Below are 55,929 nucleotides of genomic sequence, written 5' to 3'. Positions count from 1 at the left end.
GTCCCGAGGTGGCTCTCGACGACGTCCCCGGCAGCGACGTCCGCGGGAACCTCCAGCACGCCGAGGTCGGTGCCGAACTCCTCGCCGGGCTCTAAGAGGTACTCGCGGTCATCGTGGACCAGGAGGTACGCAGGCTCGGTCACTCGAGTTCGGCGATCGCACCAGCGAGGTCGCCGTCGTGGGCTTCCAGCGTCTCGCGAGCCGTCGATTCGGGGACGCCCGCGCGCTCCGCGACGAGCGCCACGTCCTCGTCCGGGATCCCGTCGTCGGAGCCGTCGGAGCCGTCGTCGTCCGCAGCCTCGACCGCGCTCGCGCCGCCCGCCCCGGCGTCGGCGACTTCGTCGGGGTCGCCGACGATCTGGTAGGTCTGTTGGCCCTGCGCGTCCATGCGCGTGACCTGGGGGTTCTCGAAGACGAGGTCGCCGTCGGCCGTCTCGACGACGACCCGCTCGGCGTCGAGTTCCTCGACGTCGATCCCCATCTGTTTCATCATCTGTTTCATCTTCCGTGGATTCATGCCGCCTCCTCCGAACATGTGGTGAAGTTCGACCTGGCGACACAAAAAGGGTGACGAAGGGGTCCGATGCGGGGTCCGTCCCTCCGGCTTGCCCTGCCGGCATCCGCCGCCGATCGTTATCGGGCGGGTCCGTCGTCGAGTTCCCCCGCCAGACTGCCTCCTCACGGGGTTTGATACGGGCCGAGATCCAGGGACCGGTATGTATCTCGCGGACCACACCTGGCCGGAACTCGGCGACCGACTCGACGGACAGTCCACCGCGATCGTGCCGCTCGGCTCGACCGAACAACACGGGCCGCACCTGCCGCTGGCGACCGACCACCTGATCGCGGAGGGGCTCGCGACCGCGGCCGCCGAGGCGACGGGGTTCCCCCGGACGCCCACCGTCGACGTCGGCGTCAGCCCGCACCACCGCCAGTTCCCGGGCACGCTCTGGGTCGACCCGCCGGAGTTCCGCGACTACGTCGAGAGCCTCACGCGGAACCTCGGGTACCACGGGATCGACCGCGTCGTCTACGTCAACGCCCACGGCGGCAACGTCGACCACCTCCGGGAGGTCGGCCGGCGGCTCCACCAGGAGGGGACGATGTACGCGATCGAGTGGATGTGGGACGAGTCGATCCCGGAACTCGTCGACGACCTCTTCGCGCAGAACGGGCCCCACGCGGGTCCCAAGGAGACCGCGATGATCACCCACCTCGCGCCCGACCTCGTCCGTTCCGAGGAGTTCGAGGCCGCCCGCGACGGCGGGCTCGTCAATATCGCCGACTCGGAGACGATGGTCCACGGCGCCCGGACCTTCTACGACGCGGTCGACAACTCCGCGAACGGCGCGTTCGGCGACCCGACCGACGTCACGCCCGAGAAGGCTGAACAGCTGTTCGAGGCCGCCGTGGACCAGCTCGTCCAGCTGTTGGAGTGGCTCAACGCCCGCGAGTTCGAGGCGTTGATGCCGAAGCCGCGGGTGGGGTAACCGGTCGAACGGGACAGCGATGTGCTACCCGGGAGGGTCCGCGTCGTCACCGAACCCGCTCCCGTACGCGTCGACGACCTCCGTGACGGTGACTTCGTACGCGTCGTACCACTCCGTCCACCGTCGTTTCGCCCGTTCGTGGGTGGAATCCGCTCCGAACGACGCGAGCCCGTCCAGCGATTCCCAGTAGTACACGACGAGAACCTCCTCGCTCTCCGGGGCGTGCCACGTCCGCTTGCCCAGATATCCCTCCGTCTCCTCGGCGACGGCCTGTATCGCACCGTTTAGCTCGTGGAACTCCGCGTCATACTCCCCCGGATCGAGACGGAAGGTAACCAGATACATCGATGCCGGCACTCACGCTCTCGCGGTCAAAACGGTTCTCTTCGGTGAACACGAGAGACCTCACGGACGCCTCCCTCCGATCGAAGTAGCCTAAGAAACGATCGATCCGGTATGTTGGCGCGCCGGCGCGCCGGTGAGCGGGTGCGACAGCACCCGCGAACCGACCGCGAGGTCGCCGGCGCGTAGCGCCGGTTGCCAGAGGGACCTTCGGTCCCTCGCTGGACGCGGTGAGCGCTCGAAGAGCACGAACCGCGAGGCTGGGGAGGCGTGAGGTGCGGGGCGGAGCGGTCGGGTGGGATTCAAAGGGGCAGTCGCGAGGCGGGCGCAGGCGTTCACGAGAGCAGAGCTCTCGTGAGCCAATCAGAACGCACTGCGTTCTGATGACGACGTAAGGACCGCAGGGAGCGAGTGAAACGAGCGACTGAGGACCGCAACGAGCGTGCGGCCGCCTCGCGACTGGGGCTTTGGAGGTGTTCTCCGCGGTAGCAACAACGTATAGCCGAACAGCTGGGGCTTTGGAGGTGGCCGCTGAAATCGCACTCTCTACTCTGTAGAACCGAACAGCTGGGGCTTTGGCGGTGTTCTTCGCGGTCGCCTCTACCGCCTCCGCAACGACGTATCCTCGATCACCGCGAGAGCGATATCGAGAGCCGGTAGGCGGTCCAGAGTTGTGCGACCGTCACGACCGCGAACGCCGCGAGAGCGACGCTCGTCCACAGGAGCGGGTCGACCGCGCCGACGACCGGCGCGTCGAGCTGGGCGGCGAGCACGAGACAGAGCGTTACGACGCCGAGCATTTGGTACAGTTCCGTCCAGGTGAACCCGTAGCCGGCCACGACGGTCATGTAGCGTTCCACGTCGCGTGCGCCCCGACACGCGCGCACCTCCTTGCGCGTGCGGTCGTACTCGACGACGCCGAGGTCGTGGAGCCGCGGCAGGTGCGTCTGGTGGAGGGAGGCGTACACGCTCTCGCGCACGCCACGCGGGGCGGGGGACTGCCCGGTCTCGTCGGCCGCGATCGCCTCCGAGAGCTCCCGAACCGAGACGGCCCCGCCGCGCGTCCGAAGCTCGCGGAGGGCGCTCTTCCGGCGGCTGTTCGAGAGCACGTCGTGGATGACGGTCTCCGGCAACGAATCGGGTCGAATCTGTAGGGGAATAGGAAACACCTCGTTCGAGAACGTGAAGGATGGCTGGGGGGATATGTATGCGCCGCGTACGGGTGTGTCGCATGCTACCAATCGAACTCGGTCGATCCGTCCAGGCCCACGGTAGGCGATCCCACGCGATACGGTAGGTGCCGTCAGCGGGAGCAGTAGGCGGTGCGGACGGATCCGGTAGGCGACCCGAGGTAACCGGTAGGGGCCTCCATCCGTCCCTTCCGGACGATCCTTCGATAGGCCGAAAAACGGCCGATATCGCTCGAACGAGCGGTTATATCGGCCGATTGGCGGGTTCGGTCGGCCGATGGCGGCGTTCGGATCCGACGTGTCGAGTCGTAACTATCCCCCCTTCCACCAAGGGAGGGGTACTGGCCGAGACGCCAGGGATACTCAATGGACGACAACAACGACAACTTCGGACTCTCGCGGCGGCAGATGCTCGGCGGCCTCGGCATGATCGGCGTCGCCTCCGCGGGTGCGGGACTCGGAACGACGGCGTACTTCAGCGACGAGGAGAGCTTCACTGACAACACGCTCACCGCGGGCTCGCTCGACCTCTTCGTCCACGTGAACTACTCCGAGGACCAGGGCAGCTACGGTAGCTACCAGACCCCGGACGGGACGTACATCCAAGGCGGCGTTATCGGCCAGACCGTCGAGGAAGACGGGATCGAGCTGACAGAGGGTGAGGAACTCCAGATCGAAGTCGAGGACCTGAAACCCGGCGACTCCGGCGAGGGCGAGTTCTGTTTCTCGATCGTCGACAACCCCGCGTACCTATGGATGTGTGGAGAACTGACCTCCAACGACGAGAACACCGTCACGGAGCCGGAAGCGGACTCCGGAGACGAGAACAACGAACAGACGACCGACGACATCGACGGCGACGGCGAGCTCGCCGACGCGATGCAGGTGACGGTGTCGTACTGCGACGCCAGCGGCGAAGTCAGCGATGATATCGTCTCCGGTTCGCTGGCCGAGGTCATGGACGCGCTTTCCAACGGCGTCCCCCTGTCCGGTGACGGCGACCCCGACGCACCGATCGCGAACCGCCCGCACTTCGATGGCGTCGACGCCGCGTTCGACGACGACGTACCGCAGATCGCCGATCAGTGCGTCTGCTTCACCTGGGAGGTTCCGGGCGAGGAGGTCGGCAACGAGATCCAGACCGATTCCGTCACGTTCGACTTCGAGTTCTACGCGGAACAGGCTCGCCACAACGACGGGACGAACAACCCGTGTGTCGAGAGCGTCGCGGGCGAGGGCTTCCCCGAACTCGAGGGCACGGTGTGGCACGCTCGTGGTATCTACGGTGACGGCGGCGGTGCGGCCAACCGCGAAATGGACATCCGACTGCCTGACGACACGGTCCTCACGCCCGACACCAACGTCTCGTGGCCCAACAACGAAGCCGTCCCGTTCGAACTCATCATCGAGAACGACAACGCCAAGTGGAGCATTGACGGGACGCAGATCTCCGTCGCACCTGCGCCGTTGCCGACCGCGAACGCTGTCGTTGTCATGGCGAAGGCATCCGCTTCCGATTCGAGCATCGAGGTAAACGACGTCATGCTCAACAGGACGTCCCCGTCCGGCCCCGACTCCGTCTCCGTCGACGGCAACGTGGGTGGCCAACAGAACATCACGCTGAACGGCGTTTCGTTCGGCGAGGGTGACGTCATTAGCGGTACGGTTACCATGTCGTGGCCCGCCGGCTCACCGCCGAACCGCGAAGGCCTCGGCTTCCGGATCGACGTATAAACACACGACTACGAGCGAGCGTTTCGCTCGTCCCACCGGACTCTGAAAACGGACGGCCGGGACGACGGTTCGACTCCGTCGGTGGGATTTCCCCAATGGGGATGACACATCATGGAAGACAAGAAAATGGGACTCTCGCGGCGCAAGATGCTCGCGGGACTCGGAGCCATCGGCGTGGCCTCCGCCGGCGCGGGTCTCGGAACGACGGCGTACTTCAGCGACGAGGAGGGGTTCACCGAGAACACCCTGACGGCCGGCCAGCTGGACCTCATGCTGGATTACAAGGCGACTTACGACGGTCCGAACGGACCGGAAGTCATCGGTCAGCGTCCCACGGCCGAACAACTCATCGAGCAGTACGGGGAGGACACGTCCGAGGGACCGCTGACCTGGGAGCAACGGGCCGATCTCGGCTTCTCGTGTGATACCGAAGGCCTGATCAACGGCGACGAGATCCCGATCTTCGAGCTCGACGACGTGAAGCCCGGCGACTACGGCGAGGTCACGATGTCCTTCCACATCTGTGACAACCCCGCGTACGTCTGGATGCGTGGGAGCGTCTACAACGACGACGACAACGGGCTGAACGAGCCCGAATCGCTCGTGGACGAGACCGGCGGTGAGGGCGAGGGTGAACTCGCCGAGAACATCGACGTCCGCATGTGGTACGACTCCGACTGCTCGAACACCTACGACGAGGAGGCCGGCAAAACGGACATCCTCATCGTACAGGACATCTCCGGCTCGATGGAGTACGATCAGTACGGCGGCATCATCTCCGACGGAGGGGGTGGTCAGACCACGAAGCTCGCGGAAGCCAGAGAGGCCGCAGAGAGCTTCTGTGAGGTCGTCTTCGACGAGACCGCCGACACGCACCTCGGCGTGTTGACCTTCGGAAACGAGGACTACATCGGGAGCGACTACGCCGACGGCGTCCAATTCGCCCCGTCCGGCGTCGAGAGCGACGTGAAGGACGCGATCGACGACATTCAGGCCGCTCCCGATGACGTCACCGGCACCGCGCTGGGGCTCGCGGTCCAGGAGGCCCAGTCGTTCCTCGCTTCGAACGGTCGATCGGACGCGCAGAAGGTCATGATCGTCCTGACCGACGGCGAGCAGTTCGAGAGCAACGTCGACGAACTGGACGAGGCGAACGCCGCGAAGAGCGCGGGCACCCGCATCGTGACGATCGACATCAACGAGCCCGGAGATGGCGAGCCCCAGCTACTCAGGGACATGGCCGGCAACACGCCGACTTCGTCCGGCGATGGAGACGGAACCGACTACTACAACTCCTCGGCGGACGACCTCTCCACGGTTCTGCCGCTCATCTACGACGACATCCTCCAGGCGATCATCGTCGGTGAGGAGGTCATCTTCGAGGGCACCTTGGAGGAGTTCGGCGACGAGATGAGCGGAGGGATGCGACTCGATCCGGCACCCCTGATCGGCTCCACAGACGCCAATGCGGCCTGTTTCCGTCCGGGAACCCACTGCGTCGCGTTCGAGTGGTCCATCGACACCGAAGTCGGCAACGTGATCCAGACGGACTCCGTCGAGTTCGAGTTCGACTTCCACGCCGAACAGTGCCGCCACAACGACGAGCCTGGCAACCCGTTCGCAGCCTGATCCGTCCTGATCTGTGAACTCCCCCCACGCGAATCCGCGTGGATCCCGTTCGGAGCACGGCGGTTCGACTCCGCCGGCGGGATTTCTCCGCGCTCACACGAAGCGCGGTAGCACACTCATGACACGAAAAAGAACGGAAAACGGCCTCTCACGCCGGACGCTACTCGGCGGCCTCGGAGCGATCGGTGTCGCCTCCGCGGGTGCGGGCCTCGGAACGACGGCGTACTTCAGCGACGAGGAGGGGTTCACCGGGAACTCCCTCGAAGCGGGCGAACTCGACCTCAAGATGGACTACCGGATCACGTACGAGGGCGGGCCGGGACGCCTCGAGGAGCTTCGGGCGGTCTACGACGACGACCCGAACTACAACGAGAACGTCAGCGTGACCGAATACCCCGAGGGGTCCGGGACCTACGTGCTCGACCAAGTGCCGGAGCGTAGCGACTACCCGGAGCCGGACGGGTGGATCGAGGCCGCGAACGTCGGGGTGGAGTCCAACGGAGAGCTCGGCGGCTTCGAACGCGAGGAACTCACCGACGCCGGCTTCCCGCTGTTCAAACTCGAGGACGTGAAGCCTGGAGATTACGGCGAGGCGACGATCAGCTTCCACCTGTTCGACAATCCCGCGTACATGTGGATGGGCGGGAGTCTGACCCGTGACGCGCAGAACGGGATCAACGATCCCGAACGGACCGCTCTCGAGGACGCGGGGTACACGGAAACCGAAAGCGACGACTCCGAGTTCTTCGCGGATGCGGCCGCGGACGACGAACGCTACTACAACGTCGAGGGCGACTGGGGCGGCCAGCTCGCGGACGCGATCCGCGCTCGCGTCTGGTACGACGACAACTGTAACAACGTCTACGAGGAGGGCGAAGAATCCGGCCCCGTCGACATCGCGGTCGTCGTCGACGTCTCGGGTTCGATGACCTACGAGATCGGCGATCCGGGCCCGGACAACGTCGTGGGCGACGGACAGGGTCCGAACTCGCGGATATACCAAGCGGTATCCGCGATCGAATCCCTCACTGACAACCTTCGAACGAACGTGAACGGATCCGGCGACGACGACAGGCTCGGAATCGTCCAGTTCGGCGGGATAGACGAGGAACTCCTCGTGCTCACGGATGCGAGCAACACGTCAACCATCGACGGTGCCATCGACCAGATCGAGGCCTACCAGTACGGCGACGCTCCCCGAGCCGGGACGAACATCGGTGCGGGGCTCTACGGCGGTCGGCAGGTGCTCGAAGCGAGCAACTCCGGCCGTCGGAAGGTCATGCTCGTCATCGGCGACGGTGCACCCACGTGGACCTACCGGGACGGTTCCGACTTCCCGTCGTACTCCACCTGGCAGTCGTGGAGCGACTACGACAAGGAGGCTGCGGCGGACGACGTCAGCGTCTCGAACGCACAGGACGACGTGGAGGACGTCGCCGACGAGATCAAAGACGAGACCGACGTCGTTATCTACGCGATCGGCTTCGGGCTGGAGGGCGTCCCGAACACGGCTCCCGCACGGCAGACGCTCGTCGACATCGCTTCGGAGGATATCAGTGGAACACAGCCGACGCTGTTCTTCGAGGCACCCGAGGAGATCGAACTGGTACAGATCTTCGCACAGATCGCACAAATCCTCTTCGGAGAGGCGGTAATCGCCGACGGCACCCTCAGAGAGGTGCTTGAGACGCTCGCGGAAGGATATGCGCTGGACGCCAATCGATTCGTCGACGGTACGGCGTGTTATCCCCCTGGTCTGACGCGGTGTGTCGGCTTCGAGTGGTGGCTCCCGGCCGACGTCGGAAACGAGGTTCAGACGGATCTCGTGGAGTTCGATATCGACTTCCACGCCGAACAGTGCCGCCACAACGACGGCGAGACGAACCCGTTCGACGGCGAGACCGCAGAACCCGTATAGCGACGCAACCGACCGCGGACAGCACGACCGTGTTGCCCGCCTCCCACTCGAAGCCCCGTAGGCGGTCGAGACGGCGGTTCGAACCCGCCGGTGGGAAGTTCCCCTTCGGGGGACCAATCATGACCGACGACAAACTAGGACTCTCGCGGCGGAAGATGCTCGCCGGCCTCGGGGCCGTGGGCGTGGCCTCCGCGGGGGCGGGACTCGGCACGACCGCCTACTTCAGCGACGACGAGTCGTTCGAAGACAACACGCTCACCGCGGGCGAACTCGACCTCAAGATGGACTACCGGATGACGTACCGGGGAGGTTCCGGTCGTCTCGCGGAGCTCCAACAGAACTACCCGAACGCCACGTTCGTCGACGAGGACATGGAACCGACCGACGACGACACCGGCGTCTACCTCCTCGATCAGGTCCCGAGCCGCGAGAACTACCCCGGAGCCGAAGACTGGGTCATCGGCGCGAACGGCATTTACGACTCCGAAGCCGGCGAGGGAGAGGGATTCCAGCGCGACGAGCTGATCGATGCGGGCGATCTCGAGAACGCGCTCATTCGCATCGGAGACGTCAAACCCGGCGATTACGGCGAGGTCACGTTCAGTACACACCTGTACGACAACCCCGGCTACATGTGGATCGGCGGGGCACTCACGGGCAACGACCAGAACGGCTACACAGAACCCGAGCAGGAAACGCTCGAGGAGATGGGAGATGCCACGGACGACCCCGACGGAGACGGCCAGCTCGCTGACTCGATCCAGGCGAAGGTGTGGTACGACGACAACTGCGACAACATCCATCAGGCTGAGACCGACAGCGAGGAGGGAGAGGGCGTCGACGTGATGCTCTCGATCGACACCTCCGGGTCGATGAGCAACGGCCCCGGAAGCAAGATGGAGCAGGCGAAGGCGGCCGCGCTACAGTTCGTCAACAATCTCGGATCGAACGATCGTGTCGGACTCGTAACGTTCGCGAGCAACGGACAGCTCCGACAGGGGCTCACATCCGATCACTCGTTAGTGGAGGGCTATCTTCAGCCCGGCAACCTCGGGATCACCTCTACCGGACAGACCATGATGGACGATGGCGTCGATCGAGCAACCAACGAACTCACCAGCAACGACCGTGGGGTCGATCAGGTAATCGTTCTACTCGGTGACGGACAGCCGACCAGATCTGCCCGACAAGGAAGCGATCACGTCCAGAACGCGATCGACGCGGCGGACGATGCAAAGGACTCTCCCAACGATATCACCGTGTTCACGATCGGATTGGGAGTTAACTCCGGGAGTACCGCTCAGAACACGCTCATATCGATGGCGAGTTCGAGCAACGGGACCGTCCTCTACTACGATTCGCCGACCGGGACGGAACTAGACGATCTACTCACAGATCTCCTCGGTCATCCTCTCAGGCGAGGCGGTCATCGCGGAAGGTACGCTGAGCGAGGTGATGGCCCAGCTCTCGGACGGAATCGAGCTCGATGCGAACCTCGAGGCGGAAGAGCGCGTCTGCTTCACGAATTCGGTAACTCGCTGCTTCGGCTTCGAGTGGGAGCTTCCCACCGGCGTCGGCAACGAGGTCCAGACCGACTCCGTGGAGTTCGCGATCGGATTCGCCGCCGAACAGTGCCGCCACAACGACGGCGAGACGAACCCGTACGCGGAGAGCTGAACGCAAGCATAGACACCGGATCCGGATCGGTCGGATCCGTCCCCCTCACCCTCGAACTCCCTCGATGGGACGGTCGAGACGGCGGTTCGACTCCGCCGGTGGGACTCCCGTAGCGGATCGCGACGGACGCGACCGACGACGGGATCCGGGCGAAAAACCGCCCGATAGGCACCCCCTGCCGTCGGTTGAATCGGTCAATCAACGCGGTTCGGGATCCGAACCGTTCGGGTAGGGGGGTCATACATAGGTACCGGAGAGGCGTGGAGACTATCGACGAACCGGCCGTCCGGAGCCGACGACAAGGACACGAATGACGAAACGAGACATACACTTGACTCGGCGGCAGGCACTCGCGGGCGTCGGAGCCGTCGGCTTCGCCTCTCTCGGAATGGCGGGTGGTCGCCGGACGAGCACCCCGGACGAGTACACGAGCTACACCTACGCGCAGTCGGACGTTCCGACCCGCCTCTTGGTCGGCTGGCGAACCAGATACAACGACGAACTCGTCGACGAGAGCCCGACCGACGAGGTCGCCGACGTCGGCGGCTCGATACGGCTCGTAGACCAGGAGAACGTCCTCCCGGGCGATTCGGGTTCGACGAGCGTGAGCCTCCGGATCGACGACCTCGGCGAAAACGTTCCGGACGGCGTCCGCGTGTGGATGAAGATCGACCCTGATATCGGGGCCGACCCGGCGAGCCGGATGCTCGCGGAGCGGATCGAGGTTTCCGCCCGCTACGACACCGGGTTCCTCGGCGTCGGCGGCTGTGCCGGCGCGGAGAACGTCGATGACTTCCCCGAGTTCGGCACCGGGATCTTTTCCGGCACGCTTGCGGAGCTCGACGGCGACGACTTGACGGGAGGGATCGAAGTCGATCCCGGGATCCTCGACAACGGCTGTCTGGAACCCGAGGAGAGCCGCTGTCTCGCGTTCAACTGGGCGTTCCCGGTCGGCGAGGGCGGCAACGGCGGGAAGGGAGGGTCCGTCGACTTCGACGTGTCGTTCTACGCGGTCGACTGCGGCTGGGACGGAAACCCGTTCGCGGAGTCGGTCCCGGAGCACGAGGAGGGGTCCGCATGACCGCCGACGGAAGCGGACGCGGGAGTTCCGGACCGGCCGGCCTCAGCCGCCGCCGGCTCCTGGCCGGCCTCGGCGGACTCGGCGCGATCGGGGCCGCCAGCGGCGCGGGCACGTTCGCGTACCTCTCGGACGAGGAGACGCTCCCGAACAACGCCATGGGTGCCGGCGAGGTCGAACTCGACGTGTCGTGCGACGACGGCGACTGTACCGTCTCGAACGGGACCGTGAGCTTCACGCCCGACGAGCCGATCGACCGCGGCGACTCCGGGGACGTGACGTTCGACGTCGCAGTCCGGAGCAACCCCGCGCGGCTCTGGTTCGCGACGACCTGCCCGCCGACCGCCGACCCGCTCGGCGACGCGCTCGAAGCTGACCTCCGGGTCGACGACGGCTTGGTCTCTTCGGGGTCGCTCTCGGAGCTCCGTCGTGAGTTCGTCGACGGGCTTCGGATCGACGACCGAGACGGTGACCCGTGTCTCGATCCCGAGGGTGACACCCTCGAGATCCAACTCGTCTGGGAGCTACCCGATGACGCCCCAGCCGACGCGGCCGGCGAGACGACCGAGTTCGAGTTCCATCTCTACACCGAACAGTGCCGGCACGTCTCCGAGGACGCCGCCGCGGGATCGAACCCCTTTGCGGGGCTCGGCCCGTGTGACGAACCCGAAGCGGAGTGTGTGGACTGCGTCGAGGGAGGGAAGGCGGACGACATCGACGGGAACGTCGTCGGCAGCGGATCCGGAAACGTGTCGACGTGGCTCTCGATCGACGAGGGACCGCTCGCCGGCGACGCGTACCTCTCCGTCACCGACGTCGAGTACAACGGCGACGGGGACGAGGCCGTTGGCGTACAGTTCGAACTCGTGGACGAGAACGGCGACCCGGCCGGAAAGCTGTGTGCCGTCCGGATCAAGGGGGGCGACGATACCGAAGCGTATCCGATAGAACCTCCGAGCAACGACACGGGGGAGCTACTGTACTCGCCCGAGGGACCAGGCCAGGGCGGGCTCGCCGGAATAAGCAACGTCCAGATCGACGTCTGCGTCGACGACAATGGAGACGAGGACGAGGACGGCCACGACGATTCGGGCGACTGCGAGTGCGGCGGAAACGTCAGGTACCGCGACCTGACGTTCAGGTACGACGGCGAGTCCGACGTCACGATCCGGGTTACCACGCAACGAACGGGCGGTGGTGACGCCGAGGTCGTGTTCGAGGATACGACGATCGCGCCCGGCGGAACGCTCACCGCCGACGGTAGCGACGTCCCACAGACGTGGGGGAACGTCGGAACGAGTCTCGGACAGGACACGACGATCGAGATCGTCGACGGCGGCGACGACGAGGCCTCCGAGACCGTCGACGTCCACACCAGTTGCTCGGAGGTGCTCGCCATCGGGGACACGTTCGGCTCCGATGGGTCGGGCGGAACGCTCTACGAACTCGTCGGCGGCACGTTCACGGACGGCAACTCGATCTGTGCCCCGGAGGACCTACAATGAACTCACCTATCACGCTCAAGAGAATCGCCAACCTGCTCGGGATCGCCCTGCTGATCGCGGTCGTCGCGCCCTTCGTGGTGTACGCGGTGCCGGCGGTCGTCGGCGCGGAGTACAGCTTCGTCGTCCTGACGGCGAGCATGACGCCCGCGATCGCCCCCGGCGACGTGGTCGTCGTCGACGAACGGGACCCGGCGACGATCGCCGAGGGCGACGTGATCACGTACGTCCGTGGCGACAGCGAGACCCCCGTGACCCATCGCGTGACCGGCGTGGAGACGGCCGACGGGGAGTTCGCCTTCGAGACGAAGGGCGACGCCAACGAAGGGCCGGACACTGCGCTCGTGCCCGCCGAGAACGTCCTCGGCGCGGTGACCGTCACGATCCCGTACATCGGGTACGTGATCCAGTTCACGGACACGCCGATCGGGTTCGCCCTGCTCGTCGTCGTGCCGTTCGGCCTGCTCGCGCTCTCCGAGGTCTGGAGCCTCTACCGCTCCCGGACTCGGGATAGCGGCGGCTCGGACGCGGTGGACGCACCCGATGTGGACGCGACGGCGGAAACGAACGTCGAGACCGAAGCGGCGGACGCGAGCGCGGACGAGACCGCAACCGGTTCAGGGTTCGTCGTGACGAATCGAACGGTCGAGGGCGCAGTCGCCGTCCTCCTGTTTTTCGTCCCGTACGTGGCGTACGTCGGGTACACGCTCCGGACCGCCCTCGCCGTCGCGGTCGCGGTCGGAACCGGCATGACGCTGTTGATGGCGGTCGTGCTCCTCGTCACGGCCGGCGACGGGGATGGGTCAGCCGACGCCGTGTCCGACCCGGACGACGGCGGGGATACGGGACACGGTGACGACGGCGGTGCGGACGTCTCCGTCGGCGGAAACAACGGTGTCGGCGACGGTCCCGGGGACGCAAGCGTCCGTGAGGACGATCGCGTCGACGAACCGGGAGGTATCGACGACGGGAGCCCGACGGGGATCTTCGAGCGCCCCGTGATCGCGCCCGCCGCGGACGGCCGGGCCGGGGCGGTCGACGAGGGTCTCGATATCGCCGACGAGGAGGGACGATGAACCATCCTGCGTCGGTGCTGATCGTCGCGGTCCTCGTGTTGGTCTCCGGATTCGGCGGCGGATTCGGGACGCTCGCGGTGTTCTCCGACGAGACCACCGTCCAGGGGAACTTCTCGACCGTCGAGGAATTCGCGGAGCTCGACTCCGAGGAGGGTGGCCTCGCAGCGAAAGACTCGAGGAACGAAACGGACGGGAACGAGACGGACGGAAACAACGACGAAGACGCGGTCAACAAGGACAAAGACAACGGTACCGATCGGGGTGACGGAAAGGCCGTCGGCAAAGACAACGGGACCGGTGTGGGCCAAGGTACCGGGATCACCCAAACCGCCCTCGACGGCGGGGAGGGAGAGACGACGGAGACCGAAGGGGAAAACGGTTCCCAGACCGACGCCGAGGACGACGAACCGGCGAACGGGACGGACCCCGGCTCGAATTCGACCACCGACCAACCGACTGAACCCGAGAACGGTAGCGAGATCGACGACGAAAACGGTGACGTCGAGGACGACGAGGGGACCACCGGAACGGACGGAGACGCCGGTGAAGGTGACGAGGGCGGCGACGAAGCCAACGCGACCGGAGCGGGGTCATCCTCGGCGGGAGACGCTGAGGGCGAGTCCGACGATGAGGACGGAGCGAGTGACGAGGACGGAGCGAGTGACGAGGACGGAGCGAGTGACGAGGACGAGACGCGATCCGCTCCCGAAGGTGAGGACGCCGGAAGCGACGACGACACGGGCGACGGTGAGGACGAAAACGCCGGAGATAGCGGAGAGGACGATGCTGGGGAGAACGATGATGGGGAGAACGATGATGGAGAGGACGGCGATACTAAAGAGGACAGCGATACTGGAGGTGACGATACTGCTGAGGACGACGACGACGCTGGAGAGGACGACGCTGGAGAGGACGACGATGAGTGATCGCGGTAATGGACAGTGCGTGCCCGACGGGGAGCGAAACGGATTGCGCAACCGGAACCAACGCGCTTCACCCGAGCGATCGCGGCCCAGAACGCGACCGCGAGTCACGAAACGGCGCGTGCTCATCGCGTTGTTCGCCGCGCTCCTGTCGATCGTCGGCTACGGACTGTTTCTCCGGGTCTGATCGCTCGATGAGCTAGGGCCGTCGCCTCAGTCCGTGAGGTGCGCCTCGAACTCCGTTCGCACCCGGTCTCGGCGACCGTCGAGCACGGCGAACCGCTCGCCGCGTCGACGCTCCAACCAGCCGAGCAGGCGCGCAGCCCAGTCGAGCTTTCGCGCCTTCATCGGACCCACGTCCGGGTCGTCGAAGTCCCAGCCCGGGAAAACCAGGCGGCCGGCGCCGACGTGATCCGCCAGGAAGGCGGCGCGGTCGCCGTCGGTGAACCCGCCGAGGTTGTGCACCGGGGAGACCGGAGCTGTTTGAGTAGTCGACAGGGTGTACTCGGCGTCGAACCGCGGGAGCCACTCGCGAACCGCGGGCAGGTTGTCGCCGTGGGCGTGTGCCGCGACCGGCACGCTACGGGCGGTCAACTCGACTGCCGTCTCCGGGTTCTTGTCGAGATCGGTCACCAGACAGTCGACGTCGACGCCCGCCTCGAGGAGGATATCAGCCGCCGTCGACGCGGCGACGACGACGTCGGCCTCGCGAGCGATCCGGATCTCCGATCCCACGCGGAGACACGGTGCGCCCCCCGCCACGGCGACGGTCCGACCCGCCCAGTCGTCGAACCGCGAGAGGTCGAACGGCGTCGACAGCCCGACAGCGACGTCACGGGCCCGCTCGTCGGCGTCGCGATCGAACCCGAAATCGGCCAGGATCGCCTCGTAAACCGGTTCGAACGTCTCGAAGTTCATGCGATCACCTCGGCGTCCTCCCGGTACTCGGCGTCCTCCCGGTACTCGGCGTCCTCCCGGTACCGTCGCGGGTACGGACGGCGCTGTCGCTGGTGGGGACGAATATGGTGTGGGCCGAAGTGGCACAGAGTACCCCTACCCGCATGCCCCTTCGGCGTCCGGTCGAAACGTTGTCCACACGACGCCATAAACTTTCTCTTACTTCTAAGTGCCGTCGATCGTCCGGAGCGCGGCATCGAGCGCGGTTGAAACGCCGGAAGCGGCGGATACTACCGTCGATAGCTCGGTAGCCGTGCCGACGAGGACGCCGCGGGTCCGTTCAGCGGTGTCGTCGTCGCCACCGTGGCCCTCCCCGCCGACGACGAAGGCGGCGTCACACCCGTTCACAGCGGTCTGGAGCGCGCCGACCGCCTCCGGCGACAGTCCCGACAGCTCGTACGTGTGGACGACCGCCGCGTCGGCTATCTCGCGGGAGGCCCCGAGCCGGTCGAGGTGTCGCTCGGCCTCGCGGACCGTGGTCACGTCGAGCTCCTCTACGTCCACTGCGCCCCCACTACGGACGCGCGTCCGGGCGAACGCCTCCCCGATAAGCGCCGCGTCCCGGGTCTCGGCCACGTCGTGGGTGCGGATCACGTGTGCGCCACGCTCGACCGCCATCGAGGTGGCCGCGAGCGACGCCGGGAGCGCGGCCTCGGTGCGTCGCCCGACGACGTCGCGGAGGAAGTTCTTCCGGTTGATGGAGACGAGGATCGGTCGGCCGTAGCCGCGGAACTCCCGCAGCCGGCGGAACGTCTCGCGGTCGTCGGCGAGCGTCTTCTCTTCGGACCAGCCGCCGAACGCGGGGTCGACGAGCGTCTTCTCCGTGAACCCGTTCCGCGAGAGCGCGTCGTAGATCTCGTCGACGTCCTCGATCGCGCCCGGCTGACCGAGATCGGGCGGCGACGCCATCTTCGAGACGGCGGCGTCGTGTTCGGCGCACACGCGCGGCATCTCCGGATCGGCGAACCCACAGACGTCGTTGACCATGTCGAACCCGCGCGAGAGGGCCGCGTCGGCGACCTCGTGGTACCGGGTCTCGATCGACCAGACCGCGTCGCCGGCGGTCGACTCCAGCGTCTCCACGGCGGTGTCGAGCCGCTCCAACTCCTCCTCGGCGGAGAGCACGTCGAGGTCCTTGTTGGCCGACTCGAGTCCGACGTCGACGATGTCCGCTCCCTCGGCGATCAGTTCCTCGTCGACGTACTCCGCCGCCTCACCCGGGTCGTCGTACACGCTCGGATCGTACGGCGACTCCACGGAGACGTTCAACACGCCCATGATCCGGGGCGGGTAGTCGTCGCCGATCCCGAGGCCCACAGCGTCCACGTTTCGCATACCGGATCGAGGGTCGCGACGGTTAAAGCCGACCCGGAACCGGCGGGCGACGGGACGGACGATCCACCGCAACGATCGAAACGATCCACTACAACGATCCGTCGTGCGGTCGGCGTGCCTGCGAGCGCCCGGTAGGGCGCGAGCAGCCCGCGAGGGACGCGGTGAGCGCTCGGAGAGCGCGAACCGCGAGGCTGGGGAGGCGTGAGGTGCGGTGCTGTGCGGGGCGGGACTCAAAGGGGCAGTCTCGAGGCGGGCGCAGGTGACGTAAGCAGCGTGGCGCTCCGCGCCACGGGTAGCCGGCGCAAAGCGCCGGCGACAACGCGAGCGACCGAGGACCACAGCGAACGTGCGCCCGCCCCGAGACTGGGGCTTTGGCGGTGTTCACCGCGGTAGCAATGATGTACAGCCGAGCGAGTGGGACGTTGGAGATGTCTTCCCTGCAAGCAACGAAATCTCCCCCCTACAGATCCGACGGTACCGTTTTGTCCGTCTCCGTCGAATCCGGCCACATGACCGATCCGTCCCCGCTCGACCGTGCGAAGGCGAACGCGACCGAGATCGCCTCGACCGTGGTCACCGGCGTCTGGCTGGCCGCGCTCTTCCTCGGGTTCGGGTGGTGGCTCCCGTTCATGCTGTTCGGCTACGTCGTGGTCGTCCCGGTCGTCTCGATGCTGTTCGACGACGAGGAGGAAGAGGAGGGATCGGCGGAGGCCGGATCCGAGGACCGAAGCGAACGTGAATGGCGGGATCGAGAGGCCGACCGAGCCGAAGAGCCCCCCGAGGGAACCGCCGACGCGATCGACCGCCTCCGAACCAGATACGCCGAGGGCGACCTGACCGACGAGCAGTTCGAGCGCAAGCTGGACAAGCTACTCGAGACCGAGACGCCGGAGGACACAGCGGAGTGGCGGACACGGGAGCGGGACCGAACGCTCGACCGCGACCGGTCCTGAGGGGTTCGGAAACTCCCGCCGTGTATCCCGATCGACCGCGAACTCGCCGAGTACCGGAATCGTGGGCCCGGAAGGACGCGCTTTTATCCGCGCCGCGAGAACCAGTGGACATGGCGAAAGTGAGCATCGGCCTCCGCGGCTGGCGATTCGACGAGGAGGAGATCATCTCCGAGGACGGCGAGTTACGTCCCCTCGACGAGATCCCGGAGGAGCCCAGAGAGCGGCTCGTCAGGCTCGTGGGGCTCGTCGAGGAGCCGTGCGACGTCTGTTACCTCGAGTACGGCGACGCCGAAGTTCACCGCTGTCGACAGGCGGAGATCGTGTACGGCGAGCCGGGCGGTGAGGTCCTGCTCTGTGCCGAACACGAGCCCGACTTCATCTACTGGTTCCGCGAAGCCGGCGGCAGCGAGCACAAGGGCCGTCAGGAGTTCGGCGATCGCTTCCACGAGTGGGTCGCCGCCGGCAACGAGGCCCCCGACGGCTACGCGTCCGTCGAGCACGTCGAGGAGGACCCCGACGGGCTCCCCGACCTCCCGGACCAACAGGAGATCCAGGAGCGCCTCGAGGAGGGCTTCGAGGGCGAGCGGATCGACATCCGCGCGCTCGCCGGCGAGAAGCCGTCCGACGAGGGGGACGACGACACGGCGGACGACCGCCTCAGCGAGGACGAGCTGGCCGACGCCGACGTCGACCTCTCGACGGAGTATCCATCGAACTGATGAGCGAGGGCGACGCAGAAGACACTGGAGAGCGGAAAGACGGGCGCGATACGGGAGACGCGAAGGACGGGCGCGATACGGGAGACGCGAAGGACGGGCGAGACGCGCGAAACGTGAGCGAACCCGCCGGAACCCCGACACGCCGGAAGCCGGTGGTAGTCGTCGTACAGCCGGAGACGCCGGGAAACGTCGGGACCATCGCGCGGGCGATGAAGAACTTCGGGCTCTCGGACCTCAAGTTGGTCGACCCGCCGGAGCTGGACGAGGACGGCGAGGCGTACGGCTTCGCCGGCCACGCGCGTGAGGACGTCCTCCCGAACGCCGACGAGGTGACCTTCGAGGAGGTCGTCGAGAACTACCACACCGTCGGCACCACCGCGATCACCGGCGAGGACGACCGACGCCACGAGCGGTGGCCGTTCAAGACGCCCGTCGAGCTGCGGGAGTCGCTTTCGGACGTCGACGCGCCGACCGCGATCGTCTTCGGTCGCGAGGGACGCGGGCTCAACAACGACGAGCTCTCACGGCTCGACGAGGTGTGTTCGATCCCCGCTGCCGACGACTACCCGGTGCTCAACCTCGGGCAGGCGGCGACCGTCATCCTGTACGAGCTCCGCGAGCTCACCGTCGAGGAGACGCAGCTTCCGGACACCGCGGTCACCCGCGCCCCGGAGGCCGACGTGGAGCGGCTCCACGACCTCTTCGACGACTTCCTCGAGGCGACCGGCCAGCGCGAGCACCGGCGCGAGAAGAACGCGCTGTTGTGGCGCCGACTGCTCGGGCGCGCGCATCCGACCGAACGTGAGGTCCACTCGCTTCTGGGGACGGTCCGGAAGGCGACGACGAAGCTCGAACACGCAGACTACCTCGCAGCCAAACACGACGAGCCGGCCTATCCCCGCGAATGACTCGAACGAACGGAACCGTCCTCCACGAGGACCTGGTGGCCGGCGTGCGCGACGTGACGCCGCTGATGCTCGGGATCGTCCCGTTCGCGCTCGTCGCCGGGATCGCCGCCGCGGAGGCCGGGCTCACGCTGGCGGAGGCGGTCGGGCTGTCAGTGATCGTGTTCGCGGGTGCGTCCCAACTCGCCGCGATCGACCTCCTCGGGTCGAACGCGCCGCTCGCCGTCGTGATCGGCACCGCGGTCGTGATCAACCTCCGGATGGTGATGTACTCCGCGTCGATCGCGCCACACTTCGCCGAGTACGCCCGGCGAACGCGGGCCGCCCTCGCGTATCTGCTCACCGATCAGGCGTACGCGCTCTCGGTCGCCGAGTACGAGCGGAACGACGACCGTAGCCGATGGCGCTACTACTTCGGCGCGGCCGCGTCCCTGTGGCTGGTGTGGCAGATCTGTACGGTCGTCGGCGTCGTCGTGGGAACCGGCGTCCCCGACGCGTGGGGGCTCACGTTCGCGGTGCCGCTCGTGTTCCTCGCGCTCCTCGTCCCCGCGATGAAGGACCGGCCGACCACCGCGGCGGGCGTCGTCGGGGGCGCGGTCGCGGTCGCGGTCGCCGGGCTCCCGCTCAACCTCGGCCTCCTCGTCGGGGCCATCGCGGGGATCGGCGTCGGCTTACTGACGGAGGCGAGGACGTGATGACGGGACTTCCCGATCTCGCCGGCGCCTCCGTGCTCTCCGCGCTTCCCGGCCTCGTCAGCTCCCCGCGCGTCTGGGTCGCCATCGTCGTCATCGGGATCGCCACGTACTCGTTCCGGCTCTCGTTCATCCACCTGTTCGGCCGGATCGACGAGGTCCCCGAACGGATCCGCCGCCCGCTCAGGTACGTGCCGCCGGCGGTGCTCGCGGCGCTCGTCTTCCCGGATCTGATGACGATCCGACCGGGTCTCGTCGCGACGCTCGCCGACGAGCGACTGATCGCCGGCATCGCCGCGGGTGCCGTCGCCTGGCGGACCGAGAACGTGTTCGCGACCATCACTGTCGGCATGGTCGTGCTCTGGCTGTTCCGGTTCGTCGTCTTCGCGTAGCCCTCCACGCACGACCGAGGACGTCCCGGGTTTCAATCCGGCGGAGAGGGCGGGTCGCGCGACCCGTCCTCGAAGCTGGACTCACTCCTCACGGTCCGTGAGCCGGGTCGAACGCACGGGACCCGACGCGTCGCGGTCGGCGGTTTCGTGGGCTTCGTGTTCCGTCGCGTCCGCGATCCGCTGTACAGCGTCGGCGATCGAATCGAGGACGGCGAACGTCCGATACCAGAGGTACACGCCGACCGTCAGGAACCCCGCGATCAGGACAGCGAGGAGTAGTTGCGCGACGACCACGACGCCGTACACGAATACGAACAGGCTCACGGCTGCGAGAGCCGCCCCGAGTCGGGTGCGCAGTGCTTCGGAGGGAGAGAGCGGGTCGTGGACCATGTGTGACGCTACCGGCGGGATGACGTAAAAAATGGACGGCTCGAACCGCCGTCAGTCAGGATGGCCGTCGTCGGCCGGAGTCGGCCGGAGTCGTCGTCGGCCCGAACCTTCGTCGGCCCGAACCTTCGTCGGCCGGGTCAGTCGTCCGCGGGCGCCGCGGAGTCGCCGGCGGAGACTCCGGTGCCGGGTCCGACATCGATCCCCAGCTCGTCGAGCTTCTCGTCCGGGACGACCCCGTCGACCCAGCCACGGTGCTCGTAGTACTCCGCTTTCATCAGGTCGAGCTCGGCCAACTCGCCCTCGCTCGCGCCCTGCCCCGGGATCGCGTCCGGGTGGCCCTCCACGAACCGGCCGGGGAGGCTGTCGTCCTCGCCGTCGAAGCCGGCGAGGTTGTTGAAGTAGCGTTCGAGGTTGTAGATCCGCTCGCCCGCCTCGAACAGTTCGTCCTCGGTGACCTCCCTGCCCGTCATCCCGCTGTACTGGAGGACGTACTCCTCGATCCCCTCCGCGAACGCGTTGAACTTACAGATGTCGAACGAGTCCGAGATCGCGTGTAGGTCCTGGAAGGTGGCGGTTAACTCGCCTTTGCCCTCCCACTCGTAGGGGTCGACTTTCTCGGGGATCCCGAGGATCTCCGCTGCGGGCGTGTACCCCCGCAGGTGACACGCCCCGCGGTTCGAGGTGGCGAACGCGATCGCCATCCCCTTCATGCAGCGCGGGTCGTACGCCGCGATGCTCTGGCCTTTCACCGAGAGCTTGTTGTCGTGGGCGTCCTTCGCGTCGGCGAGCCGGTCGGGACCCTTCGCGAGGAGGTCGCCCAGTTCGCTCGAGCGGTTGCCGATCTCGTCGATGAGGTCGATCATCCGTTCGGAGTCGCCCCAGTCGATGCCGGCGTCGAGTTTGCCCTCCTCGGTCATCTCCATCGCCATCGCCATCGTGTTGCCGACCTCGATGGTGTCGACGCCCACGTCGTTACAGCGATCGAGCATCAGGGCTATCTCGTCGCGATCGGTGTGTCCCGCGTTCGGGCCGAGCGCCCACGCCGACTCGTACTCGTAGGACTCCATGCGGACGTTCATGTCCTCGCCCTTGTGGTTGAGCTGGACCTCGACCTCCTTCTTACACGCCACCGGACAGGAGTGACACGTCGGCTCGTCGACGAGGATGTTCTCGCGGACGTTCTCGCCGGAGACCCGCTCGGCGTCGACGTCGACACCCTCGGTCTCGTTGTACGCCTCCGTGGAGGTGTACTTCGCGTTCTTCGTCGGCAGCCCGTCCATCTCGTTGGTCGCGTTCATCAGGACGTTCGTGCCGTACATCGAGAGCCCGCCCTCGTTGGGCGCGGTCACGTCCGACTCCCGGATGACCTCCATCGACTGCTGGTACCCCTTCTTGAACGTCTCCGGATCGGCCGGCTTCGGCATGTCGGTGCCGCTCTTCACGACGACCGCCTTGACGTTCTTCGAGCCCATCACGGCACCCGTGCCGCCGCGGCCGGACGCGCGGTCGTCCTCGTTCATCACGCAGGCGTATCGGACGCCGTTCTCGCCGGCCTGTCCGATGGCCATCACCGAGAGGTTCTTGCCGACCGACCCTTCGACCTCCTCGCCGAGTTCGTCGATGGTGTCGTGGACGCCCTTGCCCCAGACGCGGGAGGCGTCGCGGACTTCCACGTCGCCGTCCTCGACGACGAGGTACACCGGGTCGTCGCTCTTCCCGTCGAGGAGGATACCGTCGAGGCCGGCCCACTTGAGGCGCGCGCCGGACCAGCCGCCGTGGTGCGAGTCGGTGACCGTCCCCGTGAGCGGGGACTTGGTGACCAACGCGATCCGGCCGCTCATCACGGTCTGCGTGCCCGTGAGCGGACCGGTCATGAACGCCAGGCGGTTGTCCGGCCCCATCGGGTCGACGTCCGGCCCGGCGTCGAAGACGTACTTGACGCCCAGCCCGCGCGCGCCGATGTACTTCTCGGCGTCCTCGTCGTCGATCCCACGGTACTCGACCGCTCCCTCGCCGAGATCGACCTGTGCAACTCGGTCCCTGTAGCCACCCATGTCAGTCATGTAATGCTCGTTCATTATAGACGGACCACAGCCTGTTAGCTCTTCACGTCGCGTCGAAACCGAAACCAGTTACACGGGTCCCGTCACGCCGGGGAGTCCCCGCCGAGCGAGTGAACGCGTCGACACGGGCACGCTCCCGTTGCGGACGGGAGACGGTGGAGAGCCGAGACCGGTTCACGGACGTTCTCATGGGTGGTTTCGCGGGCAGACGGGCGACGAGCACGACGGAGTCGGCGGTTTTTTCCGATAGTACACGTCACGGGCGCCGCGAAGAGCTATCCGCCCCCCGATCGAACGGGCGGTCATGAGCGACTCGAGGCGCGAGGGGTCGGCGGACGCGACCGAACACGGTGGATCGACAGACAGGGGTCGGGGCCCGACGCGTGCCACCTCCCGGGACCGCCGTCGACCGGCAGCCGCCTTCGCAGTGGTCGTTCTCGCCGTGTCGCTCGTTCCCGTACCGAACGTGGGTGGCGAGAGCGCCGGGGGAGGTCACGGTATACTCGAGGCCGTCGCCGGCGTGATCGCGCCGACGGACCCGTTCCACTTCGTCGGTTACGCGGTGCTCGCCGCGTTGTCGGCGGGCGCGACGGGCCGCGACAGCCGTGGACTGGTCGTCGCGGGGGCGGTCGCGGTCGCCTTCGGGTTCGGCGTGGAACTCCTCCAGATCGGGGTGCCCTGGCGGACCTTCGCGTGGCGCGACTCGCTCGTCAACGCGGTCGGGGCGACGGCGGGCGTCCTCGCCGTCGCGGTCAGGGCCGTTCGAGGGAAACGGACGTCGAAGTAGCAGACGGCGTGAGGTGGTGCGCCGTCGTCGCGTCGGCGACGTTCGTCCGCTTCGGGCTCGGGGTCGTGTTCGCCACCCTCCCGACGTGACGACACGGCTTTACGCGCTCGGCCGCTCTCCCCGACAATGAGTCAACCGAGCCCCGAGGCGTACGAGCAGGGGCGCGGCATGGACGCGCACAACGCGGTCATGCGCGACATCCGCGCCGAGCGCTCGGAGACGTACGACCCGACGGAGCCGACCCGGGTCTGGATCGACGAGGACAACACCCCTGACGGGGTGGTGAACTCGCTCACGATCATCTTGAACACCGGCGGCTGTCGCTGGGCCCGCGCCGGCGGCTGTACCATGTGCGGGTACGTCGCGGAGTCAGTCGAGGGCGGTAGCGTGAGCCACGAGGACCTCCTCACCCAGATCGAGGCGTGTCTCGACCACGAACGCGAGAACGCCGAGGAGCCAGCGGAGCTGATCAAGATCTACACCTCCGGCTCCTTCCTCGACGAGCGTGAGGTCCCCGCGGAGACGCGCCGGGCGATCGCCGAGACGTTCGCGGACCGCGACCGGATCGTCGTCGAGTCGTTGCCGGACTTCGTCGACCGCGAGAAGATCGGCGACTTCGCCGACCACGGGATCGCGACCGACGTGGCGGTCGGGCTCGAAACCGCGACCGACCGCGTCCGGCGCGACTGCGTGAACAAGTACTTCGCGTTCGCCGACTTCGAGGAGGCCTGCGGCGAGGCTGAAGCCGCCGACGCTACGTTCGACGCCGACGTGGGCGTCAAGGCGTATCTACTTCTGAAGCCGCCGTTCCTCGCGGAGCCGGAGGCCGCCGCGGACATGGTCGACTCGATCCGCCGATGCGCGGACGTCGGGGGGTGTCACACCGTCTCGATGAACCCGACGAACGTCCAGCGGTACACCATGGTCGACGAGCTGTTCTTCGAGGGCGGCTACCGGCCGCCGTGGCTCTGGACGGTCGCACACGTCCTCGAGGAGACCGCCGACGTCGACGCCATCGTCGTCTCCGACCCGGTCGGGCACGGTTCCGACCGGGGCGCGCACAACTGCGGCGAGTGCGACGACCGGGTCCAGACCGCGATCAAGGACTTCGACCGCCGGCAGGACCCGACCGTCTTCGAGCAGGTGTCCTGCGAGTGCGAGGCGACCTGGGAGGTCGTCATGGCGGAGGAGACGAGCTACAACATGCCGCTGGCCCGGTAACCGGACTCTCGAACCCGTCGAGCGAGAAATTCAAGCCGGAGGGGGATCTACGGCCACCATGGCTCGAACGCGCACGGCGTGCGTCCACACGACCGAGGTGGACGGCACCCGTCCCTGAGGTCGTCGGCGTCGACATCAGCGGCCGCCACGAGGAGGACGGCGAGTACCTGATGGTCGCGGCCGCGGTCCACGCCCGGATCGACTCCAGCCGCATCCGTTCCGTCGAGGGGATCGGGTTCGCCAGCGTGCGCGAGGGGCCGACCCTCGAGGCGACCGTGGACCTCGTCGCCGAGGCGGTGGGGAACCTCCCGGAGCCGCCGGCCTGTCCGGTCGTCTCCGAACACGGCGAGTTCTACGAGGAGCCCGCGGAGCTGGTGGGGCTGAGCTTCCAGCCCGATTTTAAATACGTCGAGAGCATAGGTGAACGCGAAACAGTGCAGGCCGCACATCACGCCGCGTACGCCGCTCGGGGGTTGCTCCTGTGAGTGACGACTCCAGCCGGGCAGTCGTGGCCAAGCGCGTCGACGCCGGCAACGCCGACCTGACCGAGATATCCCGGCTCGCGGAGGCCGCGGGCTACGAGGTCGTCGGCGGGCTGGCCCAGACTCGCACCGAGGACGCCGCGTTCATGTTCGGGGAGGGGAAGGTCGCGGAGCTCCGCGACCTCGTCCGCGAGCGGGACGCCGACTGCGTCGTGATCGACAACGACGTGGGGCCGTATCAAACGTTCAACATAGGGAAGAAACTTCCCGAGGGCGTCGAGGTGATCGACCGGTTCACGCTCATCCTCGAGATCTTCGGGCAGCGCGCGAACACCCGGAAGGCCCAGCTCCAGGTCGAACTCGCCGAACTGCGCTACGAGCTGCCGCGCGCGGAGGCGAAGGCCAGCCTGGCGAAACGCGACGAACGGCCCGGCTTCATGGGGCTCGGCGAGTACGACGAGAGCGTCGAGCGCGACATCAAACGCCAGATATCGGAGATCCGCGACGAGCTGGAGTCGATCGCGGAGAAGGAGCAGGCCCGCCGCGAGCAGCGCCGCGACTCCGGGTTCGACCTCGTCGCGCTTGCGGGCTACACCAACGCCGGGAAGTCGACGCTGATGCGGCAGCTGGCCGCCGAACTCGACGTCGACGAGAACGAGGACCGCCACCCGGACCTCGAACGAACCGCCGAGTCGGAGGACATGCTGTTCACCACGCTCGGCACGACGACCCGTCGGGTGGAGATGGAGAAACGGGACGTCCTGCTCACGGACACGGTCGGGTTCATCGCGGACCTCCCGCACTGGCTCGTCGAGTCGTTCGAGTCGACGCTGGACTCGGTGTACCGCGCGGACCTCGTGTTGCTCGTGGTGGACGCGAGCGAGCCGGTCCCCGAGATGCGCGAGAAGCTCGTGACGAGCCACGACACGCTGTACGAGCGCAACGAGGCCCCCATCGTCACCGTCTTCAACAAGATAGACCGGCTCGATCCCGGCGAGCTGGCGGACAAACGCGCCGCGCTCTCGGGGCTCGCGCCGGACCCGGTCGCCGTCTCGGCGCGGACGGGCGCGGGCGTCGCGGAGCTCCGCGACCGCGTGGAGGCCGAGCTACCGGAGTGGGAGCGCGAGCGACTGATGGTTCCCGTCTCCGACGACGCGATGAGCCTCGTCTCGTGGATCCACGACCACGCCCACGTCGACGAGGAGACGTACGCCGACGAACACGTCACGCTCGCGTTCGAGGCCAAGCCGTCCGTCGTGTCTCGCGCGCGCTCGAAGGCGGCTGAGCTGGCTCCGGCGAGTTCGACGTAGCGCGTCCGGCCGTCTTCCTCCCGATCGCTCCGGCGTCCCGCCGCCGTCTCGACCGTTTAATAGCCCGCGAGCCCATCGGACGCGTAATGGGAAACGCGGACCTGCGCGACCTCGCGTCGATACGCGAGGTCGCCTTCGAGGAGCTGGAGGGGAGCGTCGTCGCCGTCGACGCGCACAACTGGCTGTACCGCTACCTCACGACGACGGTGAAGTGGACGAACGACGGCGCCTACACGACCGCCGAGGGAGTCGAGGTCGCCAACCTGATCGGGGTCGTCCAGGGGCTCCCGAAGTTCTTCGAACACGACCTGGTCCCGGTGATGGTGTTCGACGGAGAGGTGACGGAGCTGAAGGCCGACGAGGTGACCGACCGCCGGGAGAAACGCGAGCGCGCCGAGGAGCGCCAGGCGGCCGCAGTCGAGCGGGGTGACGCGATCGAGGCGGCCCGGCTCTCCGCGCGGACCCAGCGGCTCACCGACACCATCCAGGAGACGACCCGTGAGCTGTTCGACCTGCTCGACGTGCCGGTGGTCGAGGCCCCCGCCGAGGGGGAAGCTCAGTGTGCGCACATGGCTGCGACGGGGAGCGTCGACCACGCGGGAAGCGAGGACTACGACACGCTGCTCTTCGGCGCGCCGACGACGCTCCGACAGCTGACGAGCAAGGGCAACCCGGAGCTGATGGACCTCGAGGCGACACTCGAGGAGCTCGGCCTCGACCGCGAGGGGCTCGTCGACGTCGCCATGCTGTGTGGAACCGACTTCAACGAGGGGGTCCACGGTGTCGGGCCGAAGACGGCGGTCTCGGCGGTGCGCGAACACGGCGACCTGTGGGGCGTCCTCGAGGCGCGCGACGCGTCGATCCCGAACGCGGAGGCGGTCCGCGAGTTCTTCCTCGACCCACCGGTCTCCGACGTTGGCTTCGACGCGACGATCGACCCGGACGTCGAGGCCGCACGGGCGTACGTGGTCGAGGAGTGGGGTGTCGACGCCGACGAGGTCGCTCGCGGGTTCGAACGCATCCGGGAGTCACGGGTCCAGACCGGCCTGGACCGGTGGACCTGACGTCGAACACGTTGGGTGTCGTTGACACGTGTCGTTCGAGCGTCTGACGCCGCGGTAACTTTACCTTCGTTCCTCGCAAACCGAAGGGATATGAAGGTGCTGGTAGCCGGCGGAACCGGGTTCATCGGGTCGTACCTCTGTCGCGCGCTCGTCGAGGACGGCCACGAGGTGACCGCGATGTCGAGTTCGCCCGCCGAGACCCCCGAAGAGGTCGACTCCGCCGTCGGCGACGTCACGGCCTACGACTCCATCGCGCCCGCGGTCGAGGGCCAGGACGCGGTGGTTAACCTGGTCGCGCTCTCGCCGCTCTTCGAGCCGAAGGGCGGCAACGTCATGCACGACCGGGTCCACCGCGGCGGGACCGAGAACCTCGTCCGGGCTTGTGAGGAGGCCGGCGCCGACCGGTTCCTTCAGCTGAGCGCGCTCGGCGCCGACCCCGACGGCGACACGGCGTACATCCGGGCGAAGGGGGAAGCCGAGAGGATCGTCCGCGGGAGCGATCTCGACTGGACGGTGTTCCGGCCGTCGGTCGTCTTCGGCGAGGGCGGCGAGTTCGTCTCCTTCACGAAGCGGCTCAAGGGGATGTTCGCCCCGGGCGTGCCCCTGTATCCGCTTCCCGGCGGCGGCAAGACACGCTTCCAGCCGATCCACGTCGAGGACCTCGTCCCGATGCTCGTGGCTGCTCTGGAGTCCGACGTATACGTCGGCGAGACCTACGAGGTGGGCGGTCCGGAGGTGCTGACGCTACGACAGGTGACGGAGCTCGTCTACGAGGCCGAACGGAAAGGCGTACGGATCGTTCCACTACCGATGCCGCTCGCGAAGGTCGGCCTCTCGGTGCTGGGGATCGTCCCCGGGTTCCCGATGGGCGGGGACCAGTACCGGTCGTTGAAGTTCGACAACACGACCGCCGACAACGACGTCGACGCGTTCGACGTCGACGAGGCGGAGATGACCACGCTCTCGGCGTATCTGGGGATCGAATGACCGTCGACCCCGTGGGGACCGCCACCGGGGGAATTGACAAGAGAATTATATCAGAGATCGGCGCCCGGACAGCACGCCCAACAGCCCCCCAGACGAGGCTCACCGGATCGGCCGACCGCGAGGAGATGAAGGGCGGATCGGGGCGAGTGCGGATCTCAGGTCTGGTAACGTCACCAGAAGCCTTATGTTCCAGATCCCACTCTGGTCGTTTCAAAGACGGAGGGAGTCCACTATGAAACTGGCAATGATCGGGTTCGGACAGGCGGGTGGGAAAGTCGTCGACAAGTTCCTCGAGTACGACAAACGGACGGGCTCGGAGATCGTGCGCGCCGCGGCTGCGGTCAACACGGCCAAGGCCGACCTCATGGGGCTCGAACACATCCCCGAGAGCCAGCGCGTGCTCATCGGGCAGTCCCGGGTGAAGGGTCACGGGGTCGGCGCGGACAACGAGCTCGGCGCGGAGATCGCCGAGGAGGACATCGACGAGGTACAGGGCGCGATCGACTCGATCCCGGTCCACGAGGTGGACGCGTTCCTCGTCGTGGCGGGACTCGGTGGCGGCACCGGCTCCGGGGGCGCGCCGGTGTTGGCCAAACACCTCAAGCGGATCTACACTGAACCCGTCTACGGGCTCGGCGTGCTACCCGGCAGCGACGAGGGCGGCATCTACACCCTGAACGCGGCCCGATCGTTCCAGACGTTCGTCCGCGAGGTGGACAACCTGATGGTGTTCGACAACGACGCCTGGCGGAAGACGGGCGAGTCCGTCCAGGGCGGCTACGAGGAGATCAACGAGGAGATCGTCCGGCGCTTCGGGATCCTGTTCGGCGCGGGCGAGATCCAGCAGGGTCAGGAGGTCGCGGAGAGCGTCGTCGACTCCTCGGAGATCATCAACACGCTCTCGGGCGGCGGCGTCTCCACGGTCGGCTACGCCGAGGAGGAGGTCGAGGAGCGCAGCTCGGGGGGGCTGCTCTCCCGGCTCCGCAACGACGACGGCGGCGACGAGCTCGACAGCGCCCACACCACGAACCGGATCACGAGCCTCGTCCGCAAGGCGGCGCTCGGCCGGCTCACCCTTCCCTGTGAGATCGAGGGCGCGGAGCGGGCGCTGCTCGTGCTCGCGGGGCCGCCCGAGTACCTCAACCGGAAAGGTATCGAGCGCGGCCGGAAGTGGCTCGAAGAGCAGACCGGCTCGATGGAGGTCCGCGGCGGCGACTACCCGTACCGCGGTGCGGGCTTCGTCGCCACCGTGATCCTGCTCGCGGGTGTCACGAACGTCCCCCGGATCAAGGAGCTCCAGCAGGTCGCCATCGAGGCGCAGGACAACCTGGACGAGATCCGCCAGGAGAGCGACCAGAACCTCGACGACCTCGTCAGCGACGACGGCGACGAGCTCGAGTCGCTGTTCTAGGCGACCGCCGAATGGAGGTCCTCGTCCCCTTCTCCGCCGACCGGCCGAAATCGCGGCTCGCCGACACCCTCTCTCCCTCCGAGCGGGCCGCGTTCGCGCGGGCGATGCTCGCCGACGTGCTGTCAGCGATCGTCGACGCCGGCGGGGATCCACGGGTTCTCGCGACCGACGAGATCGACCCGACCACAGCGCCCGCGACCGCCCCGCTCGACCCGCCGGTCACCGTCGACGACCGACCGCTCACCGACGCGGTGAACGCGGCGCTCGAGGAGCGCCGTCCCGGCGAGGCGGTCGGCGCGGTCGCCGTCGTGATGGCCGACCTCGCGCTCGCGACCCCGGAGGCGCTCGAACGGCTGTTCGGCGGAGCGGTGACCGGTCGTCGCGACGGCGACGCCGACACGCCCCGACACGCCGAAACGACGGCGCCGGCCGACGTGACGATCGCGCCCGGCCGCGGCGGCGGAACCAACGCCCTCGTCGTCTCACACCCACGGTTCCGGGTCGACTACCACGGCGCGTCCTACCTCGATCATCGCCGGATCGCGGCCGAACTCGGCGCGACGGTCCGGACGGTCGACTCCTACCGGCTCGCGACGGACGTCGACGAACACGCGGACCTCGCGGAGGTGTTGCTCCACGGCGACGGCGCGGCTGTGAGGTGGCTCCGGGAGGCCGGGTTCGCACTCGACGCCGACGGCGGCCGGGTCGGCGTCGTCCGCGAGTGAACGCGGCGATCGCTTCCGGTGGAACCACGACCGTTGTCCGGGACCGCGACGCTTTTTGAACTCGACCGCGGAGGGTGGTGCGTGTTCGTGGGTACAGCGGAGTACGGGATCGACATCGACGTCGACGGCGGGGCGGTCGAGCGACTGCTCTCCGTGGGTCCCGCCGACGTCGACACGGCGGACGGGCTCACGTTCGCGCGGAACGTCTTCGTGCCGCTGACGACCGCCTGCCGGTACACCTGTACGTACTGTACCTACTACGACGTGCCGGGCGAGGCCTCGTTGCTCTCGCCCGAGGAGGTTCGCGAGCGGTGTCGGATCGGTGCGGACGCGGGGTGTACGGAGGCGCTTTTCACCTTCGGCGACGATCCGGATGACCGGTACACGCGGATCCACGAGCGACTCGACGACTGGGGGTTCGACTCGATCCACGACTACCTCTATCGCGCCTGTGAGATCGCCTTGGAGGAGGGACTGCTCCCGCACTCGAACCCGGGCGATCTCACCGAGGCGCGATTCCGCGACCTGCGGGAGGTGAACGCCTCGATGGGCGTCATGCTGGAGACGACCGCCGACGTCGACGCCCACAGCGGGGGACGCCGGAAGACGCCGGGCCAGCGGCTGAACACGATCCGCGCGGCGGGTCGGCAGGGCGTCCCGTTCACCACGGGGATCCTCGTGGGGATCGGCGAGGGGTGGCGGGACCGCGCGGAGAGTTTGCTCGCGATCGCCGAGCTCCACGGGCGGTACGGCCACGTCCAGGAGGTGATCGTCCAGAACGTCGTGCCGAACGAGCGGTCGGACTTCGCGAAACCGGACCTGGAGACGATGCGACGGGTCGTGGCGATGGCGCGGGCTGCGTTGCCGTCCGAGGTGTCGGTTCAGGTGCCGCCGAACCTCTCGCCCACGGCCGACCTCGTCGACTGTGGCGTCGACGACCTCGGCGGCGTCTCCCCCGTCACCGACGACTACATCAACCCCGCGTACGCGTGGCCCGACCTCGAGGGGCTCCGGGCGGTCGCGGACGCCGGCGGGATCCCCCTCCGCGAGCGGCTTCCCACCCACGCCCGGTACCTTCCGGCCGAGATCCGCCCCGCGGGCGTGGACCCGGCCTCGGCTCCGGCGAACCGCGACGCGTGGCTCCCGCCCGCGGTCCGCGACCGGATCCGCACCGACGACGTCCACGGCCGGCGGCTCAGGGCGGTCGCCCGCGGCGAGGGGCCGCTCGACGCTCGACCGGCGGGCGACGACTGAGATCGGTCGCTCGTGTCGGTCGACCGCGGTAGCGAACGTACCGATCGACATCGGTAACGAACGCGCCGATCGGCCGCGGTAACGAACGCGCCGACCGCCGATAAACAACTGCGCTGCCAGTAGCTTCTTTAAATACCTCTCCGAATGGGCCGACAATGCTACCACTTCAGTTCGGGTTAACGGGGATCGCGGGGGCGGTCACGGGAATACTGATCACCGCGTTCCTGTTCGTCGTCGGATTCGTCGCCGTGTTGCTGCTCGGGAAGGTCCTCTTCGTGCCCGGCGTGGAGCGGACGATCGAGTCCCGAGGGCTGGACGAGGCGGTCAAGAGCCTCGGGTCGAGCGTCGCGAACGCGGTCGTCTGGGTCGCTGCGATCGCGATCGGGTTCACGCTCGCGGGGTACGGCGCGTTCCTCTCGGCGTTCGCCGTCTTCGGCGGCGCGATCGCGCTCGCGGTCGGGTTCGCTGCCCAGGACCTGCTCGGGAACTTCGTCGCGGGCGTGTTCATCCTGAAGGACAAGCCGTTCGAGGTCGGCGACTGGATCGAGTGGGAAGGTAACGCGGGTCGGGTCGAGGACATCGACCTCCGCGTCTCGCGGGTCCGGACGTTCGACAACGAGCGGGTCACGGTGCCGAACGGCGACCTCGCGAACAACGCGGTCACGAACCCGGTCGCCTACGAGACGCTCCGTCAGAAGTTCGTCTTCGGCATCGGCTACGACGACGACATCGCACAGGCGACCGACATCATCGTCGAGAAGGCGGAGGCTCACGAGGACATCCTCGACGACCCCGCCCCCTCCGTTCGGCTCGTCGAACTCGGCGACTCCGACGTGGGGCTCCAGTCCCGCTGGTGGATCGCCGATCCCGACCGCGGCGACTTCGTCCGCGTGCGCTCGGAGTACGTCACCGCGGTGAAGGAGGCGTTCGACGAGGCCGGGATCGACATCCCGTACGTCCACCGCCAACTCACCGGGAGCGTCGAGGTCATCGAATCGGTCGCAGCCGACGAGTAGACCCGTCGTAGTTCCCGTTTTCTGCCTTCCTGCGTACGGGATCCGATCGCTTCAGCCAGGCTCCCGAAACCGTTTTGCTTCGACCACTTAGACATACTACCGATGAATACGACACCGGACCCGTCGTCGTGGCGGACCTACCTCGTGACGGGAGCCGAGTACTCGGCGGGACGGGAGACGCCGACCGTCGTCGCCGACGCGTTGGCCGGGGGGATCGACGTCGTCCAGCTCCGCGAGAAGGGTACCGACGCGCGGAGCCGGTATCGCCTCGGGCTTCGCCTCCGCGAGCTGACCGCGGAGGCCTGCGTTCCCCTGATAGTCAACGATCGGATCGACCTCGCAGCGGCGGTCGACGCCGACGGCGTCCACCTCGGCCGGTCGGACCTCCCGGTCGAGGTCGCCCGGGAGCGTCTGGGTCCCGACGCGATCGTCGGCGCCTCGGCGTCGACCGTCACGGAGGCGAGGGAGGCGGTCGCCGCCGGTGCGGACTACCTCGGCGTCGGGGCGGTCTACGGCACGGACTCGAAGGAGGTCTCGGGCGACCGTGACGGGATCGGTCTCGAACGCGTCGCGGCGATCGCCGGGGCGGTCGACGTCCCCGTGATCGGGATCGGCGGGATCGACGCGGGCAACGCGGCGAGCGTCGTGGAGGCGGGCGCGACCGGCGTGGCGGTCGTCTCCGCGATCACCGCTGTCGCGGACCCGCGTGCGGCGACCGAGGCGCTCCGGGAAGCGGTCGCTCCCGAGTGAGTCGACGCCGAACGGCGAGCCCGGATCGGCGTGTCCTCGGCGCTCGGGAACCGGGAGACCGGATCGGGGGCTGGCGAACAGGCGGTGCGTGTCGGTCGGGAGGCGTGTCGGTCGTGGAACCGCGTCCCTCCTCCCGAAACCGCGCGGGACCACACCGCACACCCGCGTTCCCCCGCACGGCGGTCGAGCGCGTCACGTGACGGGGTGTGTCGGCATCTGATAAGAGGTGACGCCCGGACTACCGCGTCGCTTTCTTCCACTCGCGGAGTCCCACACGCTCGCCGTCAAGCTTCTCTGCGGGCGCGTCGGTCGCCGCCCAGACGAAGAGCGGCGCGACGCTTTCCGGGTCGCGGGCGCGCTCCATCCCGGTGAGGTCGGTGGCGACGAGCCCCGGGTCGACGACGCCGACCGTCGCGTCGACGTCGGCGGCGAAGCCACGGGCGACGGCCTCCGCCGCAGCCTTCGAGACCGCGTACGCGCCCATTCCCGCCTTGGACTCGTGCGCGACCGAGCCGGAAGGAACGAGGACGCGTGCCTCGTCGGCGAGGTGCGGAACCACCTCGCGTATCGTGGCGAACACCCCGCGCGCGTTCGTCCGCATCGTGTCGTCGAACTCGCGGTAGCTCAGCCGGTCGGTCGGCGACTCGCCCGGCGCGCCGTGGAAGACGGCCGCGTTGGCGAGCACGACGTCGATCGGGCCGGCCTCGCCGACGACGCGCTCGAAGAAGCGTTCCAGGTCGAACTCGTCGCGGACGTCGACGCGGGCCCCCCAGGCGGTTCCGGCGACGGGGTCGGCGACTTCGGTGTCGGCGGCGTCGGTAGCGTCGTCGAAATCGGCGTCTCCCACAGAGTCGCTGGTGGACCTATCGCCGTCCCCGCCCGTCGACGTCCCGTTCAGCTCCGCGACCGTCCGATCGACGGCGTCGCCGTCCCGTCCGGAGACGGCGACGAACGCGCCGGCGTCGACGAACGCCTCTGCCACCGCCCGTCCGATACCGCTTGTGGCCCCGGTGAGCGCGACCGTTTTATCCATCGACGATCGGTACGGGCGTCGACGACTTAGTGGTACCCACCGCCGTCGTCGTGGTGGTATTTATACGGGTCCCGTCCAAGGATAGAGTATGGACGTGGCCCCGGACATCGACCCCGTGGCCGGCGAGTCGGTCGTCGTTATCGGCGGCGGGTTCGGCGGCCTCTCGACGGCTTGTTACCTCGCCGACGCCGGCGCTGAGGTCACCCTCCTCGAGAAGAACGGACAGCTCGGCGGGCGCGCGAGCCGCCTCGAGGCCGACGGGTTCCGCTTCGACATGGGCCCGTCGTGGTACCTCATGCCCGACGTGTTCGAACGGTTCTTCGATCACTTCGACCGCTCGCCCGAGGAGTACTACACGCTCACGCACCTCGACCCGCACTACCGCGTGTTCTGGAAGGACGGCGACCGGGTCGACGTGCTCCCAGACATGGACCACAACCGCGAGCTGTTCGAGGCGTACGAGCCCGGCGCGGGCGACGCGCTCGACGACTACCTCGAGGAGGCCGAACGCACCTACGAGATCGGGATGGAACACTTCGTCTACGAGGACCGCCCCCGCCTCCGCGACTACGTCGACCGCGACGTGCTCCGGTACTCGTGGGGGCTCTCGCTGCTCGGCAAGATGCAGGGTCACGTCGAGGGGTACTTCGATCACCCCAAGCTCCAGCAGCTGATGCAGTACACGCTGGTCTTCCTCGGTGGGTCCCCGACGAACACGCCCGCGCTGTACAACCTGATGAGCCACGTCGATTTCAACATGGGCGTGTACTACCCCGACGGCGGGCTCGGTGCGGTCGTCGACGGGATCGTCGACCTCGCCGGGGAGCTCGGCGTCGAGTTCGTCACCGACGCGGAGGTGACCGGGATCGAGGGTCGGTACGGCGCGTTCGCGGTCGACACCGTCGACGGCGACCGCTACCTCGCCGACGTCGTCGTCTCGAACGCCGACTACGCCCATACGGAACAGGAGCTGTTGCCCGAGCGAAAACGGCAGTACACCGAGGAGTACTGGGAGTCGCGGACGTACGCGCCCTCGGCGTTCCTCCTGTACCTCGGCGTCGAGGGCGACGTCGAGGAGTTGGCCCACCACACCCTGGTGTTGCCGACGCGGTGGGAGGAGCACTTCGCGCAGATCTTCGACGAGCCGGCCTGGCCGGACGACCCCGCCTACTACCTCTGTGTGCCCTCGAAGACGGACGGCACGGTCGCCCCGGAGGGTCACAGCAACCTCTTCGCGCTCGTCCCCATCGCGCCGGGGCTGGAGGACACGCCGGAGCTACGCGCCGAGTATCGGGACCTCGTGCTCGACGACATCGCGGAGAACACCGGGACGGAGCTTCGCGACCGGATCGTCTTCGAGGAGACGTTCTGTGTCGCGGACTTCGCGGACCGGTACAACAGCTACGAGGGGAGCGCGCTCGGGCTCGCACACACCCTCCGACAGACGTCACTTTTCCGACCGCCACACCGTTCGTCGGCGATCGACGGGCTCTACTTCACCGGCGCGACCACGACGCCCGGGATCGGCGTCCCGATGTGTCTGATAAGCGGGGGACTGACCGCCGAACGGATCGCGGACACGATCTGAGGCCGTGACCGGAACCCCCCTCGATACGGAACGAGCCGACGACGAGTGGAGCCGTGACCCCGACGGCGATGGGAGCCGTGACCCCGACGACGAGGGGAGCCGTGACCCCGACGGGAGGGACTCGCTCGCCGACCACCTTCGATACCTGTTCGTGCTCTCTCGGCCGCGCTTCTGGCTCTACCTCGCCGGCCCGGTCGCGGTCGGGGTCACCTACGGTATCGACGGTCTCGATGGCCTGTTCACGCCCACGACGGTCGCGCTCGCCGGCTACTTCCTCGTCCCGGCGAACGTCTTCCTCTACGGCGTCAACGACGTCTTCGACGCCGACATCGACGAACACAACCCCAAGAAGAGCGACCGGGAGGCGCGCTGGCAGGGGAACCGTCCCGCCCTGCTGGCGGTCCTGGGGGCCGCCGCCATCGGCGTTGGGACGTTCACCATTACGCCCCGCGTCGCGTGGCCGTTCCTCGCCGGCTTCTTCGTCCTCGCTGCGGGGTACAGCGCGCCGCCGCTGCGGTTCAAGACGATCCCGTTCGCGGATTCGGCTTCGAACGGGCTCTATATCCTCCCGGGAGCCGCCGCGTACGCCACGGTCGCGGGGGCGGTCCCGCCGGCCACAGCGCTCGCGGGCGCGTGGCTGTGGACGATGGGGATGCACACGTTCTCCGCGATCCCCGACATCGAGCCCGACCGCGAGGCGGGGATCCGGACGACCGCGACGGTGCTCGGTGAGTCGCGGACGTACGCGTACTGTCTCGCCTGCTGGGTCACGGCGGCGATCGCGTTCGCCGCGGTCGACGTCCGGCTCGGCGCGCTTCTCGGGATCTATCCCGTCTTCGTGGCCTGGGTCGCGACCTCGTCGGTCGCCGTCGACCGCGCCTACTGGTGGTTCCCCGCACTCAACACCGCCGTCGGGACGCTACTCGCGATGGGCGGGCTCTGGCGGGTCTACCCGGTCTGGGAGGCGCTCGGATGAGCGACGACGGCTCGTCGACGACGGCCACGAACCCGGAGGCGGACGCGGGCTCCGAGGGGGCCACGACCCCCGGGACGGGCACAGCCCGCGACCGTTTGCCGAGCACCCGCGGGGGTGTCGAGGCGTCCCTCGACCGGATCGTCCGCGAGAACCGGTTCACTATCGCCGTGTTGTTCCCGGCGGTCGGCGCCGTCACGCTGGTCGGGAGCGCGGAGGGCTGGGTCCCGGAGCCGTTCGCCTTCCACCCCTGGTTCGTGCTGTTCGGCGTCGTCGTGATGCGGTCGCCGCTCGTGGCGGGGATCTTGCCCCTCTTCGACCGGCGGGCTGTAGGCTGGCTCGCAGTCCTCGTCTCGTACACGTACCTCATCGAGAGCGTCGGGGTTCGGACCGGCTGGCCGTACGGCGGGTTCGAGTACGCGATCGACCTCGGGCCGATGCTCGGCGGGGTTCCACTCGCGCTCCCCGTGTTCTTCATTCCGCTCGTGGTCAACGCCTACCTGCTCTGTCTGTTGCTCCTCGGCAGTCGTGCCTCGAACGGCCCGGTCCGACTGGTCGCCGTGAGCGCGACCGTGGTCGCGATGGACGTGGTGTTGGATCCGGGAGCGGTGGCCCTCGGCTTCTGGACGTTCGGCGGCGGTGCGTTCTACGACGTTCCCCTATCGAACTACGCGGGGTGGGTGTTGTCGGCGGTCGTCGCGGTGGTCACGCTGGATCGGGCGTTCGACACGGACGCGGTCCGCGAGCGGCTGGCGTCGTGCGAGTTCATGCTCGACGACATGGTGAGTTTCGTGATCCTCTGGGGCGGGATCAACGTCTGGTTCGGGAACGCCATCCCCGCGCTCGTCGCGCTCGCGTTCGGCGTCGGCCTCCTCAGGACCGACCGGTTCGACGCCGGCCTCCTGCGCCCGTCGTCCGCGAGCGAGTAGCGGGGTCGGCCCGGGCTCCGACTCGAAATCCCTTATATGCGGGACGCCCGTTGGAGTAGGTATGGAGACGAGCGTCGCCGACGAGGGTGGACACGAACGGGGAGGCGATGAGTAGACTCGCGATCGAGTACGGGTCACACCAACGCGTTCGGGAACTGATCGACCGCCTGCGGTTCTGTGCGGAACACGTGAGCCTCGATTTCGACGGCTGGGAGGAACCGCACGTGAAGGGACCCGGGCTGTACTTCGCGGTCGTCGCCGACCGCGAGTACGGCTCGTACGCGGACCCCATGGGCGACAACCGATGGCCGCGCGACCAGTGTCGGTCCGTCTTCGACGAGGACGCGTTCGTCGAGGCGACGGAGGCGGTGAGTCTCGAGGGTGACGGCGGGATCGTCGTCGCGGTGGACGGCGAGATCGAGTCCCAAATGCTCCGGTTCAGGGACCTCGGCACCGGAAGCGAGGAGGCCGATCTCACCGACGACGTCGGCTACGAATCGTGGATGGGATCGCGACACATGAGCGCCATCGAGACGTCGGTCCGTCCCGAGGTCGTCGCCACGGTAACCCTGAGCGAGGAGACCGGTCGAGTGAGCGTCTTCCGGGACGGCGAGGCCGAGTCGGCGACGCGGTCGGAGATCGGCGGACCCTGGCGTGCGGAGGGAGCCGACCCGAGATGAGTCGAGCGAGTCGATCGACGACCGAAGCGTGACAGGGGCGGGTGGAACCCCGGGCGAGCCCGCGCGGAACCCCACCCGATGAGGAGACGGCCCCATTCTTATACCGGTTCCGCGCGAACGGTCGACCATGTACGACGACGTGCTGATCCCGACCGACGGCAGCGAGGCGGTCGACCGAGCGCTCGATCACGCGATCCCGCTGGCGAGCGACCACGGCGCGACCGTCCACGCGCTGTACGTCGTGGACCGTCGCGTGGCGAACGCGAGCTCCGGCGACCTCCACGACGAGGTCATCGCGGACCTCGAATCGCAGGGTAAAGCCGCCGTCGCCGCGGTCGCGGAGCGGGCCGAGGAGGCCGGACTGGACGTCGAAACACGCGTGCGCCAAGGCACCCCGGACACCGAGATCGTCGCGTACGCGGAGGCGGAGGGGATCGACGTGATCGTGATGAGCCCCGAGGGGAAATCGCCGCGCGAGCGGATCCGATCGCTCGGGAGCGTCTCCGACCGCGTCACCGACGACGCGACGGTACCCGTGTTCCTGATCAAGTAGCGGCGTCGAGCGCTCGGTCGTCAACTTACTTGTCCGCCGGGGCACACGCCCGAGTATGGACCTCACCGTCCTCGGTAGCGGAAGCGCGATGCCGGTCCCCGACCGGGTCCAGGCGGGGTACCTCCTCGAGGAGCGCGAGGGCGACGACGATCGGTCGCTCCTCGTCGACTGCGGTAGCGGCGTGCTCCATCGGCTCGCCGACACCGACTCCGGCTACGAGGGGGTCTCGACCGTCCTGCTCACGCATCACCACCTCGACCACGTCGCCGCGCTGCTCCCGCTCGTGAAGGCGCGGTGGCTGGCCGGCGAGGAGTACCTGGAGGTCGTCGGCCCGACGGGGACCAAGGCGCTCGTCGACGGCCTGCTCGACGTCCACGACTACCTCGACGGGCGGATCGACCTCGCGCTCCGCGAGGTGCCGGCGGGCCGGGCGTTCACCGCGGGCGGGTTCGACGCCGTCGGCCGCGAGACGCGCCACTCGATGTCGGGGCTGGCGTATCGGTTCTCGCCGCCGAACAGCGACGACGACCCCGCCGACGGGCCGCTCACGCTGTCGGGCGACTCCGAGGCGTTCGCGGGGCTCGCGCGCTTCGCGGACGGCAGCGACGTGCTCGTCCACGACTGCTCGTTCCCCGACGGGACCGACGTCTCGAACCATCCGACGCCCACCTCGCTCGGGGCGTCGCTCTCGGACGTCGACGTCGGGACGCTACTGCTTTCACACCTCTACCCGCACACCGGCGGCAGAGAGACGGAGATGACTGCGAGCGTCCGGGAGGCGGGCTTCGACGGCGACGTCCGGGTCGCTGTCGATGGACTCCGAGTGCGGATCCCGTAACCTCTCAAAGTTACGTTCCTCCCGGATCGACCCGGATGTTTAAACGTTCGTGCGGGTATCCATCGGTATGGCCGAGCCGCTCGCGGACGATTTCGGACGGGAGGTTACGGGCGTTCGGGTCTCGCTCACCGACCGGTGTAACTTCGACTGTATCTACTGTCACAACGAGGGTCTCGGCGACACGCGCGGCCCGATGGAGCCCAGCCCGGACGAGATGAGCGCCGACGACGTGGTCCGCTTCCTGGAAGTCGTCGAGGGCTACGGCGTCGACTCGGTGAAGTTCACCGGCGGCGAACCCATGCTTCGACAGGACCTCGAGGAGATAATCGAGCGGACTCCCGACTCCATGGAGGTCTCGATGACGACGAACGGGACGTTCCTCCCGGGACGCGCCGAGGACCTGAAGACGGCGGGGCTCGACCGCGTGAACGTCTCACAGGACGCGCTCGACCCCGACGACTTCGCCGCGGTGACGAAGTCGGGCGCGTACGAGCAGGTGCTCGAGGGCGTCAGGGCCGCCGTCGACGCCGGGCTCGACCCCGTGAAGCTCAACATGGTGGTGTTCACCCACACCGCGGGCTACGTCGAGGAGATGGTCGAACACGTCGCCGAAAACGAGGGGCTCCAGCTCCAGCTCATCGAGTACATGCCGGAGCTGACCGGGAAACCGGAGTGGAACATCGACATCGGGCGTGTCCACGACTGGCTCGCCGAGGAGGCCGACCGGATCGAACGACGGGAGATGCACGACCGCAAGCGGTACTTCGTCGGCGAGGACGCGGACGGCGAGGGTGGCGGGATGGTCGAGATCGTCGACCCCGTCGAGAACGAGGAGTTCTGTGCCAACTGCGGCCGCGTCCGCGTCACCCACGAGGGGTACCTGAAGGGCTGTCTCAACCGCAACGACGACCTCCGGTCGATGGGGGAGATGAGCCGCGAGGAGATCGCCGAGACGTTCGAGGCGGTCGTCGAGAACCGGGTCCCCTACTACGGCGAGTACCTGATAGAAAACGACGAGGGCGAGTACGAGATCAACGAGGAGTACCTCGGGACGCCGAACGTCGCTGACTGAGGCTTTCCTGCCGGCACGGATCGTTTCCGCTACGATACGGTGCGGTGGCGCGCCGGTGAGCGGGTGCGTCAGCACCCGCGAACCGCCCGCGAGGGAGTTGCGAGCGCGAGAGCGCGAGCAACGAGGCTGGGGAGGCGTGAGGTGCGGTCGCGGTGCGGCGGGCGGGACTCAAAGGGGCAGTTGCGAGGACGAAGCACGGCGCAGCAAGGACCGGAGGATCGAACGAAGTGAGCGACGAGGACCGCAGCAAGCCGCGCGAGTCGTCGCAACTGGGGCTTTGGAGGTGTTCGTCGAAGTCACGTTTCCTGCCTTACACTCTCGAGCGGCCGGGGATTTGAAAACGCCTACCGCGCCAGCGACGACACGTGCTCGACTGGGTCGTTAACGAGACCGATCCCCCGCGATCCGCACGCGATCGCCTACACCGACGACGTGAGCCCGCCGTCGACGCGGAGGTTCTGGCCGGTGATATAACTCGACTCCTCCGACAGGAGGTACGCGACCGCGTCGGCGATCTCCGCGGTCCGTGCGGGCCGTCCCATCGGTATCTGCGCCCTCGTCTCCTCGTCGACGTCGTAGCTGTCGACGAACCCGGGCAGGACGCTGTTCATGCGGATCCCGTCCGACGCGTATCGGTCGGCGTAGAGTTTGGTGTAGCTCCCGAGGCCAGCCCGCAACACCGACGACACGGGGAAGTCGCTCGAGGGCTCGAACGCCGAGAACGTCGAGACGTTCACGATCGCCCCGTCACCCTGTGCTTCCATGATCGGCGTGACGAGCCGGGCCATCCGGACGACGTTCAGCAACACCAGGTCCATCCCCTCGTACCACTCCTCGTCGGAGATCTCGACGAGGTCGCCGGAGGGCGGGTGCCCGGTGTTGTTCACCACGGCGTCGATCCGGCCGTACCGCTCGTGGGTCGTCTCGACGAGCGCCCGCAGGTCGTCGGGGTCGGTGACCGAGCCCTCGAAGCCGTCGCCGCCGAGGTCGTTGGCGACGTCGACGGCGCTACCCGACGGCGACAACAACACCGGCACGTACCCGTCGTCGTTCAGCCGCCGAGCGCACGCCTCTCCGATGCCGCTTCCCGCCGCCGTCACGATCGCGACCCGAGTGTCGTCCATACCGGCGATGTCGCGAGTGTGAACATAACTCCACCGACGCCCCGGTTCGAGTATCCTACCCGGTCCGAGCGCTACCGTCACCGCCGGGGCGACGCGTAGGATCAAAGAGCCGTTTGAGCCACACCAACGTCTTTACCCGATCGAGACGTCGCTCAGGTATGACGGAGGAGTCGACGACCAGACGACGACTGTTGGGTGCCGGTTGTGCGACCGCGGTCGCCGCGGTCGCGGGCTGTCTCGGGCCGTTCGGTTCCGTCGAGAGCGGGGCCGGCGAACCCGACGGATCCGCCGAACGGTCCCTACGTTTCACCCTGTCTCCTCGGAGCGATAACCTCCGGGATCGGTACGTGATCGACCTCGCCGATGCCCGCTCACCGGACGCCGAGGAGGCCTTCCGGACGACGCTCGAGGGATCGACGTACACGACACAGTACCGAACGCCGTTCCGGTCCACCCCCGACGATCCCACGTACGTCAGAGCGGACGGAACCTACTACCGGGCCGGGTCGGTCGTGGTCGACGAAGCCGCCGAGACTCGTCCCGTCCTCAGACTTCGGGACGGGACGCGGATCGACGACGGTGGCGACACCGACGTCGACGCTGTCGCTGTCGAGGAGCTTCCCCAAAGCGACCAACGAGCCGTCGAGATCGCACACATGGCCGCCCGTGCCCGCCGCAACGAGGGTGGCGTCCCGTGGGGGTTGGTTCAACGCGGCGGCTACGTCTACCGGTCCGAGGGGGCGGTCGAAACGAGCCGGGTCCTGTCCGAGGACGGTCCCGACCGCGTCGTCTACCGCGAGACGGAGTACGCCGTCGAGGTCGCCGAAGAGCGGTTCTACGAGCCGGTCCATCGCGCGACCGTCGAACCCGTCGCGACGAGTCCCGAGCGAATGGAGGCGATCCTCCGGGCGACCTTCGTCGACGCTCGGATCACCCGTGACGCGCTCTCCACGGACGAATCGGAGGTGCTTCGGTCGGCTCGCGGGGGCGAGTACGAGGAGACGCATCCGTATTCCGACGCGTATCGGGACGTGGTGACGGCGCTTCACGAGCGCGCCTACCTCGACGGAAACGTCGAGAGTGACGCCTTCAGCGACGCCGAACACGGCACGGGGACGGTGCTGTACGGCGACGAGTACTACGAGTACCGATTGCGGTTCACGTCCTCGTCCGGGGCGTAGAACGAGCCGCCACGAGCTCGGAATGAACGGTCACGGTGGGATCCCCGTGAGCGAAGCGACCGGGGGTACACCGTGTGCGTGAACGGAGGTGAACGAGCACGGTGGGATTCGAACCGAAATCGGACGTGCTCGCTCGCATCGCTCGCTGTGCGCGACTGAGAGGGTTCGAATCCCTAGTCTCGGCCGAACGGCACGACCGTTGTGCCGTTCGCCACGAGCACGGTGGGATTCGAACCCACGACCATCGGATTAGAAGTCCGACGCTCTATCCTGGCTGAGCTACGTGCCCTCGCCCCGACTATCCGTGTGGGCGGGTAAAAACCGTCGTGGTTCGCGTCGGATCGGAGGGAACCGCAACAGCAAGCCTAAGTCCACGACGCGGGTAGCCGACGGTAATGAACGTCATCGGTACCGTCGGCCTCCCGGGGAGCGGCAAGGGCGAGGCGGCGAACGTCGCCGAGTCCGCCGGGGTTCCGGTCGTCGTCATGGGCGACGTGATCCGCGAGGAGTGTCGCGACCGAGGCCTCGACCCGGCCGAACACCACGGCCGGATCGCCGGCGTCCTCCGCGAGGAGGAGGGCGACGACGCCATCGCCGCCCGGACGATCCCGCGGATCCGCGAGACGGCCGACGAGCGCACTGCGGGGACGGTCCTCGTCGACGGCCTCCGCTCGACGGTCGAGTTGGAGCGGTTCCGCGAGGCCTTCGGCGACGGGTTCACGCTCGTCGCGATCCACGCACCCTTCGAACTCCGCGCGGAACGGCTGGGCGAGCGGGGCCGCGACGACTCCGACGCCGACCTCGAGGCGCTCCGCGAACGCGACGAACGCGAGATCGACCTCGGGCTCGGCGAGACCCTAGAGCGCGCCGACGTCGAGATCGACAACACCGGAACGCTCGAGGCGTTCCGCGAACGGGTCCGCGAGGTGCTCGACGTGGAGGAGGGTGGCCGCGACGACGAGGCGACCGACGATACCACCGAGGGGGCCGGCGGCTCGGCCGACCCCGACGCCGACCCCGCTACCGGCGGTGGTCGACCGTGATCTACAGCGTCGACGTCCGGATCGTCGCGCCGGTCAACGACACCGAGGTGACGGACCGGGTCGCGGACGCGGTCCGGAACGTGTTCCCCGACGCCGAGCCGGTCCACGAGGACGGACAGCTCGTCGCGGAGACGCACACCCTCGACGCGTTCTCCGACGTCCTCCACGAACAGGAGATCCTCGACACCGCCCGGCGAGTGTTCCTGAACGAAGCGACGGACGAAGGGTTCTCCTTCGCTCTGAAGAAGCAGGCGGCCTTCGAGGGCGTCGTCAACTTCGCAGTCGGCGACCCCGACGAGCTCGGTGACATCGACGTCGACGTCCGCGTCCGCGAGCCGGACGTCGAGTCGTTCGTCGACTACGTCGCACCCGAGACCGACGAGGGCCGACCCGTCGACCCCGTTCGCGAGTACGGCGACCGGTTCGACCCCGAAGGCGGGTACTGACACGACAGCGACGTACGGTTCGGCGAGCGTCGCCGGGGTCCGGCGTTCGGTTCGCTCACTCGCTCCCGAGAAGCGTCCCTGCTGTGCCGCCGAGCGCGCCGAAGACGGCGGGATAGACGATCCCCGCGAGCAGTCCGGCCGTGAGGAGGACGGGGGCGATCGTCCCGTCGCCGATCGAGTAGCCGAAGGCGACGACCCCGAAGAGCGCGAGCGGGAGGTACCCGACGGCGACGAGACCGCCGGCGAGGGCACCCTCCGTGGGCTCCGTCGCCGACGCGATCCGTCCCGCGAGGAGGCCGGCAACGAACAGGAGCACGGGGGGAACGACGTACATCGCCGTCAGCGATCCGGCGTCCGTCTCGGCGATGAAGTTCACCACGCGCGTCCCGCCGAGCGGGGCCGGCAGCTCGGTGGCGACAAGGTGCGCGTTGTAGAACACCCACCCGACCGCCTGCCACGCCGGGATCGGGTCGCCGCCGAAGAGGTCGGCGAAGACGTTGAACCCCCGGAGCTCTTCGCCGATCCGGCTGAGCTGGGTGGCGTACACGACGAGGTAGCCGAGGACGTACGCCACGAGTCCGCCCGCAGTGCCGGCGGCGAGACGCCGTACCGTATCCGAACGCTCGGTTGTGGACATACCTCCCGTCCTCGCGGACGCCGTAAGTGCTTGTGGGTCGACTGCGACGACCGCGGAGACGGGTCAACGTCCCCACCGATCGGCGGGGGATCAGTCGCCGGCAGTCGCTGTGGGGTCGCCGGGGTCGACGACGGTGCCGTCGAACTCGTCGATCCCGACCCGGTCACACAGGTCGTACAGCGGGCAGGCCTCCGGCCCGTCGAGACACGCGGGCTCGCGCGCGGAGCAGTACTCGCGGCCGAACTGGATCATCGCGGTGTGTCCGAAGCCGCACTTCTCCGGCTGTACCTCGGCCTCTATCGCCTCGCGAACCTCCTCGTGGTCGGCGTCGGGCGGGGCTACCCCCATCCGTCGGGCGATCCGGTGAACGTGGGTGTCCACGGGGAAGACGCCGCCGCGCCCGCCCGCGAAGAGCAGGACGCAGTCCGCCGTCTTCGGGCCGACCCCGTTCACGGACAACAGCGTGTCGCGGACGTCGCCCGGATCGCCCTCGGTGACGAACCGGTCGAACGCAGCCGTCGAGCCGAACTCCTCGAGGGCCCAGACTGCCGCGTCCACGATCACCTCGGACTTCTGGTTGTAGAGGCCGGCCGACGCGATCGTCTCCGCCAGTTCCTCGCGGTCGGCGTCCGCCAGCGTCTCGGCCAGCCGGTCGGCGGGGCCGTACCGCCCCAGCAGCGAGTCGTGTGCGGGCTGGCTCGCCTTGTCGGAGGTGTTCTGTGAGAGGATCGTCCGGACGAGACACTCGAACCCGTCACTGCCACCGTACGCCTTCCGCCAGTACAACTCGCCGAGTTCGTCGACGATCGCCTCGGCGCGGGACTCCCCGTCGCCGGGCGTGAACTCCTCGATCTCGCCACCGCCGTCCGGACCGCCGCTGATGTTCTCCGCCGGCTCGTCGGGCATGGCCGATCGTTGTGGACGATCGCTCAAAAGGCCCGCGTCCATCTCGGAACGATACGCGGACCCGCCACCCGACCTCCCCTCCGGCTCGCGGTCCGCCCACCTCCGGCAGGTTGAAACCGATCGACTCGTAACGTGACCCATGAGCGTCGAACAGGCCCCAATCGAGGAGCTCGGACGCGAACTCGGCGAGCGGATCGCACACACACACGAGTACGAGCGTTTCGAGGAGGCACGCGAGGCTGTCCAGCGTGACGAGGACGTCCAGGAACGGATCGACGAGTTCGAGCGGATCCGCGCCGAGTTCATGCAGGCACGCCAGACCGGCGACGCGACCCAGTCCGCCCTCCATCGCGTCCAGAACGCCCAGGAGGAACTCCACTCGATGCCCGTGATGAGCGAGTTCCTCGACGCACAGGACGACCTCGCAGAGCGGCTCGAGGCAGTCAACGAGGCGATATCGGAGCCGCTCGCCGTCGACTTCGGCGGCGAGGCCGGCGGCTGCTGTCACGACTAGTCCTCCGTTCGACCGTCCCTTTATTTCGGATAACGACCCATCCGGTCGCGTGATAGCAGTCGCCGGTGGGAAGGGAGGAAGCGGCAAGACGACCACGACCGTCGGACTCGCACGGGCGCTCTCCCGACGGGGCGCACCGGTCGTTTCCGCGGACGCCGACTGGGGCCTGCCGAACCTCGCGAAGTTGGCCGACGAGACCGGAACACCGGTCGCGACGCCCGAGGCTACTCGCTCCGAGGTGGACGGGGCCGAACCGCTCGGCTCGAACCCGATCGAACGGGGCGAACGGCCGACGGTCACGCAGGTTGCCCGCAGCGAGCGGCCGGTCCCCGTCGACCGCTGTACGCCGGTCGTGCTCGACGCGCCGGAACGGCCACGGGAGCACGACGCGGTCGCCGTCTTCGCCGACCTCTCCGACGCAGTCCCCGAGGAGGCACCGCTCCTCCTCGACTGTCCGGCGGGGGCGTCGCCGGACGTGGCTGCGCCGCTACGTACGGCCGACCGCTGTGTGTTGGTGACGCCGCTCCGCCGTCCAGCGCTCCGTGACGTCGCGAAGACCGCTGTGATAGCTCGACGGCTCGGGTGCCCGCCCCTCGGGGTCGTCGTCACCCGCGCTCGGTCGGTTCCGGACGCGGTTTCGGACCTGTTCGACTGTCCCGTGCTCGGCCGGATCCCGCCCCGAGCACCGACGCCGCTCGAGGACGCGGACGTCGAATCCGCGTACGACACAGCCGCACGGGCACTCGTCGAGGCGTACGGCGAAGGCCGGTGGCGGATCGCGTGAACCGAGGTCGGGGCGTCGCGTCGGGGCGTCCTGGCGGCTCCGTCATCGACAGAGCCAAACGTCCACAGGAGTCAGTTGCGCCCATGGAGCGGCTGCCGACCGGGATCCCGGTCCTGGACAGGGAGCTCGACGGCGGGCTCCCCGCCGGGAGCGTGGTGGCGTTGAAAGCCGGCCCGGCTAGCCAGTCCGAACTGTTCTTGAACACGTTCGCGGGCGTCCGCGAGAGCCTGTACCTGACGACCGTTCGGTCGGCCGATGCGGTCGAGAGCGGCCTCGCTGTATCGTCCGTCGAGACCGGGGAGCCGGTCGTCGAGTCCGTCGACGGCGAGGACCCGATCGAGAGCGCGCGAACGTATCTGGAGTCGATCCCGGAGGACGGAACGGTGATCGTCGACTCCACGGAACCCCTCGAAGACGCGGATCCGGTCCAGTATCGGTCACTCCTGACGGACCTCGACAGCCGGGTCGACGAGGCGGACGCGACGGCGTTCCTTCACGCACTCAAGTCGGGCGGCGAACGGTCCCGGAACCGGATCGCGACCGAGCAGGTCGCGGACGTCGTCTTCGACCTCCGGACGATGGTGACGGGAACCGCCATCGAGAACCGTCTCGCAGTGCCGAAGTTCCGCGGCGGGGCGGCCCTCGAGGAACCGGTCAAGCTCAAGCTCACCGACACGGTCGCCGTCGACACGAGCAGAGACATCGCCTGACCGCCGCGGGACACAGCTTCCCGCACTCCGAACGTCCTCAGAGCGTCGCAGTCACGAGTACGACGACGCCGACGGCGACCGCGAGGGCCGCCCAGTTGCGCGGGGTGTCGAGCGACCCGTACGGACCGCCCTTGCGCGTGAAGAGGTACACGAAGTACACGGCGAGCGGCGCGAGCGCTGGCAACGTCCCGACCGCGACCCCGGAGACGAGACTCGAGATGACGGCGACGAGGACGGTCGTGACCGCGGCCGACGTCGCGACGAGGACGTCCTCACGTGCCCGTTCGATCTCCATACGCGACCGTGGACGTGGACCTACGCAAAAGGATCGGTTCGGCCGTGGAGTGGCCGACGCCGTCGACCGGTCGGTACACTTCGCCGTCGACCGGCCGTCACTCCTCGTCGAGCTCGTCGTCGAGTTCCTCGGCAATGTCGTCGGCGTCGACGTCGATGTCCTCCAACGCCTCCTCGATGTCGCCGGCACCGGCACCGCCCATACCGCCCATCATGCCGCCGAGCCCGCCCATGCCGCCGCCCTCGATGACCTCCTCGACGACGACGCGGTCGAGGTCGAGACGGCCCATGAGGTCCTGGGCAATCTGCTGTTTCTGGAACATCCACTGCTGGTTCATCTGCATCGCCTGGGTCGCCGTGACGTAGAGCACGTCCTTTTCGACCTCCTCGGTCTCGACGACCTCCTCACCGTCGTCGTCCTCGGTGACGGTCTCCTCCTCCTCGACGACGGTCTCGATCCGGACCTCGGGGGCGTCCTGGAGGTACATCCCGAGCATGCCGGCGGCCTTCTCCTCGCGGTCCTCGATGACCTCGAGCACCTCGTACTCGTACTCGAGGTCCTCGCCGGCGAGCGGGTGGTTGAAGTCGACGCGGGCGCGGCCGCCGATGATCGTCTCGAGGTGACCCTGCTGGTTGTCGATCTGGACCTGCGCGCCGGGGTAGCGGCTGTCCTCGGGGATCTTGTCGGCCTTGACCGTCTCGACCTCCTCGGGGTCGTACTCGCCGAATGCGTCCTCGGCGGGGACGTCGACGGACCCCTCGTCGCCGACGGAGGCTCCCGTCAGCGCCTCCTCGACGGTCGGGAAGACGTGGCCGGCGCCGAGCGCGACGATCCGAGGTTCGAACTCGTACTCCTCGGTGTCTATCTCGGCCTCCTCGGCGACCGCCTCGTCGGTCGTGTCGATGACGTCGCCGTCGTCGGCCGTCCGGATGGTGTAGGCGAGTCGGACGAAGTCGCCGTCGGCGAGTCCGGCGTCCTCGGTCTCCGGTTCGGCGTCCGATTCGGCGTCGGCCCCTTCGGCGCTCTCGGCCGCGTCCGCCTGCTCCTGATCGCTCATAGCGGAACATCACCCGTTACACTCTTAAGGCGCACGGTTCGGGCCGGAACCGTCCCGTCGGCCTTTTCACGACTGCCGGCGAGGCGGACGTATGTACGAGGTCGAGATCAAGGTCCCGGCGGACCTCGAAACGGTCCGGAGCCGGCTCCGGGAGGGCGGCGCCGACCCCGGGGCGGTCCGCCGGCAACGGGACGTCTACTACGACGCGCCCCACCGCGAGTTCGCCGAGACCGACGAGGCGTTGCGGATCCGCAGGGAGACGACGGACGATCGGGAAGCGACGACGGACGATCGGGAAGCGACGACGGACGATCGGGGAGCGACGACGGACGACGCGTCCGACGCCGGCGAGTCGGTCCGGCTCACCTACAAGGGACCGTTGGTCGACGACGGCTCGAAGACCCGCTCGGAACACGAGACGGGCGTGGAAGACGGCGAGGAGCTCGCGGGGGTCCTCGACGGACTCGGGTTCGAGCCCGCAGCGACCGTCGAGAAGCGCCGGGAGTACTGGCGATTCGAGGGGTTCACCGTCGCGCTGGATTCCGTCGACCGGGTCGGTGAGTTCGTCGAGATCGAACGGGCGGTCGACGCTGAGGACGCCATCGATCCGACCAGGGAGGCCGCGATCGAGACCCTGAGGACGCTCGGGATCGACGCGGACGACCAGGTTCGAACGTCATACCTCGGGCTGTTGCTCGCGGAGGAGTAAACGTCCGACCCCGTCCCCTTCGGCCGCCCGGTCGCCCTCAGGTCGCTTCGTCGCCCTCGAGTTCCTCGTCATCCTCAGGTCGCTTCGTCGCCCTCGAGTTCCCCGTCGCCCTCGGGTCGCTTCAGCGAGAGGGCGGTCCGCTCGAACGAACAGACGAGCACGTCGTCGTCCCCGTCGACCGTCTTGAACGCTTCGACGCGCATGGTTACTATCCCGCGGTCGCCGTCGCTCGTCTCGCGTTTGTCGGTCACGGTCGATCGCGCCCGGATCGTGTCGCCGTGGAAGACGGGGTTCGGATGCTCGACGTCGTCGTACGAGAGGTTGGCGACGATGGTCCCGTCCGTCGTCTCAGGGATCGAGACGCCGACCGCGAGCGACATGGTGTAGAGGCCGTTGACGAGCCGTTCGCCGAACTGCGTGTCGGCCGCGAACGCCGAGTCTAGGTGGAGCGGTTGCTGGTTCATCGTCATGTCACAGAAGCGCTGGTTGTCGGCCTCGCTCACCGTCCGCCGCCGCCGGTGTTCGATCGTCTCGCCGACCTCGAACTCCTCGTAGTAGCGTCCCGTCATGCCGAACCCCTCCACGGGCGGTCACATATCGCTGTCGACCGCGACGACGGCTCCCGGTCGAACCGACGGGAGGCCGTCCTCGCGACCGATTTATTGCGCGTCCCCGAGGAGACACCGACATGTCTCGACGGAGCCTCCTGTTCTCGCCCGGCGACCGACCGGAACTAATGCGGAAGGCCCCCGGAACGGACGCGGACGTGCTGTGTTTCGACCTGGAGGACGCCGTCGCCCCCGCACGCAAGGACTCCGCCCGCGAGGCGGTCCGATCGGTCCTCTCGGATCCCGCCTTCGATCCCGACGCGGAGGTGTGCGTCCGCCCGACCGCGAGCGATCCCGAAACCGACCTCGACGCGATCGTCGGGAAGGGGGACGAAGGCGGGTCCGAAACGGGGGATCACATCCGGCTCGACGCGGTCATGCTCCCGAAAGTGGAGGAAGCTGCGGCGGTCGATCGGGTCGCCGAACTGTGTACCGAACGCGGGATCGATCCGGTCGTCTTCGCGCTCGTCGAGACCGCGGAGGGCGTCCTCGCTGCCCGGGAGATCGCGACCGCCCCGGCGACGACTGCCCTCGTCTTCGGCGCGGAGGACCTCACAGCCGACCTCGGCGCGACGCGGACAGCGGAGGGGACGGAGGTGCTCTACGCCCGCGAACACGTCGTCCTCACAGCCAGCGCCGGGGGCGTCGACGCGCTCGACACCGTTCACACCGACTTCACCGACGAGGCGGGACTCCGCGAGGAGGCCGAGTTCGCGGCCACGCTCGGCTACGACGGCAAGCTGGCGATCCATCCGGACCAGGTCGACCCGATCAACGAGGCGTTCACGCCGGGATCGGACGAGATCGAGTGGGCCGAGCGGGTACTCACTGCCCGGGACACTGCGGACCGTGCCGACCGGGGAGTCTTCGAGGTCGACGGGGAGATGATCGACGCGCCGCTCGTCGCCCAAGCGGAGCGCGTGCTCGAGCGCGCCGCGGCCGCTGGACTGCGTGGAACTCGAGGTGACCGTTGACCGTGTTCGCGAAGGGGTGCCGGTAGCCGCCACCGTTAACTCACGCGGTTGGGATGGTCGAGGTATGGGCGACGAGGCTAACCCGTACGAGAGCCTGAAGGAACAGATCGACGACGCCGCGGTGTACCTCGACGCCGACGAGGGGGTCATCGAACGGCTGAAGAACCCGGAGCGGGTGCTGGAGACGAACCTGACGTTCGAGCGCGACGACGGCTCGCTGGAGACCGTCCGTGCCTATCGCTCGCAGTTCAACGGCGACCGAGGCCCCTACAAGGGCGGGATCCGCTATCACCCCGGCGTCACCCGCGACGAGGTGAAGGCGCTCTCGGGTTGGATGGTGTACAAGTGCGCGGTCGTAGATATCCCGTACGGCGGCGGGAAGGGCGGTATCGCGGTCGAGCCGGCCGAGTACTCGACGGACGAACTCGAGCGGCTCACGAGAGGCTTCGCGACGGAGCTCCGGCCGCTGATCGGCGAGGACCGCGACATCCCCGCACCGGACGTGAACACCGGCCAGCGGGAGATGAACTGGATCAAGGACACCTACGAGACGTTGGAGAACACGACCGCCCCCGGGGTTATCACCGGGAAGGCGCTCGACTCGGGTGGCAGCGAGGGACGCGTCGAGGCAACCGGCCGGTCGACGATGCTCGCTGCACGGGAGACGTTCGACTGGCTCGACCGCGACGTCGAGGACGCGACCGTCGCGGTCCAGGGGTACGGCAACGCCGGGTCGGTGGCGGCGGCGCTCATCGATGACCTCGGCGCGAGCGTCGTCGCCGTCTCCGACTCGGGCGGCGGGATCTACGACCCCGACGGCCTCGACACGCGCGCGGTCAAAGACTACAAGATCGAGACGGGGGCCGTCTCGGGATACGGCGACGCCGAGTCGATCACCAACGAGGAGCTACTGACGCTCGACGTCGACCTGCTCGTGCCCGCCGCCCTGGAGAACGCCGTCGACGCCGACCTCGCGACGGACCTCGAGGCGGACGTCGTCGTGGAGGCTGCGAACGGCCCGCTCACGCCCGGCGCGGACGACGTGCTCACCGAACGCGGGACGTGGGTCGTCCCCGACGTGTTCGCGAACGCGGGCGGGGTCACTGTCTCGTACTTCGAGTGGGTCCAGAACCGACAGCGGTTCCACTGGACCGAAGCGCGCGTCAACGAGGAGCTCGAACGCGTGATCACCGGAGCGTTCGAGGAGATCGTCGAGACGTACGAGTCCGAGAACCTCCCGAACCTCCGGACGGCTGCGTACGTCGTCGCGCTCCGCCGGGTCGTGGACGCCTACGAGCAGGGCGGCAACTGGCCCTGAGCGACGCCCCCGAGACGGATCGTGTCTACCGTCAGACGTCGAAGAACCGTTCGGCGTCCTCGCTCTGTCGCTGATAGATCCCCCGGCCCTTGAGCCGCGGAACGGGGTGCGTGTGGAGCGTCTCGCTCTCGAGATCGTACACCAGTGGGAACACGTTCGACCGACGCTCGGCGACGGTGTAGGAGGTGGCCGCCGAGACGAGGTCGTCGTGAGCGGAGTCGACGGCGAACACGACGTACCCGATCGGTGTGGCGGCGCTCGTCCCGTCGGTCAGGTCGGCGAGAACCTCCCTGAACCGGTCGGCGGTGGCGATGACGTCCTCGGGATCGGCGTCGTTCGCGTTCACGACGGTGGCGAAGAGCGATACGCTCCCGACCGTCGGGTCGTCCTCGTTGGCGCTCCAGATCCGATCGAAGTCGTCGTCTCCCCCGTCGACGACGTCGAATCCGTGTTTCCGTCGGTTCGCAGCGACAGCCTCGCGGTACCGGTCGAACTCCATGTCACCGACGAGGGGGCCACGTACTAAAAAACGGTACACCCACTGTCGGGGTCGCGGTCTACTCGAGCGTCGCCTCCGTCACCTCGAGGTGGCCGCGGTCACCCTCCCAGACCGTCCGGTAGGAGAGGTCGATCCGGCGGTCCATGTGGGGGCCGTCGACGACGAACGTCTCGAACTCTCCGCCCTCGCCGAGCGGGTGGACGCCGTACGCCTCCCGGAGGTCGAGCAGTTCGTCGAGGGCGTCGGCGTCGTAGCGACGCCCGATCCAGGACTCGTCGAGACCGTAGGCGGCCACCTGGACGATCCTGATATCGAAGCCCGCCTCGAACATCGCCTCGGCGAGTTCGACGGGGTCCTCCCCCCAGAGCGGTGCGAAGAGGTCGATCCCGAGCCGGTCGCACATCGCGCGGATCCGGTCGGTCTGAAACTCGCTTTCGACCGCCCCGGCGGTGACGCCGGCCAGGTCGATCCCGGCCGTTCCGGCCAGTTCGCGGAGCACAGCTTCCATCGGCTCCACCTCGGCGTCGCCCTGCGCGCCCGCGTCGTCGACGTCGTCGGCCCCGAAGTCGTCCGGCTCGACCTCGACGAGGTCGATCCCGACGCTCTCGGCGGCGAGTTCCGCCAGGTGCGTCGCCGGCGTGTGGTACATGTACGAGTCGCCGGCGGGGTGGACGGTCAGGAGCCGCGAGACGTCCAATCCTTCCTCGAGTGCGCGGTACAGCGCCCACGAGGAGTCCTTCCCGCCGGAAAAGAGGCTCACCCAGTCGCTCATACGAACACGCGGAGGTCCGCGGGTAAAGCGACAGCGGTCCGCGGGCGGGTCGTCCGGGGTGACGGCCGAGGGAGTGCCGGCCGGACGACGCGCTGGATCGGTGTTCCGATGCGCCGTTGAACGCGTGCGCTGGGGTTCGTCGACCGCACGTCGGGCTATGGTGGCTCTGTTGAAATCCTCAGCAAGTGATATATTCTATCCTGGCTCCGGTCAGTACAGATGAAGGAACGAACGATCGCGGTGGCGCGCCTCCGAGCGCCCGACTGGGCGCGAGGAGCCCGCGAGGGAGTCGACCGGCCGGAGCGAAGCGGAGGCCGGTCGACGAGGCTGGGGAGGCGTGAGGTGCGGGGCTGTGCGGTGCGGGGTGGGACTCAAAGAGGCAGTCGCGAGGCGGGCGCAGGCGACACAAGGACCGCAGGGAGGAGCAATGCGAGCGACTGAGAACCGCAGCGAGCGTGCGCCCGCCTCGCGGCTGGGGCTTTGGAGGTGTTCTCCGAGAGAGTACTCTCTGCTCTGTAGTACCGAACAGCTGGGGCTTTGGACGTGTTCACCTCGCCCGCAACGATCCTATTCTACTCACCCCAATCTCCATCGAAACAACCGTCCCATAAGCAGCTCTCACCGACCGGCTGTTTCAGGTGAGAATATATCTGAAGAATAGGATTTCACCTATGGAAACGCTGCTACCCGGGCAAACCACGTCTAACGACAAAA

58 protein-coding genes and 1 tRNA gene (1 of these 59 only partly in view) are annotated in these 55,929 nt (G+C 67.9%); 41 read left to right on the top strand and 18 right to left on the bottom strand.

Annotated elements, in window-relative coordinates; genetic code table 11:
* Positions 1–143: the beginning of a methyltransferase domain-containing protein gene (locus DQW50_RS12090; RefSeq protein WP_112079534.1), read on the bottom strand. Its footprint begins 628 nt before the window's first position; the window shows 143 of its 771 coding nt (coding positions 1–143); its start codon is at positions 141–143; its stop codon lies beyond the left edge, outside the window.
* Positions 140–535 carry a nascent polypeptide-associated complex protein gene (locus tag DQW50_RS12085; RefSeq protein WP_112079533.1) on the bottom strand — a complete coding sequence of 132 codons (396 nt, stop codon included), beginning with the start codon at positions 533–535 and terminating at the stop codon, positions 140–142. The genes DQW50_RS12090 and DQW50_RS12085 overlap by 4 nt, the downstream gene beginning before the upstream one ends.
* 181 nt (positions 536–716) lie before the next feature.
* Between DQW50_RS12085 and DQW50_RS12080 the strand changes: the two genes are divergently transcribed.
* Entirely contained in the window at positions 717–1,490 is a 774-nt protein-coding gene (locus tag DQW50_RS12080; protein ID WP_112079532.1) for a creatininase family protein, read from the top strand.
* A 24-nt stretch (positions 1,491–1,514) separates the two neighbouring features.
* Here DQW50_RS12080 and DQW50_RS12075 read toward each other — a convergent pair whose 3' ends face one another.
* Together DQW50_RS12075 and DQW50_RS12070 are read right to left on the bottom strand one after the other, a co-directional pair.
* Complete coding sequence (locus DQW50_RS12075) at positions 1,515–1,835, bottom strand: antibiotic biosynthesis monooxygenase (RefSeq protein WP_112079531.1); 321 nt, start codon at positions 1,833–1,835, stop codon at positions 1,515–1,517.
* 626 nt (positions 1,836–2,461) lie between these two features.
* Positions 2,462–2,965: a hypothetical protein gene (locus DQW50_RS12070; protein ID WP_241964409.1), complete on the bottom strand. Its 504-nt coding sequence runs from the start codon at positions 2,963–2,965 to the stop codon at positions 2,462–2,464.
* 423 nt (positions 2,966–3,388) lie between these two features.
* On the opposite strand from DQW50_RS12070, the gene DQW50_RS12065 reads away from it, so the two are divergent.
* The 8 genes from DQW50_RS12065 to DQW50_RS12030 all read left to right on the top strand — a co-directional run bounded on the left by DQW50_RS12065 (position 3,389) and on the right by DQW50_RS12030 (position 14,562).
* The gene (locus DQW50_RS12065) at positions 3,389–4,756 is read left to right on the top strand and encodes a choice-of-anchor W domain-containing protein (protein ID WP_112079530.1); all 1,368 of its coding nucleotides are present in this window, start codon (positions 3,389–3,391) and stop codon (positions 4,754–4,756) included.
* A gap of 111 nt (positions 4,757–4,867) precedes the next feature.
* Positions 4,868–6,385: a vWA domain-containing protein gene (locus DQW50_RS12060; protein WP_112079529.1), complete on the top strand. Its 1,518-nt coding sequence runs from the start codon at positions 4,868–4,870 to the stop codon at positions 6,383–6,385.
* Between the two features lie 118 nt (positions 6,386–6,503).
* Positions 6,504–8,303: a VWA domain-containing protein gene (locus tag DQW50_RS12055; protein WP_112079528.1), complete on the top strand. Its 1,800-nt coding sequence runs from the start codon at positions 6,504–6,506 to the stop codon at positions 8,301–8,303.
* A gap of 119 nt (positions 8,304–8,422) precedes the next feature.
* Entirely contained in the window at positions 8,423–10,093 is a 1,671-nt protein-coding gene (locus DQW50_RS12050; protein WP_112079527.1) for a SipW-dependent-type signal peptide and vWA domain-containing protein, read from the top strand.
* 197 nt (positions 10,094–10,290) lie between these two features.
* Positions 10,291–11,061, top strand: coding sequence for a hypothetical protein (locus DQW50_RS12045; protein ID WP_112079526.1), 771 nt, complete (start codon positions 10,291–10,293; stop codon positions 11,059–11,061).
* Positions 11,058–12,563, top strand: a complete 1,506-nt coding sequence (locus DQW50_RS12040; protein WP_112079525.1) for a SipW-dependent-type signal peptide-containing protein — start codon at positions 11,058–11,060, stop codon at positions 12,561–12,563. The genes DQW50_RS12045 and DQW50_RS12040 overlap by 4 nt, the downstream gene beginning before the upstream one ends.
* Positions 12,560–13,636, top strand: coding sequence for a signal peptidase I (locus tag DQW50_RS12035; protein WP_112079524.1), 1,077 nt, complete (start codon positions 12,560–12,562; stop codon positions 13,634–13,636). Before DQW50_RS12040 ends, DQW50_RS12035 begins: the two co-directional genes overlap by 4 nt.
* Positions 13,633–14,562, top strand: a complete 930-nt coding sequence (locus DQW50_RS12030; protein ID WP_112079523.1) for a hypothetical protein — start codon at positions 13,633–13,635, stop codon at positions 14,560–14,562. Before DQW50_RS12035 ends, DQW50_RS12030 begins: the two co-directional genes overlap by 4 nt.
* A gap of 210 nt (positions 14,563–14,772) precedes the next feature.
* Here the strand turns inward: DQW50_RS12030 and DQW50_RS12025 are convergent, their stop codons facing one another.
* Together DQW50_RS12025 and DQW50_RS12020 are read right to left on the bottom strand one after the other, a co-directional pair.
* Positions 14,773–15,477 (bottom strand): 6-hydroxymethylpterin diphosphokinase MptE-like protein, encoded by a 705-nt coding sequence (locus tag DQW50_RS12025; RefSeq protein ID WP_112079522.1) that lies wholly within the window; start codon positions 15,475–15,477, stop codon positions 14,773–14,775.
* Positions 15,478–15,681: 204 nt separating this feature from the next.
* Positions 15,682–16,851 (bottom strand): dihydropteroate synthase, encoded by a 1,170-nt coding sequence (locus DQW50_RS12020; protein ID WP_112079521.1) that lies wholly within the window; start codon positions 16,849–16,851, stop codon positions 15,682–15,684.
* Positions 16,852–17,360: 509 nt separating this feature from the next.
* Between DQW50_RS12020 and DQW50_RS12015 the strand changes: the two genes are divergently transcribed.
* The 5 genes from DQW50_RS12015 (at position 17,361) to DQW50_RS11995 (ending at position 20,512) form a co-directional block, all read left to right on the top strand.
* Positions 17,361–17,804: an SHOCT domain-containing protein gene (locus DQW50_RS12015; protein ID WP_112079520.1), complete on the top strand. Its 444-nt coding sequence runs from the start codon at positions 17,361–17,363 to the stop codon at positions 17,802–17,804.
* 110 nt (positions 17,805–17,914) lie between these two features.
* Positions 17,915–18,523, top strand: a complete 609-nt coding sequence (locus DQW50_RS12010; RefSeq protein ID WP_112079519.1) for a hypothetical protein — start codon at positions 17,915–17,917, stop codon at positions 18,521–18,523.
* A complete protein-coding gene (locus DQW50_RS12005) occupies positions 18,523–19,431 on the top strand; it encodes an RNA methyltransferase (protein WP_112079518.1) in 909 nt (302 codons plus the stop codon). Before DQW50_RS12010 ends, DQW50_RS12005 begins: the two co-directional genes overlap by 1 nt.
* Positions 19,428–20,123, top strand: coding sequence for an AzlC family ABC transporter permease (locus DQW50_RS12000; protein WP_112079517.1), 696 nt, complete (start codon positions 19,428–19,430; stop codon positions 20,121–20,123). The genes DQW50_RS12005 and DQW50_RS12000 overlap by 4 nt, the downstream gene beginning before the upstream one ends.
* Entirely contained in the window at positions 20,123–20,512 is a 390-nt protein-coding gene (locus DQW50_RS11995; RefSeq protein WP_112079516.1) for an AzlD domain-containing protein, read from the top strand. Before DQW50_RS12000 ends, DQW50_RS11995 begins: the two co-directional genes overlap by 1 nt.
* A gap of 81 nt (positions 20,513–20,593) precedes the next feature.
* On the opposite strand, the gene DQW50_RS11990 is transcribed toward DQW50_RS11995, so the two are convergent.
* Both DQW50_RS11990 and DQW50_RS11985 read right to left on the bottom strand, forming a co-directional pair.
* Positions 20,594–20,902 carry a hypothetical protein gene (locus DQW50_RS11990; RefSeq protein ID WP_112079515.1) on the bottom strand — a complete coding sequence of 103 codons (309 nt, stop codon included), beginning with the start codon at positions 20,900–20,902 and terminating at the stop codon, positions 20,594–20,596.
* A gap of 137 nt (positions 20,903–21,039) precedes the next feature.
* Complete coding sequence (locus DQW50_RS11985; RefSeq protein ID WP_112079514.1) at positions 21,040–22,965, bottom strand: aldehyde ferredoxin oxidoreductase family protein; 1,926 nt, start codon at positions 22,963–22,965, stop codon at positions 21,040–21,042.
* A 304-nt stretch (positions 22,966–23,269) separates the two neighbouring features.
* Between DQW50_RS11985 and DQW50_RS11980 the strand changes: the two genes are divergently transcribed.
* The 11 genes from DQW50_RS11980 (at position 23,270) to thiE (ending at position 33,972) form a co-directional block, all read left to right on the top strand.
* Entirely contained in the window at positions 23,270–23,752 is a 483-nt protein-coding gene (locus DQW50_RS11980) for a VanZ family protein (protein ID WP_198664669.1), read from the top strand.
* A 126-nt stretch (positions 23,753–23,878) separates the two neighbouring features.
* Positions 23,879–24,973 (top strand): archaeosine biosynthesis radical SAM protein RaSEA, encoded by a 1,095-nt coding sequence (locus tag DQW50_RS11975; RefSeq protein WP_112079513.1) that lies wholly within the window; start codon positions 23,879–23,881, stop codon positions 24,971–24,973.
* Positions 24,974–25,143: 170 nt separating this feature from the next.
* Positions 25,144–25,458 carry a DUF2209 family protein gene (locus tag DQW50_RS11970; RefSeq protein ID WP_241964408.1) on the top strand — a complete coding sequence of 105 codons (315 nt, stop codon included), beginning with the start codon at positions 25,144–25,146 and terminating at the stop codon, positions 25,456–25,458.
* Positions 25,455–26,765: a GTPase HflX gene (gene hflX / locus DQW50_RS11965; RefSeq protein ID WP_112079512.1), complete on the top strand. Its 1,311-nt coding sequence runs from the start codon at positions 25,455–25,457 to the stop codon at positions 26,763–26,765. Before DQW50_RS11970 ends, hflX begins: the two co-directional genes overlap by 4 nt.
* Positions 26,766–26,851: 86 nt before the next feature.
* Positions 26,852–27,829: a flap endonuclease-1 gene (gene fen, locus DQW50_RS11960; RefSeq protein ID WP_112079511.1), complete on the top strand. Its 978-nt coding sequence runs from the start codon at positions 26,852–26,854 to the stop codon at positions 27,827–27,829.
* Positions 27,830–27,919: 90 nt separating this feature from the next.
* The gene (locus tag DQW50_RS11955) at positions 27,920–28,816 is read left to right on the top strand and encodes a complex I NDUFA9 subunit family protein (RefSeq protein WP_112079510.1); all 897 of its coding nucleotides are present in this window, start codon (positions 27,920–27,922) and stop codon (positions 28,814–28,816) included.
* A gap of 232 nt (positions 28,817–29,048) precedes the next feature.
* Complete coding sequence (locus tag DQW50_RS11950) at positions 29,049–30,227, top strand: tubulin/FtsZ family protein (RefSeq protein WP_198664668.1); 1,179 nt, start codon at positions 29,049–29,051, stop codon at positions 30,225–30,227.
* Positions 30,228–30,238: 11 nt separating this feature from the next.
* A complete protein-coding gene (locus DQW50_RS11945) occupies positions 30,239–30,952 on the top strand; it encodes a 2-phospho-L-lactate guanylyltransferase (RefSeq protein WP_112079508.1) in 714 nt (237 codons plus the stop codon).
* Between the two features lie 81 nt (positions 30,953–31,033).
* Positions 31,034–32,206, top strand: coding sequence for a 7,8-didemethyl-8-hydroxy-5-deazariboflavin synthase subunit CofG (gene cofG, locus DQW50_RS11940; protein WP_112079507.1), 1,173 nt, complete (start codon positions 31,034–31,036; stop codon positions 32,204–32,206).
* Positions 32,207–32,361: 155 nt separating this feature from the next.
* The gene (locus DQW50_RS11935; protein ID WP_112079506.1) at positions 32,362–33,222 is read left to right on the top strand and encodes a mechanosensitive ion channel family protein; all 861 of its coding nucleotides are present in this window, start codon (positions 32,362–32,364) and stop codon (positions 33,220–33,222) included.
* Positions 33,223–33,324: 102 nt separating this feature from the next.
* Positions 33,325–33,972: a thiamine phosphate synthase gene (gene thiE / locus DQW50_RS11930; RefSeq protein ID WP_112079505.1), complete on the top strand. Its 648-nt coding sequence runs from the start codon at positions 33,325–33,327 to the stop codon at positions 33,970–33,972.
* Positions 33,973–34,210: 238 nt separating this feature from the next.
* On the opposite strand, the gene DQW50_RS11925 is transcribed toward thiE, so the two are convergent.
* Entirely contained in the window at positions 34,211–35,005 is a 795-nt protein-coding gene (locus tag DQW50_RS11925) for an SDR family oxidoreductase (protein WP_112079504.1), read from the bottom strand.
* Positions 35,006–35,093: 88 nt separating this feature from the next.
* Here DQW50_RS11925 and DQW50_RS11920 point away from each other — a divergent pair, with 88 nt between their 5' ends.
* The 7 genes from DQW50_RS11920 to moaA all read left to right on the top strand — a co-directional run bounded on the left by DQW50_RS11920 (position 35,094) and on the right by moaA (position 41,638).
* Positions 35,094–36,593 (top strand): NAD(P)/FAD-dependent oxidoreductase, encoded by a 1,500-nt coding sequence (locus tag DQW50_RS11920; RefSeq protein WP_112079503.1) that lies wholly within the window; start codon positions 35,094–35,096, stop codon positions 36,591–36,593.
* A gap of 4 nt (positions 36,594–36,597) precedes the next feature.
* Positions 36,598–37,569, top strand: coding sequence for a prenyltransferase (locus DQW50_RS11915; protein ID WP_112079502.1), 972 nt, complete (start codon positions 36,598–36,600; stop codon positions 37,567–37,569).
* Complete coding sequence (gene cruF / locus DQW50_RS11910; RefSeq protein ID WP_112079501.1) at positions 37,566–38,495, top strand: bisanhydrobacterioruberin hydratase; 930 nt, start codon at positions 37,566–37,568, stop codon at positions 38,493–38,495. Before DQW50_RS11915 ends, cruF begins: the two co-directional genes overlap by 4 nt.
* A 107-nt stretch (positions 38,496–38,602) precedes the next feature.
* Positions 38,603–39,175, top strand: coding sequence for a diadenylate cyclase (locus DQW50_RS11905; RefSeq protein ID WP_112079556.1), 573 nt, complete (start codon positions 38,603–38,605; stop codon positions 39,173–39,175).
* A 127-nt stretch (positions 39,176–39,302) separates the two neighbouring features.
* Positions 39,303–39,728 carry a universal stress protein gene (locus tag DQW50_RS11900; protein ID WP_112079500.1) on the top strand — a complete coding sequence of 142 codons (426 nt, stop codon included), beginning with the start codon at positions 39,303–39,305 and terminating at the stop codon, positions 39,726–39,728.
* A 55-nt stretch (positions 39,729–39,783) separates the two neighbouring features.
* Entirely contained in the window at positions 39,784–40,566 is a 783-nt protein-coding gene (locus tag DQW50_RS11895) for an MBL fold metallo-hydrolase (RefSeq protein ID WP_112079499.1), read from the top strand.
* 67 nt (positions 40,567–40,633) lie between these two features.
* Positions 40,634–41,638, top strand: a complete 1,005-nt coding sequence (moaA, locus tag DQW50_RS11890) for a GTP 3',8-cyclase MoaA (RefSeq protein WP_112079498.1) — start codon at positions 40,634–40,636, stop codon at positions 41,636–41,638.
* 419 nt (positions 41,639–42,057) lie between these two features.
* Here moaA and DQW50_RS11885 read toward each other — a convergent pair whose 3' ends face one another.
* Positions 42,058–42,762, bottom strand: coding sequence for an SDR family oxidoreductase (locus DQW50_RS11885; protein WP_112079497.1), 705 nt, complete (start codon positions 42,760–42,762; stop codon positions 42,058–42,060).
* A 158-nt stretch (positions 42,763–42,920) separates the two neighbouring features.
* On the opposite strand from DQW50_RS11885, the gene DQW50_RS11880 reads away from it, so the two are divergent.
* The gene (locus DQW50_RS11880) at positions 42,921–43,943 is read left to right on the top strand and encodes a hypothetical protein (protein WP_112079496.1); all 1,023 of its coding nucleotides are present in this window, start codon (positions 42,921–42,923) and stop codon (positions 43,941–43,943) included.
* A gap of 214 nt (positions 43,944–44,157) precedes the next feature.
* Here DQW50_RS11880 and DQW50_RS11875 read toward each other — a convergent pair.
* Positions 44,158–44,232: transfer RNA gene (locus DQW50_RS11875), tRNA-Arg, on the bottom strand.
* Positions 44,233–44,338: 106 nt separating this feature from the next.
* Between DQW50_RS11875 and DQW50_RS11870 the strand changes: the two genes are divergently transcribed.
* Positions 44,339–44,986, top strand: a complete 648-nt coding sequence (locus DQW50_RS11870; protein ID WP_112079495.1) for an AAA family ATPase — start codon at positions 44,339–44,341, stop codon at positions 44,984–44,986.
* The gene (locus tag DQW50_RS11865; RefSeq protein ID WP_112079494.1) at positions 44,983–45,432 is read left to right on the top strand and encodes an RNA-binding domain-containing protein; all 450 of its coding nucleotides are present in this window, start codon (positions 44,983–44,985) and stop codon (positions 45,430–45,432) included. Before DQW50_RS11870 ends, DQW50_RS11865 begins: the two co-directional genes overlap by 4 nt.
* A 55-nt stretch (positions 45,433–45,487) precedes the next feature.
* Here the strand turns inward: DQW50_RS11865 and DQW50_RS11860 are convergent, their stop codons facing one another.
* A complete protein-coding gene (locus DQW50_RS11860) occupies positions 45,488–46,069 on the bottom strand; it encodes a transporter (RefSeq protein ID WP_112079493.1) in 582 nt (193 codons plus the stop codon).
* A 90-nt stretch (positions 46,070–46,159) separates the two neighbouring features.
* Positions 46,160–46,975, bottom strand: coding sequence for an endonuclease III (gene nth, locus DQW50_RS11855; RefSeq protein ID WP_112079492.1), 816 nt, complete (start codon positions 46,973–46,975; stop codon positions 46,160–46,162).
* Positions 46,976–47,114: 139 nt separating this feature from the next.
* Here nth and DQW50_RS11850 point away from each other — a divergent pair, with 139 nt between their 5' ends.
* From DQW50_RS11850 to DQW50_RS11840, 3 genes are all read left to right on the top strand, one after another.
* Complete coding sequence (locus DQW50_RS11850; RefSeq protein ID WP_112079491.1) at positions 47,115–47,489, top strand: YlbF family regulator; 375 nt, start codon at positions 47,115–47,117, stop codon at positions 47,487–47,489.
* Positions 47,490–47,538: 49 nt separating this feature from the next.
* On the top strand, positions 47,539–48,273 hold the full coding sequence (locus DQW50_RS11845; RefSeq protein WP_112079490.1) for a P-loop NTPase: 735 nt from the start codon (positions 47,539–47,541) through the stop codon (positions 48,271–48,273).
* A gap of 83 nt (positions 48,274–48,356) precedes the next feature.
* On the top strand, positions 48,357–48,983 hold the full coding sequence (locus DQW50_RS11840; RefSeq protein ID WP_112079489.1) for an ATPase domain-containing protein: 627 nt from the start codon (positions 48,357–48,359) through the stop codon (positions 48,981–48,983).
* A gap of 37 nt (positions 48,984–49,020) precedes the next feature.
* Here DQW50_RS11840 and DQW50_RS11835 read toward each other — a convergent pair whose 3' ends face one another.
* Positions 49,021–49,278 (bottom strand): hypothetical protein, encoded by a 258-nt coding sequence (locus DQW50_RS11835; protein WP_112079488.1) that lies wholly within the window; start codon positions 49,276–49,278, stop codon positions 49,021–49,023.
* Positions 49,279–49,375: 97 nt separating this feature from the next.
* A complete protein-coding gene (locus DQW50_RS11830; protein WP_112079487.1) occupies positions 49,376–50,335 on the bottom strand; it encodes a peptidylprolyl isomerase in 960 nt (319 codons plus the stop codon).
* Between the two features lie 91 nt (positions 50,336–50,426).
* On the opposite strand from DQW50_RS11830, the gene cyaB reads away from it, so the two are divergent.
* A complete protein-coding gene (gene cyaB / locus DQW50_RS11825; protein ID WP_112079486.1) occupies positions 50,427–51,044 on the top strand; it encodes a class IV adenylate cyclase in 618 nt (205 codons plus the stop codon).
* A 74-nt stretch (positions 51,045–51,118) separates the two neighbouring features.
* Here the strand turns inward: cyaB and DQW50_RS11820 are convergent, their stop codons facing one another.
* Positions 51,119–51,613 (bottom strand): MaoC family dehydratase, encoded by a 495-nt coding sequence (locus tag DQW50_RS11820; RefSeq protein ID WP_112079485.1) that lies wholly within the window; start codon positions 51,611–51,613, stop codon positions 51,119–51,121.
* A 119-nt stretch (positions 51,614–51,732) separates the two neighbouring features.
* On the opposite strand from DQW50_RS11820, the gene DQW50_RS11815 reads away from it, so the two are divergent.
* A complete protein-coding gene (locus DQW50_RS11815; RefSeq protein WP_112079484.1) occupies positions 51,733–52,626 on the top strand; it encodes a CoA ester lyase in 894 nt (297 codons plus the stop codon).
* Positions 52,627–52,690: 64 nt separating this feature from the next.
* On the top strand, positions 52,691–53,944 hold the full coding sequence (locus DQW50_RS11810; RefSeq protein WP_112079483.1) for a Glu/Leu/Phe/Val dehydrogenase: 1,254 nt from the start codon (positions 52,691–52,693) through the stop codon (positions 53,942–53,944).
* A 31-nt stretch (positions 53,945–53,975) separates the two neighbouring features.
* Here DQW50_RS11810 and DQW50_RS11805 read toward each other — a convergent pair whose 3' ends face one another.
* Positions 53,976–54,443: a hypothetical protein gene (locus tag DQW50_RS11805; protein WP_112079482.1), complete on the bottom strand. Its 468-nt coding sequence runs from the start codon at positions 54,441–54,443 to the stop codon at positions 53,976–53,978.
* A 58-nt stretch (positions 54,444–54,501) separates the two neighbouring features.
* Positions 54,502–55,215 carry a diphthine--ammonia ligase gene (locus DQW50_RS11800; RefSeq protein WP_112079481.1) on the bottom strand — a complete coding sequence of 238 codons (714 nt, stop codon included), beginning with the start codon at positions 55,213–55,215 and terminating at the stop codon, positions 54,502–54,504.
* Positions 55,216–55,929 lie beyond the last annotated feature (714 nt).

This window comes from Halorubrum sp. 48-1-W (assembly GCF_003287355.1).
Classification (GTDB): domain Archaea; phylum Halobacteriota; class Halobacteria; order Halobacteriales; family Haloferacaceae; genus Halorubrum.
Note: the sequence above shows the minus strand (reverse complement) of the source record. Positions and strands in the feature narration are given on the sequence as shown.

Coding starts and splice junctions, on each gene's coding strand:
- DQW50_RS12085 (WP_112079533.1), bottom strand. CDS start 535: ATGTTCGGAGGAGGCGGCATGAATCCACGGAAGATGAAACAGATGATG.
- DQW50_RS12080 (WP_112079532.1), top strand. CDS start 717: ATGTATCTCGCGGACCACACCTGGCCGGAACTCGGCGACCGACTCGAC.
- DQW50_RS12075 (WP_112079531.1), bottom strand. CDS start 1,835: ATGTATCTGGTTACCTTCCGTCTCGATCCGGGGGAGTATGACGCGGAG.
- DQW50_RS12065 (WP_112079530.1), top strand. CDS start 3,389: ATGGACGACAACAACGACAACTTCGGACTCTCGCGGCGGCAGATGCTC.
- DQW50_RS12060 (WP_112079529.1), top strand. CDS start 4,868: ATGGAAGACAAGAAAATGGGACTCTCGCGGCGCAAGATGCTCGCGGGA.
- DQW50_RS12055 (WP_112079528.1), top strand. CDS start 6,504: ATGACACGAAAAAGAACGGAAAACGGCCTCTCACGCCGGACGCTACTC.
- DQW50_RS12050 (WP_112079527.1), top strand. CDS start 8,423: ATGACCGACGACAAACTAGGACTCTCGCGGCGGAAGATGCTCGCCGGC.
- DQW50_RS12045 (WP_112079526.1), top strand. CDS start 10,291: ATGACGAAACGAGACATACACTTGACTCGGCGGCAGGCACTCGCGGGC.
- DQW50_RS12040 (WP_112079525.1), top strand. CDS start 11,058: ATGACCGCCGACGGAAGCGGACGCGGGAGTTCCGGACCGGCCGGCCTC.
- DQW50_RS12035 (WP_112079524.1), top strand. CDS start 12,560: ATGAACTCACCTATCACGCTCAAGAGAATCGCCAACCTGCTCGGGATC.
- DQW50_RS12030 (WP_112079523.1), top strand. CDS start 13,633: ATGAACCATCCTGCGTCGGTGCTGATCGTCGCGGTCCTCGTGTTGGTC.
- DQW50_RS12025 (WP_112079522.1), bottom strand. CDS start 15,477: ATGAACTTCGAGACGTTCGAACCGGTTTACGAGGCGATCCTGGCCGAT.
- DQW50_RS12020 (WP_112079521.1), bottom strand. CDS start 16,851: ATGCGAAACGTGGACGCTGTGGGCCTCGGGATCGGCGACGACTACCCG.
- DQW50_RS12015 (WP_112079520.1), top strand. CDS start 17,361: ATGACCGATCCGTCCCCGCTCGACCGTGCGAAGGCGAACGCGACCGAG.
- DQW50_RS12010 (WP_112079519.1), top strand. CDS start 17,915: ATGGCGAAAGTGAGCATCGGCCTCCGCGGCTGGCGATTCGACGAGGAG.
- DQW50_RS12005 (WP_112079518.1), top strand. CDS start 18,523: ATGAGCGAGGGCGACGCAGAAGACACTGGAGAGCGGAAAGACGGGCGC.
- DQW50_RS12000 (WP_112079517.1), top strand. CDS start 19,428: ATGACTCGAACGAACGGAACCGTCCTCCACGAGGACCTGGTGGCCGGC.
- DQW50_RS11995 (WP_112079516.1), top strand. CDS start 20,123: ATGACGGGACTTCCCGATCTCGCCGGCGCCTCCGTGCTCTCCGCGCTT.
- DQW50_RS11990 (WP_112079515.1), bottom strand. CDS start 20,902: ATGGTCCACGACCCGCTCTCTCCCTCCGAAGCACTGCGCACCCGACTC.
- DQW50_RS11985 (WP_112079514.1), bottom strand. CDS start 22,965: ATGACTGACATGGGTGGCTACAGGGACCGAGTTGCACAGGTCGATCTC.
- DQW50_RS11980 (WP_198664669.1), top strand. CDS start 23,270: ATGAGCGACTCGAGGCGCGAGGGGTCGGCGGACGCGACCGAACACGGT.
- DQW50_RS11975 (WP_112079513.1), top strand. CDS start 23,879: ATGAGTCAACCGAGCCCCGAGGCGTACGAGCAGGGGCGCGGCATGGAC.
- DQW50_RS11970 (WP_241964408.1), top strand. CDS start 25,144: ATGGTCGCGGCCGCGGTCCACGCCCGGATCGACTCCAGCCGCATCCGT.
- fen (WP_112079511.1), top strand. CDS start 26,852: ATGGGAAACGCGGACCTGCGCGACCTCGCGTCGATACGCGAGGTCGCC.
- DQW50_RS11955 (WP_112079510.1), top strand. CDS start 27,920: ATGAAGGTGCTGGTAGCCGGCGGAACCGGGTTCATCGGGTCGTACCTC.
- DQW50_RS11950 (WP_198664668.1), top strand. CDS start 29,049: ATGAAACTGGCAATGATCGGGTTCGGACAGGCGGGTGGGAAAGTCGTC.
- DQW50_RS11945 (WP_112079508.1), top strand. CDS start 30,239: ATGGAGGTCCTCGTCCCCTTCTCCGCCGACCGGCCGAAATCGCGGCTC.
- DQW50_RS11935 (WP_112079506.1), top strand. CDS start 32,362: ATGCTACCACTTCAGTTCGGGTTAACGGGGATCGCGGGGGCGGTCACG.
- thiE (WP_112079505.1), top strand. CDS start 33,325: ATGAATACGACACCGGACCCGTCGTCGTGGCGGACCTACCTCGTGACG.
- DQW50_RS11925 (WP_112079504.1), bottom strand. CDS start 35,005: ATGGATAAAACGGTCGCGCTCACCGGGGCCACAAGCGGTATCGGACGG.
- DQW50_RS11920 (WP_112079503.1), top strand. CDS start 35,094: ATGGACGTGGCCCCGGACATCGACCCCGTGGCCGGCGAGTCGGTCGTC.
- cruF (WP_112079501.1), top strand. CDS start 37,566: ATGAGCGACGACGGCTCGTCGACGACGGCCACGAACCCGGAGGCGGAC.
- DQW50_RS11905 (WP_112079556.1), top strand. CDS start 38,603: ATGAGTAGACTCGCGATCGAGTACGGGTCACACCAACGCGTTCGGGAA.
- DQW50_RS11900 (WP_112079500.1), top strand. CDS start 39,303: ATGTACGACGACGTGCTGATCCCGACCGACGGCAGCGAGGCGGTCGAC.
- DQW50_RS11895 (WP_112079499.1), top strand. CDS start 39,784: ATGGACCTCACCGTCCTCGGTAGCGGAAGCGCGATGCCGGTCCCCGAC.
- moaA (WP_112079498.1), top strand. CDS start 40,634: ATGGCCGAGCCGCTCGCGGACGATTTCGGACGGGAGGTTACGGGCGTT.
- DQW50_RS11885 (WP_112079497.1), bottom strand. CDS start 42,762: ATGGACGACACTCGGGTCGCGATCGTGACGGCGGCGGGAAGCGGCATC.
- DQW50_RS11880 (WP_112079496.1), top strand. CDS start 42,921: ATGACGGAGGAGTCGACGACCAGACGACGACTGTTGGGTGCCGGTTGT.
- DQW50_RS11870 (WP_112079495.1), top strand. CDS start 44,339: ATGAACGTCATCGGTACCGTCGGCCTCCCGGGGAGCGGCAAGGGCGAG.
- DQW50_RS11860 (WP_112079493.1), bottom strand. CDS start 46,069: ATGTCCACAACCGAGCGTTCGGATACGGTACGGCGTCTCGCCGCCGGC.
- nth (WP_112079492.1), bottom strand. CDS start 46,975: ATGCCCGACGAGCCGGCGGAGAACATCAGCGGCGGTCCGGACGGCGGT.
- DQW50_RS11850 (WP_112079491.1), top strand. CDS start 47,115: ATGAGCGTCGAACAGGCCCCAATCGAGGAGCTCGGACGCGAACTCGGC.
- DQW50_RS11840 (WP_112079489.1), top strand. CDS start 48,357: ATGGAGCGGCTGCCGACCGGGATCCCGGTCCTGGACAGGGAGCTCGAC.
- DQW50_RS11835 (WP_112079488.1), bottom strand. CDS start 49,278: ATGGAGATCGAACGGGCACGTGAGGACGTCCTCGTCGCGACGTCGGCC.
- DQW50_RS11830 (WP_112079487.1), bottom strand. CDS start 50,335: ATGAGCGATCAGGAGCAGGCGGACGCGGCCGAGAGCGCCGAAGGGGCC.
- cyaB (WP_112079486.1), top strand. CDS start 50,427: ATGTACGAGGTCGAGATCAAGGTCCCGGCGGACCTCGAAACGGTCCGG.
- DQW50_RS11820 (WP_112079485.1), bottom strand. CDS start 51,613: ATGACGGGACGCTACTACGAGGAGTTCGAGGTCGGCGAGACGATCGAA.
- DQW50_RS11815 (WP_112079484.1), top strand. CDS start 51,733: ATGTCTCGACGGAGCCTCCTGTTCTCGCCCGGCGACCGACCGGAACTA.
- DQW50_RS11810 (WP_112079483.1), top strand. CDS start 52,691: ATGGGCGACGAGGCTAACCCGTACGAGAGCCTGAAGGAACAGATCGAC.
- DQW50_RS11805 (WP_112079482.1), bottom strand. CDS start 54,443: ATGGAGTTCGACCGGTACCGCGAGGCTGTCGCTGCGAACCGACGGAAA.
- DQW50_RS11800 (WP_112079481.1), bottom strand. CDS start 55,215: ATGAGCGACTGGGTGAGCCTCTTTTCCGGCGGGAAGGACTCCTCGTGG.